The sequence below is a fragment of the Sphingopyxis sp. genome, assembly GCF_051861155.1.
Lineage (GTDB): Bacteria > Pseudomonadota > Alphaproteobacteria > Sphingomonadales > Sphingomonadaceae > Sphingopyxis.
In genome coordinates this window covers 1-57,671 of the sequence record NZ_JBHYDE010000004.1, presented here as the reverse complement: position 1 = coordinate 57,671, position 57,671 = coordinate 1, and the positions used below count along the sequence as shown (strand labels likewise).

The 57,671-nt window shown below is 66.2% G+C and carries 41 protein-coding genes, 1 tRNA gene and 1 pseudogene (1 of these 43 running past the window's edge); 17 read left to right on the top strand and 26 right to left on the bottom strand.

What is annotated here, in order from left to right; genetic code table 11:
• From gspF to ACTIFP_RS08440, 6 genes are all read right to left on the bottom strand, one after another.
• A protein-coding gene (gene gspF, locus ACTIFP_RS08465) for a type II secretion system inner membrane protein GspF (protein ID WP_439568274.1) crosses the window boundary here: on the bottom strand, positions 1–539 show its 5' end (the start). The gene continues 676 nt to the left of window position 1, outside the view; only the first 539 of its 1,215 coding nucleotides appear in the window; it begins with the start codon at positions 537–539; its stop codon lies off the left edge, out of view.
• Positions 532–2,025, bottom strand: a complete 1,494-nt coding sequence (gene gspE / locus ACTIFP_RS08460; RefSeq protein WP_439568273.1) for a type II secretion system ATPase GspE — start codon at positions 2,023–2,025, stop codon at positions 532–534. The genes gspF and gspE overlap by 8 nt, the downstream gene beginning before the upstream one ends.
• A complete protein-coding gene (gene gspD, locus ACTIFP_RS08455; protein ID WP_439568272.1) occupies positions 2,022–4,229 on the bottom strand; it encodes a type II secretion system secretin GspD in 2,208 nt (735 codons plus the stop codon). The genes gspE and gspD overlap by 4 nt, the downstream gene beginning before the upstream one ends.
• A gap of 5 nt (positions 4,230–4,234) precedes the next feature.
• Positions 4,235–5,119 carry a type II secretion system protein N gene (locus tag ACTIFP_RS08450; protein ID WP_439568271.1) on the bottom strand — a complete coding sequence of 295 codons (885 nt, stop codon included), beginning with the start codon at positions 5,117–5,119 and terminating at the stop codon, positions 4,235–4,237.
• A 269-nt stretch (positions 5,120–5,388) separates the two neighbouring features.
• Positions 5,389–8,115 (bottom strand): TonB-dependent receptor domain-containing protein, encoded by a 2,727-nt coding sequence (locus ACTIFP_RS08445; protein ID WP_439568270.1) that lies wholly within the window; start codon positions 8,113–8,115, stop codon positions 5,389–5,391.
• Between the two features lie 81 nt (positions 8,116–8,196).
• The gene (locus tag ACTIFP_RS08440) at positions 8,197–9,771 is read right to left on the bottom strand and encodes a hypothetical protein (RefSeq protein WP_439568269.1); all 1,575 of its coding nucleotides are present in this window, start codon (positions 9,769–9,771) and stop codon (positions 8,197–8,199) included.
• A 319-nt stretch (positions 9,772–10,090) separates the two neighbouring features.
• On the opposite strand from ACTIFP_RS08440, the gene ACTIFP_RS08435 reads away from it, so the two are divergent.
• The 3 genes from ACTIFP_RS08435 (at position 10,091) to ACTIFP_RS08425 (ending at position 13,734) form a co-directional block, all read left to right on the top strand.
• Positions 10,091–10,177, top strand: a tRNA-Leu gene (locus tag ACTIFP_RS08435).
• 426 nt (positions 10,178–10,603) lie between these two features.
• The gene (locus ACTIFP_RS08430; protein WP_439568268.1) at positions 10,604–11,263 is read left to right on the top strand and encodes an ABC transporter ATP-binding protein; all 660 of its coding nucleotides are present in this window, start codon (positions 10,604–10,606) and stop codon (positions 11,261–11,263) included.
• Positions 11,260–13,734: an ABC transporter permease gene (locus ACTIFP_RS08425; protein WP_439568267.1), complete on the top strand. Its 2,475-nt coding sequence runs from the start codon at positions 11,260–11,262 to the stop codon at positions 13,732–13,734. Before ACTIFP_RS08430 ends, ACTIFP_RS08425 begins: the two co-directional genes overlap by 4 nt.
• Positions 13,735–13,768: 34 nt before the next feature.
• Here the strand turns inward: ACTIFP_RS08425 and ACTIFP_RS08420 are convergent, their stop codons facing one another.
• Genes ACTIFP_RS08420 through phhA form a run of 8 tightly spaced genes read right to left on the bottom strand, consistent with a single transcriptional unit; the run spans position 13,769 to position 21,226 of the window.
• Positions 13,769–14,521 carry a maleate cis-trans isomerase family protein gene (locus ACTIFP_RS08420; RefSeq protein WP_439568266.1) on the bottom strand — a complete coding sequence of 251 codons (753 nt, stop codon included), beginning with the start codon at positions 14,519–14,521 and terminating at the stop codon, positions 13,769–13,771.
• 9 nt (positions 14,522–14,530) lie between these two features.
• Entirely contained in the window at positions 14,531–15,439 is a 909-nt protein-coding gene (locus ACTIFP_RS08415; protein ID WP_439568265.1) for a fumarylacetoacetate hydrolase family protein, read from the bottom strand.
• On the bottom strand, positions 15,427–16,563 hold the full coding sequence (locus tag ACTIFP_RS08410; RefSeq protein WP_439568264.1) for a cupin domain-containing protein: 1,137 nt from the start codon (positions 16,561–16,563) through the stop codon (positions 15,427–15,429). The genes ACTIFP_RS08415 and ACTIFP_RS08410 overlap by 13 nt, the downstream gene beginning before the upstream one ends.
• Positions 16,560–17,576: a carbon-nitrogen hydrolase family protein gene (locus ACTIFP_RS08405; protein WP_439568263.1), complete on the bottom strand. Its 1,017-nt coding sequence runs from the start codon at positions 17,574–17,576 to the stop codon at positions 16,560–16,562. The genes ACTIFP_RS08410 and ACTIFP_RS08405 overlap by 4 nt, the downstream gene beginning before the upstream one ends.
• The gene (gene kynU / locus ACTIFP_RS08400; RefSeq protein ID WP_439568262.1) at positions 17,573–18,814 is read right to left on the bottom strand and encodes a kynureninase; all 1,242 of its coding nucleotides are present in this window, start codon (positions 18,812–18,814) and stop codon (positions 17,573–17,575) included. The genes ACTIFP_RS08405 and kynU overlap by 4 nt, the downstream gene beginning before the upstream one ends.
• Positions 18,811–19,440, bottom strand: a complete 630-nt coding sequence (gene kynB, locus ACTIFP_RS08395) for an arylformamidase (protein ID WP_439568261.1) — start codon at positions 19,438–19,440, stop codon at positions 18,811–18,813. Before kynB ends, kynU begins: the two co-directional genes overlap by 4 nt.
• Positions 19,437–20,342 (bottom strand): tryptophan 2,3-dioxygenase, encoded by a 906-nt coding sequence (locus tag ACTIFP_RS08390; RefSeq protein ID WP_439568260.1) that lies wholly within the window; start codon positions 20,340–20,342, stop codon positions 19,437–19,439. The genes kynB and ACTIFP_RS08390 overlap by 4 nt, the downstream gene beginning before the upstream one ends.
• Positions 20,339–21,226 carry a phenylalanine 4-monooxygenase gene (phhA, locus tag ACTIFP_RS08385; RefSeq protein ID WP_439568259.1) on the bottom strand — a complete coding sequence of 296 codons (888 nt, stop codon included), beginning with the start codon at positions 21,224–21,226 and terminating at the stop codon, positions 20,339–20,341. Before phhA ends, ACTIFP_RS08390 begins: the two co-directional genes overlap by 4 nt.
• A 215-nt stretch (positions 21,227–21,441) precedes the next feature.
• On the opposite strand from phhA, the gene maiA reads away from it, so the two are divergent.
• Both maiA and ACTIFP_RS08375 read left to right on the top strand, forming a co-directional pair.
• The gene (gene maiA, locus ACTIFP_RS08380; RefSeq protein ID WP_439568258.1) at positions 21,442–22,083 is read left to right on the top strand and encodes a maleylacetoacetate isomerase; all 642 of its coding nucleotides are present in this window, start codon (positions 21,442–21,444) and stop codon (positions 22,081–22,083) included.
• A 13-nt stretch (positions 22,084–22,096) separates the two neighbouring features.
• The gene (locus tag ACTIFP_RS08375) at positions 22,097–22,570 is read left to right on the top strand and encodes an Lrp/AsnC family transcriptional regulator (RefSeq protein ID WP_439568257.1); all 474 of its coding nucleotides are present in this window, start codon (positions 22,097–22,099) and stop codon (positions 22,568–22,570) included.
• Here ACTIFP_RS08375 and ACTIFP_RS08370 read toward each other — a convergent pair.
• Positions 22,567–24,201: an N-acyl-D-amino-acid deacylase family protein gene (locus ACTIFP_RS08370; protein ID WP_439568256.1), complete on the bottom strand. Its 1,635-nt coding sequence runs from the start codon at positions 24,199–24,201 to the stop codon at positions 22,567–22,569. The two genes, ACTIFP_RS08375 and ACTIFP_RS08370, sit on opposite strands and share 4 nt — an antisense overlap.
• A gap of 191 nt (positions 24,202–24,392) precedes the next feature.
• Here ACTIFP_RS08370 and ACTIFP_RS08365 point away from each other — a divergent pair, with 191 nt between their 5' ends.
• The 7 genes from ACTIFP_RS08365 to dacB all read left to right on the top strand — a co-directional run bounded on the left by ACTIFP_RS08365 (position 24,393) and on the right by dacB (position 32,737).
• Positions 24,393–25,277 carry a LysR family transcriptional regulator gene (locus tag ACTIFP_RS08365; protein ID WP_439568255.1) on the top strand — a complete coding sequence of 295 codons (885 nt, stop codon included), beginning with the start codon at positions 24,393–24,395 and terminating at the stop codon, positions 25,275–25,277.
• Between the two features lie 96 nt (positions 25,278–25,373).
• Complete coding sequence (gene dgcN / locus ACTIFP_RS08360) at positions 25,374–26,408, top strand: N-acetyltransferase DgcN (RefSeq protein WP_439568254.1); 1,035 nt, start codon at positions 25,374–25,376, stop codon at positions 26,406–26,408.
• A 10-nt stretch (positions 26,409–26,418) separates the two neighbouring features.
• On the top strand, positions 26,419–27,411 hold the full coding sequence (gene dgcA / locus ACTIFP_RS08355) for an N-acetyl-D-Glu racemase DgcA (RefSeq protein WP_439568253.1): 993 nt from the start codon (positions 26,419–26,421) through the stop codon (positions 27,409–27,411).
• Between the two features lie 22 nt (positions 27,412–27,433).
• On the top strand, positions 27,434–28,672 hold the full coding sequence (locus tag ACTIFP_RS08350) for a dicarboxylate/amino acid:cation symporter (RefSeq protein WP_439568252.1): 1,239 nt from the start codon (positions 27,434–27,436) through the stop codon (positions 28,670–28,672).
• Complete coding sequence (locus ACTIFP_RS08345) at positions 28,669–30,249, top strand: permease (protein WP_439568251.1); 1,581 nt, start codon at positions 28,669–28,671, stop codon at positions 30,247–30,249. The genes ACTIFP_RS08350 and ACTIFP_RS08345 overlap by 4 nt, the downstream gene beginning before the upstream one ends.
• Positions 30,246–31,259 (top strand): serine hydrolase domain-containing protein, encoded by a 1,014-nt coding sequence (locus ACTIFP_RS08340; protein ID WP_439568250.1) that lies wholly within the window; start codon positions 30,246–30,248, stop codon positions 31,257–31,259. Before ACTIFP_RS08345 ends, ACTIFP_RS08340 begins: the two co-directional genes overlap by 4 nt.
• Positions 31,256–32,737 (top strand): D-alanyl-D-alanine carboxypeptidase/D-alanyl-D-alanine endopeptidase, encoded by a 1,482-nt coding sequence (dacB, locus tag ACTIFP_RS08335; protein ID WP_439568249.1) that lies wholly within the window; start codon positions 31,256–31,258, stop codon positions 32,735–32,737. The genes ACTIFP_RS08340 and dacB overlap by 4 nt, the downstream gene beginning before the upstream one ends.
• A gap of 126 nt (positions 32,738–32,863) precedes the next feature.
• Here the strand turns inward: dacB and ACTIFP_RS08330 are convergent, their stop codons facing one another.
• Complete coding sequence (locus ACTIFP_RS08330) at positions 32,864–35,188, bottom strand: penicillin acylase family protein (RefSeq protein ID WP_439568248.1); 2,325 nt, start codon at positions 35,186–35,188, stop codon at positions 32,864–32,866.
• 484 nt (positions 35,189–35,672) lie between these two features.
• Here ACTIFP_RS08330 and ACTIFP_RS08325 point away from each other — a divergent pair, with 484 nt between their 5' ends.
• Positions 35,673–38,711 (top strand): TonB-dependent receptor plug domain-containing protein, encoded by a 3,039-nt coding sequence (locus ACTIFP_RS08325; RefSeq protein ID WP_439568247.1) that lies wholly within the window; start codon positions 35,673–35,675, stop codon positions 38,709–38,711.
• A gap of 68 nt (positions 38,712–38,779) precedes the next feature.
• Here ACTIFP_RS08325 and ACTIFP_RS08320 read toward each other — a convergent pair whose 3' ends face one another.
• From ACTIFP_RS08320 to ACTIFP_RS08300, 5 genes are all read right to left on the bottom strand, one after another.
• Positions 38,780–40,021 carry an MFS transporter gene (locus ACTIFP_RS08320; RefSeq protein ID WP_439568246.1) on the bottom strand — a complete coding sequence of 414 codons (1,242 nt, stop codon included), beginning with the start codon at positions 40,019–40,021 and terminating at the stop codon, positions 38,780–38,782.
• 70 nt (positions 40,022–40,091) lie between these two features.
• Positions 40,092–42,458 carry a TonB-dependent siderophore receptor gene (locus ACTIFP_RS08315; protein WP_439568245.1) on the bottom strand — a complete coding sequence of 789 codons (2,367 nt, stop codon included), beginning with the start codon at positions 42,456–42,458 and terminating at the stop codon, positions 40,092–40,094.
• Entirely contained in the window at positions 42,452–45,436 is a 2,985-nt protein-coding gene (pgmB, locus tag ACTIFP_RS08310; protein WP_439568244.1) for a beta-phosphoglucomutase, read from the bottom strand. Before pgmB ends, ACTIFP_RS08315 begins: the two co-directional genes overlap by 7 nt.
• 135 nt (positions 45,437–45,571) lie before the next feature.
• Positions 45,572–46,579: a substrate-binding domain-containing protein gene (locus ACTIFP_RS08305; protein WP_439568243.1), complete on the bottom strand. Its 1,008-nt coding sequence runs from the start codon at positions 46,577–46,579 to the stop codon at positions 45,572–45,574.
• Positions 46,580–46,627: 48 nt separating this feature from the next.
• Complete coding sequence (locus ACTIFP_RS08300; protein WP_439568242.1) at positions 46,628–48,262, bottom strand: sulfatase-like hydrolase/transferase; 1,635 nt, start codon at positions 48,260–48,262, stop codon at positions 46,628–46,630.
• Positions 48,263–48,384: 122 nt separating this feature from the next.
• Between ACTIFP_RS08300 and ACTIFP_RS08295 the strand changes: the two genes are divergently transcribed.
• Positions 48,385–49,011 (top strand): TetR/AcrR family transcriptional regulator, encoded by a 627-nt coding sequence (locus tag ACTIFP_RS08295; protein ID WP_439568241.1) that lies wholly within the window; start codon positions 48,385–48,387, stop codon positions 49,009–49,011.
• Between the two features lie 44 nt (positions 49,012–49,055).
• Entirely contained in the window at positions 49,056–49,949 is an 894-nt protein-coding gene (locus ACTIFP_RS08290; protein ID WP_439568565.1) for a formylglycine-generating enzyme family protein, read from the top strand.
• Here ACTIFP_RS08290 and ACTIFP_RS08285 read toward each other — a convergent pair.
• From ACTIFP_RS08285 to ACTIFP_RS08275, 3 genes are all read right to left on the bottom strand, one after another.
• Positions 49,869–51,737, bottom strand: a complete 1,869-nt coding sequence (locus tag ACTIFP_RS08285) for an arylsulfatase (protein WP_439568240.1) — start codon at positions 51,735–51,737, stop codon at positions 49,869–49,871. The genes ACTIFP_RS08290 and ACTIFP_RS08285 overlap by 81 nt on opposite strands.
• 69 nt (positions 51,738–51,806) lie before the next feature.
• Positions 51,807–52,604, bottom strand: coding sequence for an enoyl-CoA hydratase/isomerase family protein (locus tag ACTIFP_RS08280; RefSeq protein ID WP_439568239.1), 798 nt, complete (start codon positions 52,602–52,604; stop codon positions 51,807–51,809).
• Entirely contained in the window at positions 52,595–53,371 is a 777-nt protein-coding gene (locus ACTIFP_RS08275; RefSeq protein WP_439568238.1) for an SDR family NAD(P)-dependent oxidoreductase, read from the bottom strand. Before ACTIFP_RS08275 ends, ACTIFP_RS08280 begins: the two co-directional genes overlap by 10 nt.
• Positions 53,372–53,738: 367 nt before the next feature.
• On the opposite strand from ACTIFP_RS08275, the gene ACTIFP_RS08270 reads away from it, so the two are divergent.
• Positions 53,739–55,322 (top strand): Na+/H+ antiporter, encoded by a 1,584-nt coding sequence (locus tag ACTIFP_RS08270; RefSeq protein ID WP_439568237.1) that lies wholly within the window; start codon positions 53,739–53,741, stop codon positions 55,320–55,322.
• Positions 55,323–55,997: 675 nt separating this feature from the next.
• Entirely contained in the window at positions 55,998–56,483 is a 486-nt protein-coding gene (locus ACTIFP_RS08265) for a hypothetical protein (RefSeq protein WP_439568236.1), read from the top strand.
• A gap of 186 nt (positions 56,484–56,669) precedes the next feature.
• Here ACTIFP_RS08265 and ACTIFP_RS08260 read toward each other — a convergent pair whose 3' ends face one another.
• Positions 56,670–56,942: a hypothetical protein gene (locus ACTIFP_RS08260; RefSeq protein ID WP_439568235.1), complete on the bottom strand. Its 273-nt coding sequence runs from the start codon at positions 56,940–56,942 to the stop codon at positions 56,670–56,672.
• Between the two features lie 300 nt (positions 56,943–57,242).
• A pseudogene (locus tag ACTIFP_RS08255) lies at positions 57,243–57,671 on the bottom strand (electron transfer flavoprotein subunit alpha/FixB family protein); the annotation flags it as partial.

The window sequence follows — 57,671 nt, the reverse complement described above, 5'->3', positions numbered from 1 at the left end:
ATCGCGACCACCGCGAGCACGATCGGATAAGCGAGCGCGGCAATCAGCTTGCCGCGCACCTCGGCCTGCCGTTCAAGCAGGTCGGCAAGGCGCGCCAGTATCGTCGTCAGGCTGCCCGTCGTCTCGCCCGCGGCGACCATCGCGCGATACAGCGGCGGAAAGCTCGCCGGCTGGCGCGCCATCGCATCGGCGAGGCGGCGGCCTTCGAGCAGCCCGGCATGAACGTCGCCGATGACCGTGCGGGCGCTTTCGGCCTCGCTCTGCCGGGTCAGCGTGCGCAGCGCCTCTTCGAGCGGCGCAACCTCGGCCAGCGTCGCCAGCTGGCGCGTGAACAGCGCGAGGTCTTTACTGCTCAGCCGCACGCGTCGGAACGCGAGCAGCGACCGGCTGGCGGGCTTCGTTCCCGCCGCCTCGACCGCGACGATATGAAATTTGCGCCGGACCAGATCGGCGCGCGCTGCATCGTCGTTGGCGGCGGTCAGCCGTCCCTTGCGCTCGCGGCCCTGCGGATCGATCGCCACATAGCGATAATCAGGCATCGATTTCCTCGCGCCGCGCGATGCGGATCGCCTCCTCGGCGGTGGTCAGCCCCTTCGCCACCATCGCGCGCGCCGCCGATGCCAGCGTCGGCGATTTCAGGAAGGCATGGCGCGTGATCATCGCCTCGTCGCCGCCGTTATAGATGTAACGGCGGACGGTGTCGTCGACCTTGATCGCCTCGAATACCCCGATCCGGCCCTTGTAGCCGGTGCCGCTGCACTGGTCGCAGCCCTTCGGCCGCCAGATGACGGTGCCGATGTCGAGGCCGAGCATCGCGGCGACGCTGTTGTCGGCCTGCACCGGTTCGCGGCAATTGTCGCAAAGTTTGCGCACAAGGCGCTGCGCGATGACGGCGCGCAATGTCGAGGCGAGAAGAAAAGGCTCTACTTTCAAGTCTTTGAGACGAGTTATTGCACCAACGGCATCGTTGGTGTGGACGGTCGACAGCACGAGATGGCCGGTCAGCGACGCCTGCACCGCGATGTCGGCGGTTTCGCGGTCGCGGATTTCGCCGACCATCACGACGTCGGGATCCTGGCGCAGGATCGCGCGCAGCCCGGCGGCAAAATCGAGCCCGACCTTGGCGTTGACCTGCGTCTGGCCGACCCCGTCGACGGCATATTCGACCGGGTCTTCGACCGTCAGGATGTTGCGCTGGCCATCGTTGAGCTGCTTGAGCGCGGCATAAAGCGTTGTCGTCTTGCCCGACCCGGTCGGCCCGGTGACCAGGATGATGCCATTGGGTTCGGCCAGCGCCTCGCGCAAAATCTGGTCGGCGGCGCCCGACAGGCCGAGCACGTCGAAATCGATCCCCGCCGCATCCTTGTCGAGGATACGCATCACGACGCGCTCGCCCGCGCGGCTGGGGAGTGTCGAGACGCGGACGTCGACCGCCTTGCCCGCCAGGGTCAGCCCGATGCGGCCGTCCTGCGGCACCCGGCGCTCGGCGATGTCGAGGCGCGCCATCACCTTGATGCGGCTGACCACGACCGGCGCGACGTGCGGCGGCATCCGCAGATGCTCGCGCAGCACGCCGTCGGTGCGCATCCGCACCACCAGCCCGCTTTCATAGGGTTCAATATGGATGTCGCTGACCCCTTGGCGCACCGCTTCGGCGATGATCGCGTTGATCAGGCGGATCGCGGGGGCGTCGTCGGCGCTGTCGAGCAGATCTTCGGCGCTGGGCAGGCTGAAATCGATGTCGTTATTGCCCACCGACCCCGCCATCGCCGCCGCCGAGCTGTCGACGGCATAATGATCGGACAGCAGCCGGTCGAAATCGGCGATGCTCGCGGTGGCGACGCGCAGCGGCTGTGCAAGGTAGCGCTTCACCTCGATCAGCACTGCCGGATCGGCATCTTCGCGCAGGGTCGCGAGCCACGCCCCGTCCTCGCCCGGCGCGATCACGACGCCATGCTGGCGCGCAAAGCCATAAGGAATGTCGACCGGCGCCGGGGGCGCTACGATCGGTTCGGCATCGGTCACGGATATTCTCCGGTCGGCGGCGCGGGTGCGTTCGAGATCGACGGCGGGACGTCGGTCGAAATCACCCGGCCATCGGCGCCGCGCAGTTCGGGCAGGTTGACGGGGCCGACGGTGATGTCGGCAGCGGTCGCCTCGGTCGGCACCGGCGGCACCGCACCCAGATAATCGCGCACCAGCGTATCGATCGCGGGCTCCTCATCGGGATTACGCTGCAACTGGAAATCGCGGATATAACCGTAGCGCCGCGCGGTCAGCGCCGCATTATCCTCGCGATTGCGCAGGATGGTCGGGCGGATGAACACCATCAGATTGGTTTTCGACCGCGTCCGGCTGCGCGATTTGAACAGCTCGCCGAGCAGCGGAATATCGCTGAGCAGCGGAATGCGCTCGATCGTCTTGCGCTCGTCATCGTTGAGCAACCCACCGATCGCCAGGATTTCGCCGTCGTCGACGGTCAGCACCGTCTCGAACGCACGCTTGTTGAGGATCAGGTCGCTGTTGCGCGACGACACCGGCCCAGCAACGCTCGACACTTCCTGACGCAGGAACATCTTGACCTCGCCCGCGCCATTGACCTGCGGGGTCACCTCGAGCTTGATCCCGACCTCTTCGCGCTGAACGGTGCGGAAGGCGTTTTCGAAATTGTCGCCCAGTTTTTCACCGGTGGTGATCGGCACATCCTGTCCGACCAGGAATTTCGCCGCCTGATTGTCGAGCGTGACGATATGCGGGGTCGCGAGCAGGTTCGACGTCGTGTCGGACTTCACCGCGTTGATGATCGCGCCGAAGATCGTGTTCTTGCCGATGTCGCCCGCGAAGCCCGCAAAGCCGCCGGTCGCCTGCAACAACGATGCCGCCGCCGCTTCCTGCAGGCTGTTGCCCAGCGAGCTGTTAGTCTGGGTCACCGTCGTGTTGCCGTTGACCGTCGTGGTCTCCTGCGACAGCCGGTTGGCAGCATAGGCGCCGCCCAGCGTCAGGATATTGGGTGACGCGTTGCTGTAGCTGGTCGCGACGAACGGGATATTCTTGCCGCCGAGCAGGAACTGGACCCCCAGCCGCTTGGCCGCGTCGTCGCCGATTTCGACGACAATCGCCTCGACCAGCACCTGCTGGCGCCGGCTGTCGAGCTGGCGGATCAGCTCGCCGAGCATCCGCTGGACGTCGCTGTTGGCGGCGACGATGATCGCATTGGCGCCTTCGTAACGCGTGACGATCGCCGGGCCGCGCGTTGCGATGCTGCCGCCCGCGCCGCCGGTCGATACGGTAGCGGCCGCCGCTGGTGCCGGCGTCGGCGTGCTGTTCCCGCCGGACGATGACGACGAGGTTGTCGCAGGCGGCAGCCCCGCCTTCTGCGCCGGATCGCTGCCGCCACCAACCAGCTGCTGGATCGTCGGCAGCAGCGTTTCGGCATTGGCATGCTCAAGCCAATAGACGCGCAGCTCGGTGCCCCCTGCCGCTTTCTGATCCAGATCGGTCGCCATCGCGACAAAGCGCGCGACCATCGCCTGATCGCCGCGCAGCGCGATCGCGTTGCTGCTGTCGATCGGCACGATCGCGACCGGCGCACGCGCCCCCTCGCCCGCCGCCGGGACCAATGCGGTCAACGCCGCGGCGATTTCGCGCGCACCGGCGTTTTTCAGCGTCACGATCTGGCTGGTCGAACTGTCGCGGTCGATGCTGGCGACCAGCGAGCGGATGCGGCGGATATTGTCGGCGAAATCGGCGACGACCAGGCTGTTGGCGTTGCGGTTGGCGGTCAGCGACCCCTGCGGGCTGACCAGCGGGCGCAGCGTTTCGACCGCCGCGACGGCATCGATATGGCGCAGGCGGATGATTTCGGTGACGAACTGGTTCTGCGCCGCGCCGCCGCTGCCGATCCGGCCCGGCTGCGCCGCGGCGCCGTCGATCGGCTGGACGCGGTAACTGCCGTTGGGGCCGGGCACGGCGACGAGGCCGTTCGAGCGCAGGGTCGACAGGAAAATCTCGAAATATTCGCTGCGCGACAGCGGCCGGTCGGTCACCACCGACACCTTGCCGTTGACACGGCCGTCGATGACGAAGGTCCGCCCGGTGATCCGCGCCGCGTCCTGGATGAAGGCGCGGATGTCGGCATCGCGAACGTTGAGCGTATATTGGGCGACCGCGGGTGCCGGCGTGGCGGAAACAAGCGCGGCGGCGAGCATCAGGGACAGTTTGAAACGCATAAAACCTATTGCTTCGAGAGGAAGATGGCGACGGGAACGACGCCGGCGCCGCGTTCGACTTCGAGCGAGATGCGCGCGCCGGGCGCAATCTGGTTGGCGAGTGCCGCCGCGTCGCTGGTCGACCCGATCGGGCGCCCATTGACCGAGCGGATGACGTCGCCCGGACGCAGCCCCGCAGCGCGGAACACCGCGCCGTCGCCCTGCGGCTGGACGACCAGCCCGGTGACGCGGCCGTTTTCGGCGCGCGGCGCAAAACCGACCCCGGCCTTGAGCGTCGCGGGCGACATTTCGCCGCTGGCGCTGACCCCGCTAGCCGCCGCCGATCCGACCTCGGGGGTCGGCGCGGGCAGCGGCGTCGCCGGATTGGCCACCGCCGCGTCGCCGCTCTGGTCGAGGAACAGGCTTTCGCGCGCGCCGCCGCGGTCGAGCAACGCATGGTCAAAAGCGACGCCGACCAGCTTCACCCCCGGCGCAATCTCGTCGCCGACGGCATAGCTGGTCTGCACCCCATCCTCGCCCGCGATGATCGCCGACCCGCCGCCCGTCGCTTCGTTGATATTGATCCCGAACAACGTCAGCCCCAGCGCGGTCACGGTCGCCGACGCCGGACCCTGCGGCGCGCTGCGGAAAAAGGGATCGAAGCTGGCGAACAGCGCGCGGCGTTCGGCGGGCGACGCAATGACCGCCGCCTGCGGCTGCCACGCGCCGAGCGGCGACAAGGGGGTGATGACGGTCCACAGCAGGCGGACCAGCTGCCAGCCCAGCAAGGCGCCCAGCACGGCCGCGAGCAGCACCGGCCCGATCTCGTGCGGCGAGCGCCGCCCGCCACGCAGCCATGCGGGCAAGCCGCGCGGCAGCCTGAAGGCCGATCCGGACATCAGCGTCGCCATGAAATCGTCCTGTCCCCCTGAGGCTGAAGTTGCCGTCGCGAATCGCCTAGGGGCGATTGGTGACAATCAGTTGACCGGAAGATTACAGTTTTTTGACGGGCGGGCGAGTCTGGTGCGGTGGGCGCGCCCGCCAACGCCCTCCCCTTCAGGGGAGGGCAGCGAGACTTGCCAGCTTGCTGGCTTAGTCGCAGCGGGTGGGGGCCATCGGCCTTACGCTACGCTGCGAGCCCCACCCCAACCCCTCCCCTGAAGGGGAGGGGCTTGCCGCCCTAGAACTTCAACGACGCGCTCAGCGAGAAGGTGCGGCCGAGCTTGTAGCGGTTCAGGAAGATGCGGTTGTCGCCGCTTTCCTGCACTTCCTGATATTTGCGCCCGGTCAGGTTGCGCGCCTCGAACTTCAGCTCGATTTCCTTGTCGAGCAGGGTCAGCCCCTGCCGCGCGACGAAATCGACCGAGATGCCCGGCTTTTCGCGGATGTCGGGCTGCCCCGACGGTCCGCGGCTGGTGACGCGCGGGCTGGCGTAGGTGACGAGGATCGTCTGCTGCGACAATTTGTCCTGATCCTCGAGCCCGATCTGGAAATTGATCAGATGGTCGGACTGGCCGGTCAGCGGCGATCCGTCGAAGAAGAAGTTGCGCGCATCCTGGACAACGCCGTTGATGACCGTGGTGTCGCCCGCGCCGACCTGGATCTCCGACTTGGTAAAGGTATAGTTGCCGATCAGCACCAGCCGGCGGCTGGCCCAGAAGCCCGCATCCGACAGCGTGTCGAGCGCGAAATATTTCTGCACCTCGACTTCGCCGCCATAGAGCAAAGCCTTGGGCGCGTTGGCAAAGCTGGTGTTGGCGACCGAGTCCGTGCTCAGCGAGGTATAGGCTTCGATCGGATTCTCGATCTTCTTGAAGAACCCCGCCGCGGTCAGTCGCTGATCCTTGGCGAAATACCATTCATAACGCACCTCGGCATTCCACAGCTCGCTGTCGCTCAGCGACGGGTTGCCGCGGAACTGGCGGTTCGATTCGGGATCCTGATAGATTTGCGCGATCAGCTCGCGGAACTGCGGGCGCGCGATCGTGTTCGATGCGTTGAGGCGCAGCTGCATATCGGGCGCGACTTCCCAGGTCAGCGTGACCGCAGGCAGCCAATAGTCATTTTTCAGATTGGTCTGCGCGATCGCGCTGCCGCCCGATCCGAACAGGTCGATCGGCACCACCGTCTGTTTGGCATCTTCGTACCGGATGCCGATGTTGGCGTTCATTCCCGACACGATTTCGGCCTGCAGCTGGACATATCCGGCGTGCGTCGTCAGCCCGGCGTCGAACGCCGCGGTGCCGTCCTGCGCCGATGTTTCGAGCAGCGTGATATCGTAGAGCTGGATCGTCGCGTCGGACAGCAGATAGTCGGGGCGCAGCTGTGTCACCGCGACCGGCAGCCCCGGGGCGCGAAACTGGAAAGCGCGGCGCACCGCGGTACGGCTGGTGTCGGTATAGGCGTAACCGACCGTCGCGGTGATCTGCGGCGCCAGCTCGTACGACAGATCGACGCCGCCCGACCACAGATCCTCGTTGAGGTCCGAAAAGGCGATCGTCGCATCGCCGCGGTTGCCGCCCAGATCGTTGACGAACTTGTTGCCGGTCGGATCCTGCGTCGTCGGCAAATTGGTACGGACATAGGTAAAGCCGCGCTCATAGGGCGCCTCGCGCTGCGAATTGGCATAAGCGCCGCGCAGGTCGACCTTCAGCGCGTCGAATTCGAACTCGCCGACCAGCTGGGTGTTGATCAGCTGGCGTTCGTACCAGGCGGTGTCCTGCTTCAGAATGTCGCGGCCGACCTGGTTCGCATCGGTCCCCAGGCCCAATCGCGCCTGCTTCAACGTGTCGCGGATATAGAGGTTGGTCCAGCGCAGCTTGTGATCGCCAAGCTCGAGCCCGAAGCCGATAAGGCCGTTCACGACGATGCGATTGTCGGTGATGACGCGGTTGTAACTCGTCTGCGGGTCGCCCGCGAGGTCGATGTTGAGCGAGGTCTGCTGCAACGTGTCGCGGGTGCGCCACTTGTTGCTGATCCCCGCGGTCGCGATGATCCCCAGCTCGCCATTGGCAAAGGGGATCGTCGTGCCGCCGGTGATCCCCGCCGACCAGTTGACCGGGATATGGTTGTTCTGCTGCAGCAGCGTGGTTTCGGCGTTGACCAGCTCCATCTGGATCGCTTCCAGATCGTCCTGGCTGTAATCGGCGCCCTGCAGGATCGGCTTGCCGCTGGCAAAGGCGGCTTTCAGCAGCGGCGGCACGTCGCGGGTGCCGTCGTCGAAACCGGTCCAGTCGGTGTCGCTGCCATAATAGGTATAGCCGAGCTCGTTCGTCGTCTCGCTGTCCCAGCCGATGCCGCCGCTGAAGGTCAGGAAGGGTTCGCGCGGAGTCGATTTGGTCGTGAGGTTGATTACGCCGCCGCCGAATTCGCCGGGGAAGTTCGCCGAATAGCTTTTCTGGACCAGCGTCGAATCGATGACGTTCGACGGAAAGATGTCGAGCGGGACGACGCGCTTCAGCGGCTCGGGGCTGGGCAGCGGCGAACCGTTAAGCAGCGCGAGCGAATAACGGTCGCCAAGGCCGCGGACATAGACGAAGCCGCCGCCAACGACCGACAGACCGGTGACGCGTTGCAGCGAGCCCGAAATATCGCCTTCGCCGGTGCGCGCGATGTCGGCCGAGGACAGGACCGACACGACCTCGGGGGTCGCACGGACGATATTGGGGGTATAGCGGCCGGTGACGACGATTTCCTGGTCGGCGCCGCCGGGGATCGAAATATCGCCGTCCTCGTCCTGCGCCGCCGCATCGTCGGCGGCCGGCTCTTCACCGGCCGGCGCTTCGGTCGTGACGGGCGGCGTATCGGACGCCGGGGCGCCGCCGCTAACATCCTGGGCAAGCGCCGCGGGCGCTACCAGCGCCGAGCTGATGAGGAGCAGGCTGGCAAAGATCGGCCGCTTGGTCATGTGGAAAGTCCCCAAATTTATGCAGGAAGGGAGCGGGCCAGCCCGTCAGGCGTGCCCGCTCCCCAATTGGATCGCGAGCGATCAGGTCGTCGGAATGGCGCTGCAGGCGCGGCTGGCGGTGCCGAAGTTCGCCGTCGAAGAGTTGCACGTCCAACCCTGATACCAGCTGTCATTGGCGTCGCGGACGGCGCCGACATAGGCGGTGGTGTCGAAGAAGGCGTTCAGCGTCCGCGCGTCGAAGGGCGTAAAGCCGGTTTCGGTCGCGCCGTTGACGAACAGGTTGGTCAGCGTCGGGACATAGTTCGAACGGTTGTTCGTGCCGCCGTCGAAGATCGCCTGCACCTGCGCGTCGGTGACGCCGCTGGTACCGCGGAACGGCGAGGCGTTGCACTGCATCGACACCGAACGGAACACCGGCGGCCCCTGTTCGTCGGCGGCGGCGCCCGCGGCCTGGACCGTGGTTGCGCTGTTCATGCCGAGGCAGCGGAAACCCGGCGCCACGATCAGGCCGTTGGCGAAGGTATAGTCGGCGCCGCCGCGGATCAGGATCGACACCCCGTTGCCCGCCGCATTGTTGCGGTGGATATAGGTGAAGTTCGACAGGTTCACGCGCTGGCGCGGCGAGGTGTCTTCGTTGCCGTTCGAGTCGATTTCCATCATCGAATCGCCGACCGCACCACCTTCGCGCTGCACGCCGATCACATACTGGATGTTGCCCTGGTACCCGACGTCGGTGTCGATGCCGTCATCTTCGGCGCCGGTCACGACCAGATGCTTCATGTTGACGCGGCCGCCGAACACTTCGATGCCGTCGTCCGAGCTGTTGTGGATCTGGACATGGTCGATCTGGGTGTTGTTACCCACGCCCGACGGGGTCAGGCCCTGCAGCTCGCTCGCCGCCGACAGGATGAAGCCCGAATAGCGGATCTGGACATAGGACAGGCGGCCCGAATTGTCGCCCGCCTGCGCGCCGCCATACAGCGCGTTCGACGTGCCTTCGGTATCGCGTTCGCACGCTGCGGTGCCGGGCGTCGCGCCGGGGGCGAGACAGTCGGTGATCGGCGCGCGGCCGAGCAGGACGATACCGCCCCACAACTGCGAGGTCTGGTCGTTCGCCGAACCGACGACATTGCCGCGGCCGGTGAAGATGATCGGCTGGGTCGGGGTGCCGACCGCGTCGATGCGGTTGCCGCGGTTGACCGCCAGGAACGACACGCCGGTCGCACCGAACACGGTGACGCCCGGGTCGATCGTCAGCGTGACGACATTGTTGGTGCTGGTCGCGCCCTGGTCGGTGCCGACGTCGACGCGGCCGGGCAGCGAGTAAAGCACGCCGGCGACCTTCGGGATCGCGGTCGTCGCGGTGAAGCGCGTCGGGAAGCCGCAGTTGCGCCATTCGCCGCCGGGGCCGCTGATCGTGCCCAGGTTCGCCAGCTGGTCGGGACCGGCGATCGTCGGACAGTTGGCCGCCGGGGTCACCGCGGTCGGGGTCGGGGTAGGCGTCGGCGTGGGGGTCGGCGTCGGGGCCGGGGTCGGCGCGGGAATGACGATCACGCCTTCACCCGGCGAAGCGACCCCGTCGGCACCGCAGGCGGCAAGAATAGAACAGGCCACGCCGCTGAGCATGACCATACGAACGCGTGCGAAAGCCGCCATGAAAATCTCCGTTCCCGGTGTGCGCCCCCAAATCGGTCGAGCGGCGCCCCTGATGAAAAATCACCGGTGAACGATGGTTCGCCCCCGGTGACGCCGCCACTAGGGTGATTCGATGACGGTCTGACGCCAGAGCCGTGACAGATGCGTGACTCTTTTGAGTCCTATCGGTGACACGCCGGGCACAGCGCGGGCCACGAGCGACGCGGCGCCTTCGCGCCCGCAAAAATAAATGCAGCGAAGCTTGCTTGCATCGCCCCAAAAGCTTTGCTAGGCGCCCGCTCCTACCCGGAGCCGGACCCGTTCGGCCCCATCATGATGTGCGGTCGTGGCGGAACTGGTAGACGCGCAACGTTGAGGTCGTTGTGGCCGAAAGGCCGTGGAAGTTCGAGTCTTCTCGACCGCACCATAGAGTCCTGCGGGACGACATGAGAGTCCGCCAGGACACCAAAAATCAGCAAGATAGATAGGCTACGCCGCGAAGGCGCGCTTTTGTGCGCCCCGCGATTAGGTCCGAGCCTGAAGCCAGAGACGCCCGATTTGATCAGCCCGGCGAGAGAGAAGAACCCGGTCTCGGCCCCGAGTCTTCCTGGCCGCAATTGACAGCCGGGTCTGGATGCCACGCGCCGCGGGAAAGCCGAACGCTCGCCCGCTGATGACGCCGCCTGTTTTCCGTTTGACGAACGTTTGACGTTCGCCGCGGTACGAGCGCCCTTCGAAGCGAGCCAGGCTTCCACCAATCCGCTTTCGCCGCTTCAGCAGCTGTCGGCGTGCCGTATTTCAGCTTCTTTGACCCTGCCTTGGACAAAGGTCTGCGAAGCAACAGGAGCAGATTATGCAGGATATGATCGCATTAAACAGGATCAGCCATCATTTCGATACGGCCTGCGAACGGATCGAGCTCTTCCATGGCCTTTCATTCACGATCCGGGCGAACGAAACGCTGGCCATCATCGGCCCTTCAGGCGCGGGGAAGTCCAGCCTGCTGTCGATTGCGGCGGGGCTGGAGATACCGGCGGGCGGCGATGTGTACTTCACCATCGATGGAGCCGAAGTGGACGCGCTGACGATGCGCGCCAATTCGGGTTTCATTTTCCAGCAATTTCACCTGATGCCGGAGCTCGATGCCATCGGCAATTTGGCGTTGCCGCTTCGCCTGAAGGGCTATCGGGACGCGTTCGACATCGCCGCCCTCTGGCTTGAAAAGGTGGGGCTGAAAGACCGTGCCCGGCACCGCCCCCACCAATTGAGTGGCGGCGAGCAACAGCGCATTGCGGTGGCGCGGGCTTTTGTTACCGCCCCGCGGTTTATCTTCGCCGATGAGCCCACCGGCAATCTGGATAGGCGCACATCCGAAGCTGTGGCCGGACTGATGTTCGACTGTGCCCGCGAGACAGGATGCGGCCTGGTGATCGTGACCCACAGCAAACAGCTGGCCATGCGCGCCGACGCAAGCCTGCTTCTGGAGAGCGGACAGCTGAAGGCAGCGGCATGAACCGATTCAAACTGATGCTTGAGAATAGCGTGCGTGACCTCAAGAGCAGCGACGGGCGCATCAGCCTGGCGACGCAAACCGCCCTGCTGTTTTTCCTCCTGACGCTGACGCTCACCAGTGCGTCGATCCAAAGCTATCTGGCCGACAATCTCGACCAGATGCTGGGGTCCGACCTCGTGGTTGAAAGCCATTCTCCCCCGACGAAGGGTGATGAAGCCGCATTCAAATCGCTGGCGGCGGGCCTGTCGGTGACGCAGTTGGCCGACATCACCCTGACGCACAAGGATGAATGGGCCCGCGTGCAGCTGAAGCTGGTCGATGACGCATATCCGTTGCAGGGTGATCTCCAGATCGGCGACACCCCGGCCGCCACGCAGCGCGCCGTCAGTCGAGGTCCGGGGGTCGGCGAGATCTGGATAGATTCGCGCCTCGCCATCAAGCTGGGGACGCGGGCGGGTGACATCCTCACCATCGGCGACACAGACTTACGGCTCAGTGCCATTCTGTTTCATGAACCCGACCGCATCATGGAAGGCCATACTACGGCCCTGCGCGCCATGGCGCACAGTGAGAGTCTCAACAGCGCATCGATCAAGACCAGTAAGGTCCGCACGCGCTATCTGGTCACGGCGGATAAAAGCCAGCAGCAGGCGATCGAAATCTGGTCGCGCAAGGCGCTGCCTGGCGCCAGCGTGATCAAGAAAACCGGCGGTCGGCACCCGCTGGCCAGTTTCTGGCAACGGACCGAAAATTTCCTTGGCCTGGCATCGGTGATCCTGTTTTTCATGGGCGCGGTGGCGCTCGATATGACCAACCGCCGCTGGCTTGCCAAAATGCGCTATCGGCTTGCGATTTACGCGAGCTTTGGCACGCGCACCCGCACCGACATGCTGATGGCGCTGGGCGAATGGCTGGCGGGTTTCATTCTGTCCATCGCCCTCGCCAGTACGCTGGCCATATTCGCATACGGGCTGATCGTCGCCGAACTGCAAGGATACTTCCCCGGGCTTAGCGCCGCATGGCATGTGGCACCGGCCGTGAAGACCATCGGCCTTTTCTTCCTGCTGCTGCTCGCGCTTCAGGTTCCCAGCTTCATCCAGCTGTCCCGCGCGTCGTTGCTTTCGCTCATCCGCAATCCGGCGGAAAGCGGCTATGTGTGGCAGCGGCTGTTCTGGAGCATCGCATCGGTCACTTTGCTCGCCGCCGCCTATTCCGACAATATGCTGCTGACCGGCATGACGCTGGCGGCCATCGCCGCGGCGCTCGCGCTGATGGTGGCGCTGACCTGGACAATCATCCGGCTGGGCGATCACTGGGGCCGCCGCCGTGCCGGCCTGCTGCCCTTTGCCTTTTTCATGATGCGGCAGCGCCTGTTTGCCAAATCGGCGCAGGTGATGGGTTTGGGATTGTGCGGGCTTCTCCTGCTGTTTTCGCTGATGCTGATGCGTGACCTGGGCACAACCATGGAAGGCTATGACCGTAGCCATGATGGCAATCTGATGATCGCCGAAGCCCAGACAGACCAGATTGAAGCGATCCGTCGTTGGGCCGGGGAGACCGGCAGCAGCGTGCGATCCCTGCGCCCATTTGTGTCTGCACAGCTGGTTGCCGTGAACGGCAAAGCCCTTGCAGACATCCAGAAACCCAGCGACACGCTGGCCACCCTCAAAGATCCGATCCGGCTGAGCTGGACGGACGCCATCCCGAAGAACAACCGTCTCGTCGGCGGTGACTGGTGGCCGGCAGGCACGGACAACTGGCGGCAGATTTCCGCCGAACCCGAAGTCATGACCGACATGGGGTTCCGCTATGGCGACACGCTCAGCTACCGGATCGGCGGCAAAGCCTATGACTTTACGCTGGTGGCCAGCCATGCCTATCAGCCCGGCGCGGGATCGATCACCTTCTGGTTCCAGGTTCCACTATCGGCCAGGGCGCATATCAATGCCCCGACCCGCTATATGGGCAGCATGGAATTGCCGGAACCGGCGTGGGATGCGCTGGCCGGGCTGTGGCAGGAACACCCCACCCTCTCGTTGGTCCCGCTGCAGGAACTGACCGAACGCTTCGACCAGACGCTCGGCATCGTCACCAAAGTGACGAGCGGCTATGCGGTGATGGTGCTTTTGCTGGCGCTTTTTGTACTCGCTGCATCGGTGAGCGGCTTTAGCGCCGATGACCGCCAGAAAAATGGCCTGCTGATGAGCATGGGGCTTCGGGATAGCGATTGCCTGCGGCTGAATTTCTACGATTGGGGCGTCACCGCCCTGATCGCCGCCGCTGGGGCGATCGCGGGCACCTGGAGCGCCGGATTGCTGATCTATCAGGCCCAGTTCAACCTCACCTACAACCCCAACATTTTTTGGGTGGCCGCAATGGTGTTTGCCATGGTGGCGACCGTGTGCCTGGTGGGCTACCTGGCCTGCCGTCAAAGCCTCAAGGTCTCGGTTAAGAACCTGATGGCGACATAGGCAACGACCGCCCCCGAACAGACGGCGCCCATCCTCAATAGGCGCCCGACAGCAACGTTCCCGCGCCCGGCACCTGCGCCGCTAGCCCGAGCCGTGTCAGCATCTGGTGCGCGGTGCAGATCGCCGCCGACACCACCGGCAGGCCGATCGCATCCTCGACCCTTTGCACCGCGGGCAGCGACGGCATCTGGACGCACGCCGACAGGACAAGCGCGTCGATGCCGGTCAGGTCGAGCCGCTTGTAATGATCGAGCAGCTTCGCGGGATCCTGCGCCGCGACCTCCAGATTATCGGGGATTTCGAGCGCGAGCCAGTCGGCGACCGCGATCCCCTCCGCTTCGACATAGGAAACCACCATCTGGGTCAGCGGCTTCATATAGGGCGCGACAAGCGCGATGCGTTTGGCGCCGAGCGTGTGCAGCCCCGCAATCAGCGCCCCGGCGCTGGTGACGACGGGCGCGGCATGACCATTGTCGACGGTGCGCTGGTGCAGCCGCGCCTCAGACACGCGATGATAGCCCTCGCCCATGCTCATGATCGCAACGAGGCAGGCATAGCCGAGCACGTCGACCGCGGCGTCGGACAGTTCGAGCGCGCAGCGGTCGGAATCGGCGTCCATCGCCGCGAGTTCCTCCTTCGTCACCTTCTTCATCCGCATCCGCGACGAGTGGAAGGTGAAGCGTTCGGGCGCGATGCCCTCCCGCGCACGCAGCAGCGCCGGGATCTCTGTTTCCATCGTGACGTTCGAGCTGGGCACGATCTGCCCGATGCGGATGGGGCGTGTCATGTTACGCCCTCAGACCGCGACGATCGGGTTGCGAAGCGTGCCGATGCCCTCGACGGTGCATTCGACGACATCGCCCGGCCACATGAATTCCTGCGGGTCACGCCCCGCGCCGACGCCCGCGGGCGTCCCGGTCGCGATTATGTCGCCGGGCTCCAGCGTCATCACGCTGGAGATGTCGGCGATCAGCTGCGGCACGTTGAACAGCATGAAGCGCGTGTTGCTGTTCTGCTTCTCGACGCCGTTGACGTGGGTCAGGATATTGAGATTGTGCGGATCGCCGATCTCGTCCGCCGTGACGATGCACGGCCCCATCGGCGCGAAGCTGTCCTGCCCCTTCGACACGATCCACTGCCCGGCGCGGCGGCAGTCGCGCGCCGACACGTCGTTGATCACGGTGTAGCCGAACACATGGTTCAATGCGCCGGCTTCGGCGACGTGGCGCGCGGTGCTGCCGATGATCACCGCCAGCTCGGTTTCCCAATCGAGCTGCTGCGTGACCTTCGCATTATGGCAGATCGGGTCATTCCACGCGACCACCGCGGTCGGCGGTTTCGAGAAGATCACCGGCTGCTTGGGCAGTTCGTTCGACGTGTCGAGCGAGCGCGCCGATTCAGCGACATGCTCGGTATAATTAAGCCCGATTCCGAAGATATTCTTGCGCGGCCGCGGGATCGGCGCGAGCAATGTGACATTGCCCTCGGGAAGCGCGGTGCCGACGAGATCGGCGGTTGCCGCCGCGGCGACGGCCTCCTGAAGAAACCGCAAAGCCACCGGCCCCAGATCGATGAAATCGAGCATCGTCGAGGGCAGGTCGTGCCCGATCGCATCGCCGAAATATTCGACGTCGACCACAAGCCCGTCGTGGAGAAGGCCGAGCCGCGGCTCGGTCTCGATCGTACGATAGGTCACAAAACGCATGGTTGATGTCCGTCATTGTCCTGAAGGGCTTCCTCGATCCGGACGCCGAGCGCCTCCATCACGGGAAAATCGTTGAACGAGAAGAGGAAGGCTTCCTCGGAAGGGTCAAGATTGACATGCTCGTGCCACACCCACGCGGGCACGCAGAAAATGTCGTGCGTGCGCCAGTCGAACCGTTCGCCGCCGATGATCGAATAGCCGCGCCCGCCCGCGACATTGTAAACGACATTGCCGGTGTGGCGGTGCGCCTTGCCGCGGAAGCCGGCTTTGAGCAGCTGCATATGCGCGCCCATCGTCTGGAGCGCCCAGCCGCCGGTCAGCGGGTTCGAATAGCGCAGCATATGCCCGTCGAAGGGCGACCCGTCCGACACCTTGGCGAGGTTCCACAACGCATCACGCGTCGCCTCCCAGCGATAGACCATCACCGGCGAATAAGGCTTCTCCCACGCTGGCACGCCTTCGGGCCGCAGCCCGCTGCCGTAACTCAGCGGCAAGTCGTCGACCGGGAACGCCGCGGTCTGCGCGGGCTGGTCGTACACCGCATAGAAATTGGTCTCGAGGCTGTTCATCAGCGGGATGTCGAGCCCGTCCTGCCAGATCGACACCGCGCCGTCGGCGACGACGCCATGGTCGTGCCAGCAGCCCCCCGGCGTCAGCACATAGTCATTGGCGCCGAGCGTGATGGGATGCCCGTCGACGACGGTATAGGCGCCCTTCCCCTCCATGATGAAGCGATGCGCCGAGGCCGTATGCTTGTGCGCGGGGGTAATCTCGCCGGGGCGCATCGCCTGCATGCCGCTGAACAGCCAGCCGCACACCGCAACATTCTCGCGCCCCGCGTCGCTGTCGTTGAGCAGGGTGACGACGCGGCGCCCCGCCTCCTCGGGCTTCACCAGATCGAGCGCGCGCAGGCACATGTCGCGCATCTCGGCATAGCGCCACAGGGTCGGGCGATAGCGCGTCTCGGGCTCCCACGGCTCGATCGCATTGGCGCGCTTCCAGAAAGCCCCGGCGTTGCGTCCGGCGAGCTCCTCATAAAACGCCTCCAGTTCGGGCGTGTCGGTGACGCGCGCGCGGCCCAGCACATCGTCGCGCGGATCGATGATCGTGGAATTTCCGGTCATGACGGCTCCTCCTCGTCGGGATCGACGGGCGGCGGCGCGTCGACGAACAGGGCCGACGCGCGGGGAGTCCGGTCGACCGTCAGGTTGAAGATGTCGAAGCGGTTATAGCCGCCGATGATGTCGTGCATCAGCTTGGGGCGGATACAATCGCCAAGATCGATATCGGCGTAGACGATGCCTTCGTCGTCGATCAGCGCCTCGCCCACCAGATTGCCGTGCGGGTCGATCACGCCCGAAAAGGCGCTGTTCGGCCGCGATAGCAGGTCGCGGTTCTGCGGCCGGTCGGCGCTCATCGCGTCGATGATTTCGGGGCTCACCGCCGAGCAGGCGACGATGGTGAAGACCTTGCCCTCGAAGCTGTGCGCGGTGGCGCGGATCTTGATTGCTTCGGCCATATTGTACGACGCCGGCGCGACGGGCAGTGCGATATAATTGGCGACATGGACCAGTTCGCCTTGCGACAGCAGCGCGAAACGCGCGAGCGTGTTGGTGTTCTCACCGCACGCCAGCGTGCCGAGCGGCCCGACCGGCGTGTCGTAAACGCGGACCGAACTGCCGTCGCCGCCCGCCCAGGTCAGCTTCTCGGCCCAGGTCGGCACCAGCTTGCGATGGCGCCCGAGCAGGGCGCCGTCGGCGCCGATAATCAGGTTGCTGTTGTAGAGTGTGCCGACGCTGACCGGGTCGCGTTCGTTGATGCCGATCACAACGGTGCAGCCGTGATCGCGTGCCGCCGCGCAGAGTGCGGCGACCTCGGGCCCGTCGATCAGGAGCGACGCGCGATAGAGTCGCTCGTGCCACGCGGCGCCTTCGATCGGCGTCATCAGCCAGTTCCAATAGGGATAGGCGGAAACGAACACCTCGGGGAAAGCGACGAGCTCAGCGCCATTGCCCGCCGCCTCGGCGATCAGCGCGCACGCCTTGTCGACCGTGCGCGCGGTATCGAGGAAGACCGGCGCGGCCTGCACCGCGGCGACGCGCGATTTGGGCAGGAAGGGGGCTGATACGTCGCTCATGTCACCGCCGCCCGCTGATGATATTGCGGCTTGTCCCACGCGCGCGTCGCGCAGACCTTTTCGAGGCGGCGGGCCGTTTCGACGATGTCCTGATAGCGCAGGTACAGCGGCGTCAGCCCGAAGCGCAAAATGTCGGGGGCGCGGAAATCGGCGATGACGTCAAATTCCTTGAGCGCCTGCACGATCTGATACCCCTGCGGGTGGCCATAGGCGACCTGGCTGCCGCGCGTCGCATGGTCCTGCGTACTCACCAGTTCAAAGCCATAGGCATCGCACAAAGGCTGCATCTGCGCGATGAACAGGTCGCCGAGCGCGAGCGACTTGCGGCGGATTTCCGCCATATCGGCTTCGAGCATCAGGTCGACGCCGACTTCCAGCGCCGACAGGCCCAGCACGGGCGGCGTCCCGCACTGGAACCGTTCGATCCCGCCGGCGGGGTCATAATCCTCTTCGAAATCGAAAGGGCGCGCGTGGCCGAACCAGCCCGACAGCACCGGCGCGGCGGCATGGTGCCGCGCCGCCGCGAAGATATAGGCGGGCGCGCCGGGGCCGCCGTTGAGGAACTTGTAGCCGCAGCCAATCGCAAAATCGGCGTTGGCACCGTTGAGATCGACCGGGATCGCCCCCGCGCTGTGGCTCAAATCCCAGACGACGAGCGCGCCGACGTCATGCGCGGCTTTGGTAATCGCCGCCATGTCGCGCACGCGGCCCGACTTGTAATGGACCTGCGTCAGCAGCAGCACCGCGACATCGTCGGTCAGCGCCTCGACGACATCGTCGGGGGTCACGGTCACCGCCTTCACCCGCCCGCCCGAGAAAGCCTCGATCCCCTGCATCATATAAACATCGGTCGGGAAGTTCGTCGCCTCCGACAGGATCACCGTCCGTTCACGCCGCAACGAAAGTGCGGCAGTCAGCGCCTTGAAGATATTGACCGACGTCGAATCGGTCGCGACGATCTCGCCCGGCTCCGCGCCGATCAGCCGCCCGATCTTGTCGCCGATGCGCCGCGGTGCGGTCGACCATTCGGCACCGAGCCACGAGGTGATCAGCCCCTCGCCCCACTCGCCGCCGATCACCGCGGCGAGCCGGTCACCCGTCGCCTTGGGCAGCGCGCCCAGCGAATTGCCGTCGAGATAGATCAGCCCTTCGCGAAGGTGGAAACGGTCGCGGAAATGCGCGAGCGGGTCGGCGGCGTCGAGCGCCGCGACGTCGGTGGCGAAGATCGTATCGGTCATGCCATTTCCCTCAGGATCGCGCGCACGGGGCTGGCGTCGGCGCCGACGATGCGCAGTGGCAGCGCGACGAGCTCGTAGCGGCCGGGCGGCACGTCATCGAGCACCAGCCCCTCCAATATCCGCATGTCGGCCGCCTTCACCGCGTGATGCGCGTCGAGCGTCTTCGACTGTTCGGGATCGAGCGAGGCGGCGTCGGTGCCGATCAGACGCACGCCCATCGACCCGAGCCGCGCGATCACATCGCTGGCGATCGCGGTGAAATCCGAGTCCCATTGGTCGTGGGGAAAGTGCTCATAAGTCCGCAGCAGGACGCGCTCGGCGTCCTCGATCGCATCCCAGTCCAGATCGGCAATCTCGACCCGACCACGCGCATGGCGAACATCGAGCAGCACGCACGGCCCCACATAGGCATCGAGATCGCAGTCGGCCGACGAAGCGCCGTCATTGGCATAATGCAGCGGCGCATCGCCGTGCGTCCCCGCGTGCAGCGGCGTGAACATGCCGCCGACATTGACCGGACAGCCGTCGCCGATCACCGCATGGCTATGCAGCGCAAAGGCGGGCTCGCCCGGCCACACCGGCACCGCGGCGTGCAGCGGCTGCGAAATGTCCCAGATCCGGCTCATGCGCGCGTCCCCTCGGCATAATCGCCGCCTTCGCGCGGCGCGACCATCTCGGTCCGCATCGACCAGAGTTCGGGAAAAAAGCTGAGGCTCAGCGCCTTGACCAGATAATTGACCCCCGACGAGCCGCCGGTCCCCGGCTTGTGCCCGATCACGCGCGCGACGGTCTTCATGTGCTTGAAGCGCCATTCCTGGAAATAATATTCGAGCGCGGTGATCTTTTCGGCGAGCGTGTAGAGATCCCAGTGCCGCTCGGGATCGGTATAGATCGCGAGCCATGCCTTCTCGACCGCCTCCGACGCTTCATATGGCGTGGTCCAGTCGCGCTCCAGATGATCGGCGGGAATATCGAACCCGCGCCGCGCGAGCAGCTTCAGCAATTCATCATAAAGCGACGGCGCCTCGAACGCCGCGCGCAGTCTTTCAGTCGCCTGCGGATCGTCCTTGTGGACGATCATCATGTCCGCGCGCTTGTTCCCAAGCAGATATTCGAGCTCGCGATATTGCTGCGATTGGAATCCCGACGCGCGGCGCAGGAAACCGCGAAAGGTCAGGAAATCATGCGGGGTCAGTGTCGCCAGCACCTCCCAGCTGTGAATCATGTGGCGCTGGATCGTTGCGATGCGGTCGAGCCCCTTGCCCGCAATCGCCAGCCGGTCGGCCTTGATCGCGTCATACACCAGCCGCCCCTCGTGCAGCACCAGCTTCAGCCACAGCTCCATCGTCTGGTGCATGATGATGAACAGCATCTCGTCGGGCTTGTCGGACACCGGCACCTGCGCCGACAGCAATTGCGCGGTCTGCAGGTGGCGCGCGTAGGTCAGGCCATTGTCCCACTGGATCGTCTCGCCGTCGATTTCGGTTTCAAAAATGTCGGTGCCGCCGTCGCGCGTCTGCCTGATCATCGCGGTGCCTCCCGGTTCATAAAGGCCGGTCCCGGCCGGGCCGCCTGCAGCGCGCCTTCATAAGCCGAATCGCCGCGGAAAGCATCTGCGGGCTCAAGCGCGGCGTCGCCCGCGATCTTACGGTACAGGCTCGCGAAATCGGCCTCCTCGGTCGCGCGCAGCAAGGCGTCGAACCCCTCGACGACAAAATAGACGCCCTGGAACGCATCGAAATGATATTTGGTCCGCATCACCCGTTCGATGTCGAGCCAGATACGCTGTGGTTCGGGCGCGGTGAGCGCACGCAGCGTTTCGGCATAGCTCGACAGCAGGCCGCCGCCGAACGCGCGCAGCTCGCCGTCCTCGACCACCAGCCCGAACTCGACCGTGTAAAGCCACAGCCGCCCCAGATAATCGGCCGCGCCCAGCTTTTCGGCGCGCAGCCCCGCCTGGCCATAAGCGACGAGAAAGTCCGAGAAGGCCGGGTTGGACAGCATCGGTACATGGCCGAAAATGTCGTGAAACATGTCGGGTTCTTCGCTGTAGCCGACCTGCTCGGGGGGACGCAGGAAATTGGCCGCGGGGAACCGGCGATTGGTCAGATGTTCAAAGAAGGGCTGGTTCGGAATCCAGCCCGGCACCGCAACGATTTCCCATCCCGTCGCGGGCTTCAGATGGCGGTTGAGCTCGGCGAAGTCGGGCACCCCCGGTTTCACCGCGCGCAGGATGTCCAGCCCGCGCAGGAAATCGGCGCAGGCATAGCCATCAAGCGCCGCCGATTGCTGGTCGAACAGGGTGCGCCAGGTCTGGTGCTGCGCGGGGGTGAACGCCGCCCAATTCTGCGGCATCGTCCAGTCCGCCGCCACGCCCGGCGGCGGCGCGTCGAAAATATGGGTGGCGGCCACGGCGATCTCCCTGCTGTCGGCGCAGGATAGGTTCGTTCGCGGCGAACATTGTCCGTAATTTGCCCCCGCAACCGGTGCGGTTCCGATCATCGTTCGGTAAAATACCGATCCTGAAGCACGTCGTTCTTCGCAATCGCAAAATAGCTTGCATATTGGGGCAAATTATCGAATCGATGCGGAACAATCCGCGCGCCGTGAACAAGGCAGGGCAAGATATGAGCGACACCATCCTCCACGGCTATTGGCGGTCCAGCGCCGCCTATCGCGTCCGCATCGCGCTCGCCTTCAAGGGCATCGCCTTTGCGCAGGTCACCCACGACCTGCGCGCCGGCGACCAGCACGACCCCGCCTATCGCGCGATCGCCCCGCACGGGCTGGTTCCGGCGCTCGAACATGACGGCCGCATCCTGATCGAAAGCCCGGCGATTCTCGAATGGATCGAGGCAAAATGGCCGCAGCCGCCGCTGCTCCCCGCCGCGCCCGATGCGGCGGCCAAGGTCCGCACGATCGCCGCGCTGATCGGATGCGACATCCATCCGCTCAACAATCTGCGCGTCCTGACGCGGCTCCGCAGCCAGTTCGACGCGACCAACGCGCAGGTGAAGGACTGGATCGCCGGCTGGATCGGCGAGGGTTTCGGCGCGCTCGAACAATTGATCGCGCGCGATGGCGGCGCCTTTGCCTATGGCGACACCCCCACCCTCGCCGACTGCTACCTGGTCCCGCAGGTCTATAATGCCGAGCGCTACAATATCGATCTTGCCGCCTATCCGCGCATCCGCGCCGCGGCCGACGCCGCCCGCGCCCTGCCCGCGTTCGCCGCCGCGCACCCCGATGTGCAGCCCGACTTCAGCTGACCGGAGGGGCAGGATGGACAAGCTCGACTGGAAAATCATCGCCGGACTGGAGGCCGACGGGCGTCAGTCGTTCGCCGAGCTTGGCGAAGCCGTCGGCCTGTCCAAATCGCCCTGCTGGTCGCGGGTGCGCAGCCTCGAACAGGCGGGGGTGATCGCGGGCTATGCCGCGCGCCTCAATCCGGTGGCGCTGGGGCTCGAGGTGCAGAGCTTTGTCGAGGTGCGGATCAACCTCGACGCGCACACCGAATTCGAGGCCGCGGTCACCGCGCATCCCGCGGTCGTCGAATGCCACACCACCGCGGGCGACAGCGACTATATGCTGAAAATCTTCGCGCGCTCGGTCGACCATCTCGACGAACTGCTACGCCACGACCTGTCGAAACTGCCCGGCGTCCACCGCCTGTCGACCGTCGTCTGCTTAAAGACGATCAAGCAGCAGGGGCAACTCGCCGAATGGGCGCTGACGACCGAGCAGCGCGGCCGCTAGTCCGGCGCCGCACAGCTCGGCGGCCGCGGCCGGAGCAGCGCACGTCCCGCCGCCGCTCCCGTCGCGCGATCCCCGTCGAGCGCCAGCGCGCCGTTGACGAACAATTGCCGCACCCCGACGCTCAGCTCGCGCGGGCGCATATAATCGGCGCGCGGCGCATAGGCCGCCGGATCGAACACGACGACGTCGGCGAAATAGCCCGCGCGCAGATAACCGCGCCGGTCGAGCTTGTAGATGTCGGCGGTGCGCCCGGTCGACTGGCGGATGAAGGTCGGCAGGTCGATGACCTGACGCTCGCGGACATAGCGCGCATATTTTTCGGGGAAGCTCGCGAACATCCGCGGATGGCCGTCTGATCCGTCGGACGATGTCACCATCCACGGCTGTTGCATCAACAGGTCGACGTCCGCCTGCGCCATGTTGAACGACGCGACCGCGGCGCCGCCCTTGCGCCCCTCGCCCGCCACGCTCTGCCGGATGATCCGCAGCGCCGCGTCGCGGCTGTCGAGCTTCCATTCGCCCGCCACCGCCGCCAGCGTCTTGCCGGTCCATGGAAAACCCTCGGCGATCAGCAGCAAAGCGTCCGCCCCGCCGCGCCGCCGCAGATTGTCCTGCATCTCGGCGCGGATCCGCGCCAGCGTGGCGGGATCGTCCAGCCGCTTGAGCAGCGCCGCGCCGCCGCCATCGACCGCCCAGCGCGGCAACAGCGACGCGTCGAGGCTCGATCCCGATGCCAGCCACGGATATTGGTCGGCGGTCACCTCGACGCCCGCGCGGCGCGCCGCATCGATCGCCGCGATCACCGCGCCCGCCTGGCCATGCACATCGACGCCCAGCGCTTTCAGATGCGCGAAATGCACCGGCATCCCCGCGCGGCGTCCGATCGCGATCGCTTCCTCCACCGACCCGAGCAGGCCGATGCTATAGCTCGATTCGTCGCGCTGGTGGGTGTCGTACAGCCCGCCGCGGATCGCCGCCTCGCGCGCCACCGCGACCACCTCGTCGGTGCTCGCAAAGCTTTGCGGCGCATAGAACAGCCCGGTCGACAGCCCCACCGCGCCGTCACACATCCCCTTGGCGACCAGCGCCTTCATCGCTTCGAGTTCCGCCGCGCTGGGCGCGCGCGCATCCTGCCCCAGCACCCGCTGGCGCACTGGGCCGAACCCGACGAACGGCACGATATTGGTGCCGATCCCCGACGCCGCCAGCTTGCCGCTGTCCGCCGCAACATCGGGGGTGCCGGCGCCGTCGACCCCGATCATCACCGTGCTCACCCCCTGGTGCAGCCACGCGGCGTTGACGCGCACCGCCGGGTCCGGCGAGCGGAGGAAGCTGTCGGCATGGGTGTGCGGGTCGATGAAGCCGGGCGCGACGATCATCCCCTTCGCATCGATGACCCGCCGCGCCGCGATGCGCCCGACGCGGCCGACCGCGACGATCCGGTCGCCGCGGATCGCGACATCGCCGACGAACGGCTTGCCGGTGCCGCCGTCGTGGATCGTCCCGCCGCGGATGATGACGTCGACCGCCGTATCCGCCCGCGCCATCGCGGCTGCGACGCTCAGCAGCGCCGCCGCCGCCGCCAGCGCACCGATGGTCCGGCGAACCGGGAACGAGACAGGCGATGGCATCGGCGTGATCCTTGTTTGCGACCCGTGGCGAGCAACGCGAGGCGCCCGCGCGTCGGTTTCCAGTGCCCAAGATGTCCCGAACCGGCGCCCCGCGTCCAGAGGGGGGAGTTGCAGCCCCTATAACCCAATGGCATAAGGCGGCAACGTGCGCCGTTCGCGGCCCGATACCGACAGCTTGGGACAGCGACGACATGAACCTGCGCCAGATCGAAATCTTTCACGCGGTGTTCCTGCACGGCACGGTCAGCGCCGCGGCGCGCTCGCTCAACGTGTCGCAGCCGTCGGTGACCAAGGTGCTGCGCCACGCCGAACGCTCGATCGGGCTGACCCTGTTCGAACGGTCGAAGGGACGGCTGATCCCGACGCAGGACGCGCACACGCTGTTCGCCGAGGTGTCCGACATTCAGGACCGGGTGCGCTCGCTGCGGCAGGCTTGCCAGAACCTGCGCCACGGTCGCGGCGGGTTGCTGCGCATTTCGGCGCTGCCTTCGCTGGGGCTGGGCGCGATCCCCGCCGCGGTGGCGCGGTTCCTGGGCGACCATGAGGACATCATGTTCGATCTGCAGACGCTCCACCACGACGAGATGGTGCGCAAGCTCTACGAACATGAAACCGACATCGCGATCAGTTTCGAAGTGCCGCTGTCGGCCCCCGTCGCGCATCAGGTGATCGGTGAGGGCGAGCTGGTCGTCATCTACCGCGAACAGGATATGCCCGCCGCGCCGCCGCGGCTGCATCTCGACGAGCTGCGCGGGCAAAAATTCATCAGCCCGGTGCAAAGCGGCCCGATCGGCCGGATGCTGTCGAGCGAGCTCAGCCGGCTGGAGGTCGAGCTCGACGAGGTCGTGTCGGCGCGCACCTATTATGTCGCCGCGGCGCTGGTCAGCGCCGGGGTCGGCATGGCGATCGTCGACAATTTCACCGCCCACGCCGCGCTGCCCCCCGGCCTCGCGAGCCGACCGTTGCAGCCCGCGATCACCTTCGACATCAACGCGGTCTATTTGCAGAACCGCCCGCTGTCGCGAACCGCCGCCGACTTCCTCACCGTGCTCGCCACCGTGATCGAAGGACTATAGCATCAGGCTATAGGATAGGAGGCGCTGGATATTGGGGCCGGGCGGCGGGTGAAGGTAAAGTCGGCGCCTTCATCGTCCCGCAGGTTGCCCCGAGCCATGATCGAAACGCCCTATCTTCTCTACCTCGGCCACTCGAGCGACCCGGCCGACATCAAGACCTCGCGCGGCCTCGCGGTGTTCCGGCCCGACATCTGCATCGGCGAATATCGCCACGATGATTGCCCGCTGACGCTCGATCTGCCGCGCATGGATTTCGCCGCGGCCCATACGGCGGGCGCGCGGACCCTGGTGCTGGGGATCGCCAATGCCGGGGGCAAGCTGGGCGAGGATCTGGTGCTCGACGCGCTGGCCGCGATGGAGGCCGGGCTCGACGTCGCGTCGGGGCTGCACCACCGCCTGAACGCCGAACCGCGGCTGATTGCCGCAGCGGTGCGGCTGGGGCGCAAGCTGCACGACGTGCGCGACCCGCGCCCCGACATCCCGATCGGCAACGGCAAACCGCGCGCGGGCAAACGGTTGCTGACCGTCGGCACCGATTGCTCGGTCGGCAAGATGTACACGACGCTGTGCCTTGCGAGCGCACTCGAAAAGCGCGGCGTCGCCGCCGATTTCCGCGCCACCGGCCAGACCGGCATCCTGATCGCGGGCGACGGCGTGCCGCTCGATGCGGTGGTCGCCGATTTCATTTCGGGCGCGATCGAACAGATTTCGCCGGCGCGCAGCGACGATGGCTGGGATCTGATCGAGGGACAGGGCTCGCTCTATCACCCCTCGTTCGCCGGGGTGTCGACGGGGCTGCTGCACGGCGCCCAGCCCGACGCGCTTATCCTCTGCCACGATCCGGTGCGCCCGCATATGCGCGGCCTGCCGCACTATCCGCTGCCCGGCATCGCCGAAACGCTGGAGGCCAATCTGCGCGTGGCGCAGCTGACCAATGCCGATGTGCGCGTCGTTGGCATCGCGCTCAACACCTCGGCGATGCCCGAGGATGACGCGCGCGCGCTGTGCGCCGCGACCGAGGCTGAATTCGGCCTGCCAACCAGCGACCCGTATCGCTTCGGGGTCGAGGCGATCCTCGACCGGCTGCTGGGCACCGATGTCCATTCGCCCGCAGTCGCCGCAACCGTCTGACCGACCGGCGATGCCCCGCACCCTGACCGTCTTTGCCGAGACGTTCGCGCTACATACGCCCTTTCGCATCTCGCGCGGAGTCAAGACGGCGGCCGAGGTGGTGACGGTGACCATCGGTCAGGACGGCCTGACCGGTCGCGGCGAGGGCGTCCCCTATCCGCGCTATGGCGAGAGCATCGCCAGCGCGATCGCCGCGATCGAGACGATGCGCGGCATGATCGAACAGGGGCTGAACCGGCACGAACTGCTTCAGCGCATGCCCGCTTCTGCCGCGCGCAACGCGATCGACTGCGCGCTGTGGGATCTCGAACTGCAACTGGCGGGCAGCGATCTGGCGACGGCGCTCGATCTCGACCGCCCGCTGCGCCCGATCGTCACCGCGATGACGATCAGCCTCGATACGCAGGGCAATATGGCGCGCGCCGCCGCCGCGCTCGCCGATGCGCCGCTGCTCAAGGTCAAAGTCGACCGCAGCGATCCCGCCACCTTGCTGACCGCGGTTCGCGCCGCGGCGCCCAAACCAAAGATGATCGTCGATCCCAACGAAAGCTGGACGATCGAAGAGGTGCGCGGCCTGCAAGGGCTGATGACCGATCTGCGCATCGATCTGCTCGAACAACCGCTGCCCGCCGATGCCGACGGCGACCTCGTCGGTTTCCGCTCGGCGATCCCGATCGCTGCCGATGAATCGGTGCACGTCGCCGCCGATCTAGATGCCTTGCCCGATGGCTATGGGGTCGTGAACATCAAACTCGACAAGACGGGCGGACTGACCGGAGCGCTCGAACTGGCGGCCGCGGCGCGGGCGCGCGGGCTGGGGGTAATGACGGGCTGCATGATCTGTTCGTCATTGTCGATCGCCCCGGCCTGGGCGATCGCGGCAAATAGCGCGTTCGCCGACCTTGACGGACCGCTCTGGCTTGCCGAGGATCGCGCCGACGGGGTCAGCGGGGCAAACGGCCTGCTGTCGCCGCCGCGGCCCGGCTTTTGGGGCGGGATTTGACACGATCGGGGCAACAGGGCCGATGACAGGATTTTTTCGCCGCTGGTTCGCGGTGCCGCTGTGGCAACGGGTCTTGGGTGCCATGGTGATCGGCGTCGCGCTGGGCCTTGCCTGGCCCGCGGCGGCATCGGCGCTTGCGATCATCGGCGAATTGTTCGTCCGCCTGATCCGGATGCTCGTCGTCCCCATCGTCTTCATCAGCATCGCGTCGGGGGTCACCGCGCTCGCCGACCCGCGCAAGCTGGGGTCGGTCGGGGCGCGCACGATCGGACTGTTCGCCTTCACCACCCTTTGCGCGGTGTCGATCGGCATCGCCGTCGGCCTGCTGATCCAGCCGGGCGCCGGCGCCGCGCTGGGCGGCGCCGTCCCGCACGCGCTGGGCGAGGCGAAATCGCTGCATGACCAGCTGGTCGGCATCGTCCCCGTCAACATCGTCCAGGCGCTGGTCGACGGCGACATGCTGGCGATCATCTTCTTTTCGATGCTGTTCGGCTTTGGCGTCATCCTGGCGGGCGAACAGGGGCGCCCGATGGCGGACCTGCTGCAATCGGCGGGGCAGGTGCTGTTCCACCTTGTGCGGATCGTGATGGAATTGACCCCCTTCGGCGTGCTCGCGCTGATCGCCAAAGCGGTCGCCGACAATGGCGTCGCGGTGTTCGCCAACATCGGCTGGCTGGCGGTCGCGGTCGTGGCGGGGGTGATCCTCCAGATCCTGCTCGTCCATCTGCCGCTCATTGCCTTTGCCGCGCGCCAGCCGGTGCTGCGCTTTTACCGCACAATCGTCGATGCGCTCGCGGTGGCTTTCTCGACCGCCTCGTCGGCCGCGACGCTGCCCGTCGCGCTGCGCATCGCGCTCGACGATCTGCGGATCGCCCCCGGGGTGGCCAAGACCGTGCTGCCGATCGGTGCGAGCATCGGCAAGGACGGCACCGCCATGTATGTCGGGCTACTCAGCATCTTTGCGCTCCAGGCAATCGGGGTTGAACCCGACATCGGGATGCTCGCAATCATCCTGCTCACCGCTGCGCTCGCCGCGTTCGGCACCGCGCCGATCCCGTCGGCGTCGCTGTTCATGCTCGCCGCGGTGCTGTCGTCGGTGGGCATCACCCCCGAACAGACGGCGCTCGTCGTCGGCTTCATCCTGCCCTTCGACCGCCTGCTCGACATGACGCGCACGGTGGCGAGCGCGAGTGCCAATCTGACCGTCACGACGGTCGTCGCACGCGGCGAGAAGGCGATCGAAGCAGAGGCTGGCAAATGACCGCAACGGCATTAAATGCCGAGGCTCCGGCGGCAGCGTTTGCGAGCGGTAGCGACGCCAGGTCGGCGCAGCGACGCGTCCGCGCCCTCTATCTGATGCTCGGCTTTTCCGCCGGCCTGCCCTTTTACATGTTCTCGACCGTGCTGGCAGTGCGGCTGACCGATCATGGCGTCGCGCTGGCGATCATCGGCTTCTTCGCCTGGGTCCAGTTGTTGCCGACCTTTAAATTCCTGTGGGCACCCCTGCTCGACCGCTATGCGGTGCCGGGCTTCACGCGCTTCTGGGGAAAAAGGCGCAGCTGGATCATGTTGTCGCAGCTCGGCATCGTGACCGCAATGGTGGCGATGGCGTTCACATCGGCCGACGACAGTCTGGCGCTGACCGCTTTATTTGCCGTGCTGCTGGCTTTCTGGACCACGACGCTGGAGGTCGCCGCCGACGCGTGGCGGGTCGAGCTGGGACCGACACCCGCGTTGCAGGGGCCGCTGGCGGCGGCGAACCTGTGGGGGTATCGCACCGCAATGGTCGCGGCGGGCAGCGGGGCGCTGTTGTTCGCGGATGTCGGCGGCAGCCTGGCGCCGACCCTGCATTCGCTGGGCATCGCGCCCGGCTGGACCGCCGCCTATCTGTTGATCGCGGTGGCCGCCTTTGTCCCCCTGCCGATCCTCGCGGCGCTCCCTCCCGAACGGCGCGGCGACCGCGGTCGCTCGGCCGCGCTGGCGGGCGGATTGATCACGAGCGCGGTGATCCTGCTCGCGCTTGCCGCTTTGGTCGCGGCGGTCGGCTGGTTCTTGCTCGGCGCAGCCGCAAATATCGGCATCAGCGCCAAGACGAATGTCACGCCCTGGGTGCTCGGCATTGCGATGCTGCCGTTCCTGGCGATGGCCGCAATGCTGCCGCGCATCCAGGGCGCCGCGCCCGATTCTCGGCTGCGCGCTTCGGCGGCGCTCGGCCCCTATGTCGATTTCTTCTGGCGCTACGGCGGTCTCGCCATCGCCTTGATGGCCTTTGTTTCCATCTATCGCATGGGCGACGTGCTCGCGCTCAACCTGTCGAAACCGATGATCCTCGGGATCGGCTATACCAAGACGGAGATCGGCTGGGCCGACGGCGTGGTGGCCCTGGCCGCCAGCATCGTCGGCGTGGGCTTGGGCGGATGGATGACGACCCGCTGGCGTTTCGGCATCACCTTGACGATCGGGGCGCTCTTTGCCGCGCTCGGCAATTTCGGCTTCGTCTGGCTTGCGCACCAGCCGCACGACCAGACCCTGCTCTATATCGCGACCGCCGCCGATCAGTTCGGCAATGGCATGGCCGGTGCCATCTTTGTCGTTTACCTGTCGATGCTGGTGAACCCGCGCTATCCGGGCGCGCAATATGCCTTTCTGTCGGGCTTCGCCTTCTTGTTGCCGCGCCTCTTGTCGGGGGCGGGGGGCACCGTGGTCGGGCAGCTCGACGCAGCGGGATATAATGGCTTCGATCTGTTCTTTTTGGCCTCGGGCGTGATCAGCCTGGCGGCGATATTGTTCTTGCCGCTGATCGCGCGGGCGAAGGCCCGGGCGGACGATCGGCCATGATCGACGCCGCCTTTCAGCCGGTGGCGGCAGCGGTCGAGGCCGGGCGGATTCCCGGCGCCGCGCTGGGGCTGGTCACCGCCGATGGCGACAGCGCGGTGCGTTTCGCCGGCATGGCCGCGCTTGTCCCCGAACGCGAAGAGCTGACCCGGACCCACTGGTTCGACCTCGCCTCGCTCAGCAAGGTGATCGCGACCACCCCGATGATCCTGAAACTGGCGCAGCAGGGCCGCCTCGACCTTGACCGGCCGCTGACCGACGCGATCCCGGATCTGCGCCAATATGACGTCGCGAACGCCGCCGAGCGCCGCCTGACCTTTCGCGACTGCCTGATGCACCGCACCTTCCTGCCCGCGGTCGAGCCGATCTATACCTATGGCGGCGACCCCGCACGGCTGCGCGCCTTTGTCCTCCAGCGCGAATGGCGTCACGGTCCGCCCGTCTATTCGGACATCAACTTCATCCTGCTCGGCATCGCGATCGAGCGCCTCACCGGGGCGCCGCTCTCGGACTGGCCGCTGGGCGAAGGCCTGAGCTTCGGCCCACCCCCCGGCCCGGCGGTCGCCACGGAATATTGCCATTGGCGCGGCCGCGTGATGCAGGGCGAGGTTCATGACGAAAACGCCTTCGCGCTCGGCGGCGCGCCGGGGCATGCGGGGTTGTTCGGCACCATCGACGGGGTTCTGGGCTTTGCCCGCGCGATGCTGGGCGGCGCGCTGCTATCGCCCGCGATGATGGCCGAGGTCCGCACCGCGGGCGAACGCCACCGCAGCTGCGGCTGGGAACGCGCCTTCGCCGGATGGCATGGCGGGGGCGCCTGTTCACCCGAGACCATTGGCCACACCGGCTTCACCGGCACCGGCCTCTGGATCGATTTCGAGCGCGGCCTGGGCTGGGCGCTCCTCACCAACCGGGTCCATCCGACCCGCCACGCCGACAGCGGCATCGCGGCGCTCCGCCCCGCCGTCGGCGAAGCACTGATCAAGGCGTGGGACGCACGGGAGATACTATGAAAACTATGCTCAAACCGCTTGCCCCTGCCCTCGCCCTCGCGCTGCTGCTCGCCCCGGCGCAGGCGCGCACCCCGGCCGATCCCGCACCCGCCCCGCTGTTGTCCACCGTCGAGCAGAAACTGGCCGAGAGTCCGGCGGGATCGCGCTTCGGCCTGCTCGTCACGACGCTCGAAGGCGAAATCCTGCTGTCGATCGCGCCCGACCAGCGCTTCATCCCCGCCTCGAACACCAAGATGTTCACCACCGCGATCGGCTATGCCCAGCTGCCCGCGCTTCAACAGGCGGCAAAAGGCACCGGCGTCCGGCTCGAAACAGGTGCCGACGGCACGATCGACGTCATACTCCACGGCCGCGGCGATCCGTTCCTGTCGAGCGCCGCCGATTGCAAGACCAATTGCCTGCAAACCCTCGCCGACGCCGTCGCCGCTAAAACCCGCACGGTTCGTAACATTATCGGCGACGACCGCTGGTTCCCCGACGAGCGCTGGAGCCCGGGGATGAGCTGGAACAATATCGTATCGCGCTATGGCACCGGCAATTCGGCGCTGACGCTGGACGACAATGAGCTGGTGGTGAAGCTGGCGCCGGGCGCCCTCGGGGCCGCGCCGACCATCCAGACGTCCGGCTATTACAGCATCGATAATCGCGTCACGACCGTCGCGGGCAAGGAAGAAGCGATCGAGGCCGATCGCATGCCGAACAGCCGCGTCCTGCGCCTGACCGGGACGGTCGGCGCCGAAGCCGCGCCGCTGACCTTGCGTTATGGCATCGATGATCCGGCGCATTATGCGGCGTGGCACCTCGCCGAACTGCTCCGCGCGCGCGGGGTGCGCGTCGACGGCGCGGTCGAGGTCCGCCACCGGCCGCTGACCGCCACCGACGATCCAAAGGTCCGCAAGGGCGCGCCGGTCAGCCCGCCCGCCGAACCCGCGATGCTCGCCGAACTGCCCGCGCCGCCGCTCGCCGAAAATATGGTGCGGATCAACAAGGAGAGCCAGAATCTGCACAGCGAACTGATGCTGCGCCGCGTCGCGCGCCAATCTGGCAGCGGCTCGATTGCCGATGGGCAGGCGGCGGTTCGCCAGCTGATGACGCAGGCGGGCGTGGCCGAAACCAGCTACGACTTTTCGGACGGCTCGGGCATGTCGAGCTACAACCGTATCTCGCCGCGCGCCGCGGTCGGCCTGCTCAGCTGGATCGCGCGCCAGCCGTGGAGCATGGCGTGGCGCGGCACGCTGCCGATCGCCGGGCGCGACGGCACCTTGCAGAACCGCTTCAAGGGGACGATCCTCGAGGGCAAATTATTCGCCAAGACCGGCTCGCTCAACGCCTCGCGCGCGCTGTCGGGGTACCTCACGACGCGCAGCGGCCGGACGCTGATCTTTTCGGTGCTGGCCAACGACATGCCCGACGGCACCGACAGCCAGGCGACCGCCGCGGTCGACCGCACGCTCGTTGCGATTGCCGAGGGGCTTTAGAGAGTTAGCGCCACCCCCAAAAGCCGTTTGTGCTGAGCTTGTCGAAGCACCGTTCTTTTTCTTCGAGGTCGAAAGCAAGAACAGCCCTTCGACAAGCTCAGGGCAAACGGTTGAGGGGAGACGCCATCAATCCTTCGCAGGCGCCAGCACCAACCGCCTCGCCGCATGCCGGTCCACCGCCGCCTTGCTGAACCAGAGCGGCTGCATCGCCCCCGCCAGCCACTTCGGATAAAAATCGCGATAATGCGGGGAGCGCGGATCGGCCGACTGGCCGGGTAGCAGCAGGAAGCGGCTGTTGTCCCACGCGCCGACGTCGGCGACGAACAAATAGCTCGCGCCGTGCGACACGTTGAAACCGCGCCGCGCATTGAACCCGCGCGCCATCGGCGTCGTCCCGTCGCCCCCCGACCGACCGCCCTCGATCCTGGGAAAGGCCGCGGCAATCGCCGGGATCGACGACGCCAACGGATGCGCGATGGCCACCCGGTGCAGGTCGCCCCACTGCCATTTTGCCGGATCGGCGCCGCCCAGTTCGGCCGCCTTCGTCCACCCCGCCACCAGCGCGCGGTCGATCATCGCATCGCGCGCCGCGGCAGGGTCATCGCCCAGCCGCTTGTCGGGCGCGCCCAAGATGCGCAGCATTTCCGACAGGTTGACCGTCGGGATCAGATCTTTCGCCGCCGCCGGGACCACACGGTCGCGGAAGTCTGCCGACAACGCCACCATCACCATCTCGAACAACAGCGCCGCGGCGCTATCCGCCTCGATCCCGCAATCCCAGCGCCGCAGCAAGGCGGCGGCGGGCGCGGCTTCGGCCGAAAGCGTCGCCGGCAGCAGTTTCAACAGCGCGCGCGCGGGCAGTGACTGGACGTCGTGCTGCAACGCGATGCTGTCGGCGATCCGGTGCTTCGGCTGGCTGTGCAGCACTTCGGCGCAGCGGTCGTAGCGATAGGGGTCGCTCCAGGTAAAGCTGATGATCCGCTCGCGATAGGGATAGCCCGCGGGCAGGTTCATCTGGTTCGCCGACGCGAACCAGCCTTCGGGCGGGTTATAGACGTGCGGCATATCCTCGACCGGCAGCAGCCCGGTCCAGTCGAAATCGCCATCGCCGGGCGCGGGCAACAGCCCGTCATGCTTCGGCCGCCGCGGGGTAAAACCGATCGTCTGCCACCCGGTATTGCCGTCTATATCGGCATAATGGAGGTTGGTCGGCGACACGTGCAGCTTGAAGGCCTGGCGAAGCGATGCCCAGTCGGTCGCCAGATTGATCGCGATGATCGCAAAACGCATATTGGCACCCGGCAGCATGCTGACGGTGGCAAAGGCGACCGCGCGCTGGCGCGCCGCGTCCTGCGACACGATCGGGCGGCCCGCGGCATAGCGCAAGGTCACGCGCTCGGACGACGCGCCCTTGACGATTATCTCGTCCTCGAACGTCTCGAATGCCTTCCACGCACCCTTGTGCCAATATCGTTCGGGGTCGTCCTCCTTCGTGCGCAGGATGAACAGGTCGGTCTGGTCGATATGGAAATTGGTGCGCCCGAACGCAAAGCGGTCGGTGTGCCCCTGCATGATCCCGGGCAGCCCCGGCGACCCCGCACCGATGACGTCGAGCCCCGGCGCGGTCATGTGAACCATATGCCGCGGGCTGGCGCCGCCGATGCCCAGATGCGGATCGTTGGCCAATATCGGCCGCCCGGTCGCGCTGCGCGACGGCGAAATCGTCCACGCATTGCTGCCCAGCGCAAAGCGATCGGCGCCGCGCAGCTCGCGGTCGAGCGACGCCTCCTGAATCGCGTCGAACGGGACCGGCCGCGCGGCGGGGTCCAGCACGCCCAGGTCGGCCTCGCTGACCGCCGCGACGTCGAGTCCGTCGGGCATGGTGAACGACCAGGCGGGGCGCAGCGGCGCCATCAGCTGCTCGGCGTCGAGCAGGCCGCGCGCCTGCAACTGCGCGCGCCGCACCTCGTCGTCGGCATCGCCCAGCCCGATGCCGCGGCCGCGCACCAGATCGCGCACGTCCCAGCGCAGCGGGCTGATCCCCAATATGCCATATTCCAGCGGCAGCGCCGTGGGATCGGCCGCCAGTTCGTCGATCCGCGCGTTGACCCCGGCGACATAGCCGCGCGCGCAATCGAGCACGTCGGGGGGTAGCGCCGCCAGCTCGGCCTCGACATCGCCGCGATACAGGAACAGCCGCGCCGCGCGGTCGGCGGCGACAAAGCGCGGGCCAAAGGCCTCGGCCATCCGTCCCATCTCGCGGCGACGTTCCATGTCCATCTGGAACAATCGGTCGCGCGCGACCAGATAGCCCTGCCCGAAAAACGCATCGTGCCGCGATGCGGCGCGGACGTGCGGCACGCCCAGTTCGTCCTCGAGGATCTCGATCGGCGCCCGCGCCCCGGCCAGATTGACGGTGCGCGTGCCACCCTTGACCCGAGGTTTCGCCAAAAGGCTTCCCGGCATCGCGACAAGCGCGGCCGAAGCCAGCAGAAACGCACGGCGCTGGATCAACAGGGCCTCCCGAAAAAGCAAAACAGGGTGACGAGCCGCGACCCTATCGCAGCGGGACGGTGCGACCCCATAGCAAGCGGGCCGCCGCCTATAACTGCAAGCTATCCGCATCGCCGTCCGTCCGCGGGATGCCCATGCCTTGCGGCTATAGGTCCATATCGTCAGGGTGATCGCGAAGCAGTTGACCGACCGTAACCACCCTGTAACCTCGCCGTCACGCAACCGGCTGTCCGCCCGCCTCGAACGCGGCGACCGCCGGATCGGCGCGAGGGATATTCAAAAAAGATAACAAGGCGGCGCCGCGAGCCCGCCAAGCGGTCAGGCGGGACACAGGGGGGCGAGCCAGCCCGGGGCATCGGCACCGGGACTCCATCGAATGATGAGCGGCTTGGCCCTTGGGCAAAATAAGGGGACGGTTAACATGCGTGATCTTGGACGAATTCGCCGGTCGCTGGTCGGCAAACGCAACTTCGGTGCGGCGATGACCGCGCTTGCTCTTGTGCACAGCGCCCCGGCGCTGGCGCAGGAGACGGCGGCGCCCGCCGACACCGTCGAGGCCGCCGAAGCCGACCAGATCATCGTCACCGGCTCGCGCGTCGCACGCGACGGGTTCCAGGCGCCGACCCCGCTGACCGTGCTGAGCGAAACCGAGATCGCGAACAGCTCGCCGACCAACAACATCGCCGATTTCGTCAACACGCTGCCGTCGCTGGCCGGGTCGACCCGCCCGTCGAACTCGCGCCTCAACATCTCCAGCGGACAGGCCGGGATTAACGCGCTCAACCTCAGAAACCTGGGCGCCGAACGCACGCTCATCCTGGTCAATGGCCGCCGCTCGGTGGGTTCGACGATCACCGGCCTCGTCGACATCAACACCATCCCGCAGGCGCTGATCTCGAGCGTCGAGGTCGTGACCGGCGGCGCCTCCGCAGCCTATGGTTCGGACGCGGTCGCGGGCGTCGTCAATTTCGCGCTCAACAATAAATTTGAGGGGCTGAAGATCGAGGGCGATAGCGGCATCACCCAGGAAGGCGACGGCTTCAACTATTCGTTCAGCGCCGCGGGCGGCATGTCGTTTGCGGGCGGGCGCGGTCATGTCCTGCTCAGCGGCGAGATCGCGCACAACGACGGCATCCTGCAGGTCGATCGCGACTGGAACGCGATCGGTTTCCTGCGCTTCGAAAATCCGGCCTATCTTGCCAACGCCAACTCGGGCGCCCCACAGTTTATTTTCGTGCGCGGCGCGGGGCCGACCAACTCGACCCCCGGCAGCATCATCACCAACTCCGAGGGCGGCGCGGCCAACCGGCTGCGCGGCATCTATTTCGGCAACGGCGGGTCGATCAACCAGTTCGTCTGGGGCGATCTGACCTTCCCCTCGCAGACCGGTGCCGCGGTACCGCTGCGCACCCGCGGCGGCGACTGGCGCGTCAATGATTCGGGCCGCAACATCGGTCTCGATCCGCGCGACGACCGCTACGGCGTGTTCGGCCGCCTCAGCTACGAGGTCAGCGACGGCGTCGAACTGTTCGCCGAGGCCGCGTACAACAGGCAGGAAGTGCTGTTCAACGCGGGTCCGAACCTCCAGACCGGTATCCGCCTCAACGCGACCGGCTGTACCCAGACCCCGGTGCCGATCACCTGCAACGCCTTCCTGCTCAACACGATGGGCGCGGCGGCGCTTCAGGGCATCACCAGCGTCACCATCGCGACGACGTCGGCCGACCTGCCGTTCCGCGGCATCAACAACAAGCGCGAGGTGCAGCGGTATCTGATCGGCGCCGAAGGCGATTTCGATGCTTTTGGCAAGTCGGCGCGCTGGGACATCTATGGCCAGTACGGCCGCGCCGACCTGCGCGAACAACTGCGCGACATTCAGAATATTGCGCGGATCAACGCCGCGCGCGACGCGGCCTTCGCCCCGGCCGGCAGCGGCTTTCCGACGGGATCGATCCAGTGCCTGATCAACGTCGACGCCAATCCGAACAACAATGACGCGGCGTGCGTGCCGCTCAACCGCCTCGGCCTCGGCGTCGCCAACCCGGCGGCGATCGATTATGTGCTCGGCGATCCGTATCGCAAACAGCGTCTTGAACAGATCATGGTCGGCGCGAACGTCTCGCTGACCCCGTTTGCGACCTGGGCAGGCGACGTCAGCGTCGCGATCGGCGCCGAATATCGCAAGGAAAAGATCAGCGGCTTCGTCCCCGACGAATTCCAGCCGGTGCCGACCCGCGACGCGGCGGGCAACGTCATCGGCGCCACCAACCGCTGGTCGGTGGGCAATTACCTGCCCAGCTTTGGTTCCTACAACGTCAAGGAAGCCTATTTCGAAACTGTCGTCCCGCTCGGCTTCGGGCTGGAATTCAACGGTGCGGTGCGCGCGACCGATTATTCGACCGCGGGCTATGTCACGACCTGGAAAGCGGGCGCGACCTGGCAGCCGATCGACGATATTCGCCTGCGCGTCACGCGCTCGCGCGACATCCGCGCGCCCAACCTGAACGATCTGTTCCAGGCGGGCACCGCGAACAGCGATTCGGTCAGCAACCCCGGTTTCATCACCGGCACCAGCCCGTCCTTCGTCCCCGCCGGCCAGCCCCCGCAGGCGGGCTACAGCTATTCGGGTTTCGCGACGGGCAATACCGACCTGGCACCCGAAAAATCCGACCAATGGAATGTCGGCGCGGTCTTCACGCCGACATTCCTGCCGGGGTTCAACCTGGCGGTCGACTATTTCGACATCAAGCTGAAAAGCGGGATCAGCGCGTTCAGCGCGCAACAGATCGTCAATCTGTGCTTCCTGGGCGAACAGGCGTTCTGTAACGCGATCAGCGTCGATCCGGCGCGCACCCAGAACCCGGCGCAGCCGTATCTGGTCATCCTGACGCGGCCGTTCAACGCGGCGAGCCAGGAAGTCCGCGGCCTCGACATCGACGCCTCCTATCGCATCCCGCTCGGCGGCAGCAGCGGCGCCTTCACGCTCCGCGGCCTCGCCACGCGCTATCTGGAAAACCGCTTCGACAGCGGTGTTCCCGGCACGGTGGTGCTCAACACGGTGGGCGTGAACGGCGGCCAGTTCAGCACGCCGAAGTGGATCTACCGCGTCAGCGCCGCTTATGATCATGATGATTTCAGCATCACCGCGGTCGGCCGCGGCGTCAGCGCGGGCAAATATGTCGCCAACGGCATCGAATGCCAGACCACCTGCCCCGTCTCGACGGTCAACGCGCCGACCTATGAAAGAAACCGCGTCAAGGGCGCCTTCTACGTCGACCTCAACCTGACGCAAAAATTCTCCGCCCGCAGCAACGCGGACGGCGAGTTCTTCATCAACGTGACGAACCTGCTCAACGGCAATCCGATCCTGCTGCCCGAAACCGGCCTTGCCGCGAACAGCACCTATTCGGACCTGCTGGGCCGCAGCTTCCGCGTCGGCGTGCGCTTCAAGACGCGCTGAGGCCGGGCAAGCGGACCTGCCGGGTGGAGGGGACGGAGGGGGCCGTCCCCTCCACCCCATGCGGCGGCTCAGGCGGCGGCGCCAACGGCAGCGACGGCAATCCGGCGGCGCAGCAGGAACAGCCCGCCCGCCAGCAGCGCGGTGGGCACCAGCATCAGCGTGAACGCCGTCCGCCCGTCGAGATTGGCAAAGATCGCGCCGGTAATCACCGACCCGGTGGTCCCGCCCAGCGCCGAAAACACCACCACCAACCCCATCAGCGGCGGATGATTGCGCCGCGGCATCGCGCTCAGCATCACCGAAATGATCGTCGGATAGACGGGTGCCAGGGCGATGCCGATCAACGGGAACAAAAAGGCCGCGGCGGGCGCATCCGCCCAGCCGGCAATGACGCCCGGCCCCGCCCCCTCGGCCAGCGGCAGCACGACGACGATCAGCGCCGCGAGCACCGCGAGGCAGATGTTGAGCACCGGATACCAGTCGAACCGCGCCATCACCGCACCCGCGGCGAACCGCCCGATCGCCAGCGACGCCGCAAACAGGCTCGCCGCCTGCACGCTCATCTGATGCGGCAAATGCAGCACCTCGTTGTTGAACGTCGGCAGCCAGGTCGCGATCCCTTGCTCGATCAGCACGAACACGAACGCGCAAAAGACAAAGACGAGGACGAGCGGCAGCGCCGCGAGCCGCAGCATCGCGATAAAGGGCGCAGCGTCGGGTGCCGCCGCAGTATCGCCGTCGGCGCCGGGCGCCTCGTCGACCCGCGCCGTCAGCAGCAGCAACAGCGCCAGCCCGCACACCCCCGCCAGCACCCAATAGGCGTTCAGCCAGCGCAGCCCGGCGGGGTCGATAAAGGCGCTGAACACCCAATAGGATGACAGCACCCCGACCATGAACATGCCCTCGATCAGGCTGGTCAGACTGGCATGCTGCCGCGCGTCGGCGGTGACCAGGCCGATCAGCGAATAGACGACGACCTTGGCGACCGCAAAGGCGGCGCCGACCATCGCGAAATGCAGCTGCGCCGCACCGAAACTGCCGAGCAGCGGCATGACGAGACAGGCCAGGATGGCGAGGACGAGCGCGGCGAGCAACGCGTTGCGCAGCCCGAACCGCGGCAAGTAACTCGCGGTAGCGAACGACACGACCGCGATCGTGATGTCCTTGAAGCCCTCCAGCGTGCTCGCCTGCGGCTTGGTGACGTCGAAACTCGCGATCGACTGGAGGATCACCGTCCCGACGCTGTTGAGCAGCATCGCAAAGGCGACATAGGTCAGGATCAGCGCGGCGATCAGTCGGGTGCGGGCCATGACCTTGTCCTTAGCAGAAAAAGAAGGGGTGGCCGCGAAGAGGCCGCGGCCACCCAGTAGGGGGAGAACCCTAGAATTTATACGCGGCGCTGAACCGGAACGACCGGCCCAGGATCGGCCGCGCGTTGACCACCTGCCCGCCGGTCTGCCCCAGCGTGCGCGGATCGCCCTCGGTCAACCCGGCCTTGTCGGTCAGATTGTCGGCGGTCACCGCAAATTCCAGCGCGTCGTTGACATCGACCCGCACCCCGGCGTCGAGCTTGAAATAATGCGGCAGCGACTGGGTGTTCGCGGTGTCGGAGAAACGGTCGCCGACATAGCTGAAGGTCGAATAGAGCGAGACCTTGCTGCCGCCGCCGAATTCGATGTCATAGGACGGCGTCACCCGCCATTGCCACTTCGGCTGGCGCTGCACCCGATTGCCGCTGAGGTCGATCGTCCCGCCGCCCGCAAAGAAATCGCGATATTTGGCGTTCAGCCAGGTTCCCGAAAAGGCGATTGTGAAATTGTCGACCGGGCGCAATTGCCCTTCCAGCTCGATCCCGGTGCTGCGCGCGCCGCCGATGTCGGCGACCGGCGCCCCGTTCTGGATCACCGTCGTCACCAGCCCGGTGAACTTGGTGTGGAACAGCGTGGCATAGAGCGACACCGGATCGGTGCGCACCTTCAACCCGCCCTCGAAATTGTCGACCCGCGGCGACACGAAAATCCCGTCGCGCAGATTGTCGAAGAAGGGGTTGGTGTTGCCGCGGTTGTAGCGGACATAGGCGCCGACCGACGACGAAATGTCGTAATTCAGCCCCGCGGTCCACGACCAGGCACCCTTTTTATACGCGATGTTGCGGAAGGTGCCGTTCAGCACCGCGGTGCCATTGTTGTAGAGTGTGTTCGGGTTGTTGTCGGTATCGACCCCGAAATTGTTATTCTCCAGCGTCCCGCTCGCCTTGTAATTCTGGTAGCGCACCCCGGCGTCGAAGCGCAATTCCGGGGTGATCTGATATTCGTCGGTCGCGTAAAAGGCATATTCGCGGCCGTCATAGGCGGCGTTGACGTTAAAGAACGACCCCTGGGTAAAACCGCGGTCGGTCGCGACTTGGCCGTTGGCCAGCGTCAGGTTGAGCAACCGCGCGTTGTTCTCCGCGGTCAGCAGATGGACATTGCCCAGATTCCACTGATCGTTCGATGAAAAATCGGCGAAATAGGCGCCGACGGTCAGCTTGTTGCTGCCGCTTTCCCATTCGAGCGCCAGATCGTTGGCGAAATTCTCGATCTGCTTGCGGACGATCCAGGTGCCGGCGCGGATGACCTGCTGCGTCCCCGCCACCGCCTGGCCGCCGTTGACATAGGTCAGGCTGCCGATCGTGCTGCCCAGCGAGGCGGCATAGGCGTTGGCGGTCGTCGCGGTGCTCGCGGGGACCAGCCCGGTCGTATCGGCGTCGCCCTTCAGGTAACTCGCACGGTAGCGCAGCTGCAGCCCGTCGCCGACCTCATAGTCGAAATTGGTGCCGAGGTTGACCAGCTTGGCGCCGCGACCGTCGGCCAGGTTGGCGCGCGTCCCGTCGGGCAGCGTGCTCAGCCGCGTTTCGGGCCCGGCAAGCACGCCCGACCCCAGGTCGATATTGCCGAACCGGCGGACCTTGTCGCCGTCGCGGATCACCGGGATCGGCAACAGCCACTGGCCGCGATCGTTAAGGTAGCGCGCAAAGACAAGGATCGATCCCTTGCCCAGGTCATGACGGACATTGGCGGTGATCTGACCGCCCTTTTCGGCGGTGAAGCGTGGGTCGCGGATACCGTTGCCGCTGGCATAATAGCCGCCGACCATGAAGCTCGTATTCTCACCCAGCGGCCCCGACAGCAGCATGTCGCCGCGCAGGTCGCCATAATCGGTGACGCTGGCCTTCACCAACCCTTCGAAATCGCGCCCGCCTTCCTTCTGGACGAAGTTGACGGTCAGGCCGGGCTGGCCGTTGCCGAACAGCGCGCCGGTGCCGCCGCGCACCGCCTCGACCCGCTCGATCGTCTCGTCGATGCGGATCAGCTGGGTGTTTTCCAGGAACGACAGCGTCGGCGGCGAGAAAAAGGGCACGCCCTGCACCGTCAGCGTGACGAATTCGGCGTCGCCGCCCGACGGATAGCCGCGCACGAAGATGTTGGCGCCATTCTGGCCGCCCGAACTTTCGGCCGACACGCCGGGGATGACCTTGAACAGGTCGGCGGTGCTGTTCGGCGCCGCGCGATCGATCGCGTCGGAATTGATGCTGGTGATCGCGAACGCCGCGTCCTGGCGGTTGATGCCGCCGCCGGCGGTGCCGGTGACTATGATTTCCTCATTGGCCGCCGCCGCGTCGTCGGGCTGAGGCGTTTCCTGGGCGAAAGCTGCGGTCGGCAGCGCCAGCAGCGCGATCGACGACAGCAGATAAGTCCTCTTCAACATGGCATATCCTCCACTTTACCTGTTCTGGTTGATCGGTTTCCCTGCCCCGCCGCTGCCTGTTCTGCTGACAGGATCTGGCCGAGCGAAAGGTCGCCGATGGCGGGAACGTTCAGGTCGGCATCGGGCAGCGCCTCTTCTGACCCGATGCCAATGGCCACCATGCCCGCCGCATGGATGGCCGAAATTCCGGCGCGTGCGTCTTCGACGCCGATACAATCTTGGGGGGACAGGCCCATGCCGGCGGCACAGGCCAGGAAAATGTCGGGGGCCGGCTTGGCGTTCGGCACCGCGCCGGCATCGGCGATGAAATCAAACGCGTCGGCAATACCCAGCAGGCGCACGACGTCGCCCGCGTTGCGGCTCGCCGACGCCAGCCCGATCTTCAGCCCCGCGGCGCGCAGCGCGCCGAACAGCTCGGTCACCCCGGCGAACAGGTTGGCGGGCGAATAATCGGCCAGCCGCACGCGATACGCCGCGTTCTTTTCGGCGAGCATCGCATCAAACACATCGGGCGCGATGTCCGCCGCGGCCTGCCCCAGGATCAGCCGCAACGACCCGGCGCGATCGACGCCTTTCAGCGCATGGTTCGCCTCGCGATCGAACGCAAAGCCGTGCCGGTCGGCAAGCGCCTGCCACGCCTGATAATGATCCTCGGCGGTGTCGGTCAGCACCCCGTCAAGGTCGAAGATCACGCCCTTCAGCGCCGGGCGCGCCATGGTGACCGGATCGCTGCCGACGCACAGCGGGCGGCCATGGTCGAGGATGATGATCGGGGCGCCCGCCAACAGGCGATAGGTGCAGCCCATGTTATCGACCGCGAGTTCGACGGTGCTGCCGCGCCATTGCAGGCGAAAGCGATAGCCGGTCCATGCCGCGGGCAGCTGCGGCCGGAACGACGGCGCGGCGCCATCGAGACGCAACCCGCCCCACCCCTGCGCCAGCACCAGCCAGCTTCCCGCGAGCGCCGCCATATGCAGCCCGTGCGAAGTGTTGCCGTGGCGATCCTCCAGATCGACAAAGGCACATTCGCGCAGGAAAGCGAGCGCCGCCGCCTCGTCGCCCAGCCGCGCCGCGGCAATCGCGAACGACACCGACGACAGCGTCGAATCATGCGTGGTGACCTGGGCATAATAGTCGAAATTGCGCCGCTGCCGCGACAGCGGCATCGCGGTCAGGTCCATCGCCATCGCCTGGACGACATTGCCCTGTTTCGCGACCTGATGGCGGAACAGGATCATCGGGTGATAGCGCATCAAGAGCGGCCCATGGCCATCGCCGGACGCCAGCCCCGGCAGTTTGGGACGGCCCAGAAACGCATCGTCCTGCGGATTGACGCCCAGTTCGGCATCGACCGGCAGCCACATCGCCGCCGCCGCGCGGCGCCACGCGGCAACTTCGGCGTCATCGACATCGGCGGCGGCCGAGCGGGCACCGACGCTGCCGCGCAGCCAGTCCGCGGTGTCGGCGGCATAGGCCAGATGGCGGCGCGCGATCGCGTTGGTATAAAAATCATTGTCGACCAGCGCCGAATATTCGTCGGGTCCGGTCACCCCATGGATGCAAAAGGCACCGCCGCGCCGCGGATCGAACGCGCCGATCTCCATCCAGATGCGCGCGGTGTCGAACAGCATCGGCGCGGCCTGGCTGCGGAAATCATCGTCGCCGGTCGCTGCGACATACAGCGCCAGCGCATAGGCGATGTCGCCGTTGATATGATATTGCGCCGACCCCGTCGGATAGTGCGACGAACATTCGTCGCCGCCGATCGTCCGCCATGGATAGAGCGCCCCGCGGGCGTGGCCGAGCGCCTTTGCATGCGCCCGCGCCCGGTCGAGCTTGGCAATGCGATACGCCAGCAGAGTGCGCGCCTTGGCGGGCGCCTGCAATGCCAGCACCGGCAGCATGAAGGTTTCGGCGTCCCAGAAATAATGGCCTTCATAGCCCTCGCCGGTCAGCCCCTTGGCGCCGATGCTGTGGTGCGGATCGCGGCTCGCCGACTGGTGGAGCTGGAACAGGTTAAAGCGCAGCGCCGCGGCGAGCGCGTCATCGCCGGTGATCGCCAGCCCGGCATGGTCCCACAGCTGCCCGGCCGCCGCGCGCTGGCGCTCGGCGATGGCGTCGAAACCGGTCGCCGCACCATCCAGCGCGGCGAGATCGACCGGGCGGCCGCGCGAGCTGGCCAGCGCGACCACCCGGTCGATCGTCAGGACGCCGCCGACGACCAGCTCGCCATGCACGACATGCCCGCCCACCACCGCGGCGACCGGCGCGGCGGGGCAAGTGACATGCTGGGCGTAGGCAAGCTCGACGGCGTCCTGCGCGAACCGGGTAACCGATGATGGGTCGCCCGGCAGGGGGGAAAGGATCGTCCACGCCGGGCGCAGCCGCGCCGAAATGCGCGGATCATCGGCTTCGGCGCCGGTCGGCGCGGCGCTGTCGGCGCCATAGGTCAGCGTCGCTGTCACGGCGCCGCCGAAATCGAGCGCCCGGATATGGATACGCGACGCAACGCACGCCGCGCCCGCCAGCGGCACGATACGCTCGGCGGCAATCTCCAGGCTGCGTCCCCCGGCCAGCCGCCAGCGCGTCATGCGGCGCAGCGTGCCAGTGGCAAGATCGAGCGTGGTTTCGGTGTCGGCAACTTCGGCGGCGGCAAAATCGACCGGCGCGCCGTCGATCGACAGGCGCAGCAGCACCGGGCTGGGACACGCGATCCGCGTATCGGTCGCGGTCGCATAGCCCGGGAAGCTTTCGTGATACTCGATCGGGCGGCGGACATACGCATCGGGCAGATAGGCCGCCGGCGCCGATGCCAGCTCGTCGATCACCCCTTCGACGCCGACCAGCCCGTTCGCCAGCGCGAACAGCGCCGCCGCCTGCGCCCCGGTGGCGTCGCTACCGCGCCGGACCAGTTGCATCGTCCCGGCGTCGCGCAGCGCCGACGGCATGACTTCAGGGGTTTGTTCGGAAATCGCCACCGCATCCTCATCCCGGCACGGGCTGCTCGACCCCTGCTCTGAAACGCGGTTTCCCGCAAAATGGTATCGATGTCAAGGTATCGATACCATTTTGCATTTCAGGTCATGCTACGCGGCACTTTCGTCCACTTCCGGCTAACTCTCGCGGATGATCAATTCGACCGGCATCGCCCGCGAATCCACGGCCTTTCCGGCGACCAGGTCGAGCACCTTCTGCGCCAGCAGCTCGCCGCCCACCCCCCAATCCTGCCGGATGCTGGTCAGCGGCGGCGAAAACAAACCCGCCCCCGGCGAATCGTCGAAACCGACGACCGACACCGCGTCGGGGACGTCATGCCCCCGCACCCGCAGCGCCTCGATCGCGCCCATCGCGATCGCGTCGCTGCTCGCAAAAATGCCATCAAAGCCCGGCGCCGTGCCACCCAGCAACGGCGCCACCGCCTCGCGCCCCGCCGCGACGGTGAAAGCGCAGGGGATATTGGCGACAATCGCGGCATCCGACCCGGCGAGCCCGGCGCGAAAGCCGTTCAGCCGGTCCTCGGCCTCGCCATGCCCGGCATCGCCCAGGAACAACAGCCGCCGCCGTCCGCGCCCGACCAGATATTCAGCCGCAAGCCGCCCTCCCTCGCGATTGTCGCTGCCGACGACGATGCGTTCGGGCGGCCCATGTTCGGCGCCCCAGACCACATAGGGCAGCCCCGTCGCCTCGATCACCGCCGCGGCATCGTCATGCACCCCCTGCCCCAACAGGATCACGCCGTCGGCCGACGGCGGCGCCTGCGAAAACAGGTCGATCGTGGTCAGCACCATATTTTGCCCCGCCGCGGTCAGTTCCTGCAGGATGCCGCCGAGCAAAAGCAGCGGATAAGGCTCACTCATCAATCGTTCGTGCGACGGCGTCATCTCGATCACCACCGCGATCGTCCGCGTCCGCTGTTGCCGCAAATTGCGCGCCGATACGTTAAGCCGGTACCCCATGCGCTCGGCGGTCTCGCGGATCAGCGTCCGGGTGCTGTCCTTGACCGTCGATTGGTTCGACAGCGCGCGCGAGACGGTAATCTTGGCAATGCCTAGTTCCTTCGCGATATCCGCCATCGTCGGGCGCGCGTTGCCGCCGCCATGGGAACCGGTGCCACTTGCCATCCCTGCCCCTTAACGCGCCGCGCCGATGTTTCACAAGGGACTAGGGGTTCAGTTCGTCCAGTAGATATAGTCCTGCCCATTCCGCCACGCGGCATTCAGCGGCACGTCGATCCGCACCGGCCCCTCGACCAGCCCCGGCCAGATCGGTTTGGCCATGCCCTTGTTCTGTGCCTCGATCATCGCGCGCAGCGCGGCAACGCGCTGCGGGTCGGCGGCCGCGAGGTCGTGGCGTTCGGTGGGATCGGCGGCAAGATTGTAGAGGCGTGCCTGTTCGGGCCGCTTCGTGACCTGCAATTTCCAGTCGCCGGCGCGGACCGCGCGATAATCGCCCGACCGCCAGAACATCGCCGGACGCTTCGCCGGGCCGGCCAAGATATTCTCGCTGTCGATCGGGCGGTCCTGCGGCACCGCGGCGCCCGCCGCCGCCGCGATCGTCGCGAAGATGTCGAGATGACCGGTGACGTCGGCGCGCTGCGTCCCCGGCGTAATCCCGGCGGGCCAGCGCATGAACAGCGGGGTGCGGATCCCGCCTTCGAAAAAGGTCGCTTTCCAGCCGCGGAAGGGCGCGTTCAGATTTTCGATGCCGTTGTACCAGGCGCCGCCATTGTCGCTGGTGAAGATGACGAGCGTATTGTCGTCGATCCCCTGCTCTTTTAGCTTCGCCATGACATCACCGATGCGCCGGTCGAGCTGCGCGATCATCGCGCCATAGACGCGCGTCTTGTGATCCTTGATCTGCGGCAGCCGGTCATAATCCGCCTTGGTCGCCTGCAACGGCGTGTGCGGCGCGTTGAACGCGAGATACAGGAAGAACGGCCGGTTGCGATTGGCCTCGATCGCGCGGATCGCCTCGTCGGCGAAGTAATCGGTCATATGGCCGCGCGGGTGAAAGCGCTGGCCGCCGTTAAAGGTCACCGCGTGGCGCAAATTCGCCCACAGGAAGCGATCGATCGGATCCCAGGGCAGCTTCGCATTGACGACCCCCGGATCATCCTCCGCCATGAACATCGCGCCTCCGGCGAGGATCGCGAGGCTTTCGTCGAAGCCCTGCGCCTGCGGTTGCAGCGCGGGTGCTTCGCCCAGATGCCATTTGCCGATGTGCAGCGTGCGATACCCCGCCGCCTTCACCGCCTCGGCAATCGTCACTTCGCTCGCCGGGACGCCCATGGCCGGATAGTCGGGGATGTCGGGGGTCACCAGCTCGCGGTGGAAAATCGCGCGATGCGGCCCGACGCCCTCGCCATGCGCCAGATTTTCGGCGAACTCCACCGGCACCGCAGTAAATTCAAAGCCGAAGCGCGCCGGATAACGCCCGGTCATCATCGCCGCGCGCGATGGCGAGCAGGTCGCGTTGGCGGCGTAGGCGGAGGCGAAATTGGCGCCCTCGCGGGCAAGGGCGTCGATATTCGGGGTCTGCACGATCCCGCCCGCGACGCCGCCTCCGTTCAGGCTGATGTCGTTATACCCCAGGTCGTCGGCGACGATCAGGATGATGTTGGGCGGGCGTCGGCCCGCGGGCGCCTGGACCGGCCCCTGCTGCCAGCGCACCGCGCGGTTCGGCGCCACGGGATCGCGCCAGTCCTGCACGATGCCGGGCAGACGATATTGGTTCGCCTGATACGCCCAAGTGCCGCCCGCGGCCAACGCCGCGAGAAGCGTCGCGGCAATCCATCGCATCTTCATGGCCATCCCCACCCATGCCATCGATATTATGACACTATATGTGTCACTATATTGATGGCGGCGCAAGATCGTGCGACACGAGCCCATTGACCCCGGCGCCAAGCTGGGCCAGCGAAGGGGGCATGACCAAGGCGGCGAGCAAATCGATTGCGACAAAGGCCCAGCCCGTGCGGATCGACGGGCGGCGCGAACGCGGCCGGTCGAGCCACAAGCGGATCGTCGAGGCGATGATGGAGCTGATCATCGCGGGCGACCTGGCGCCAAGCGCGGCGCGCGTCGCCGAGGAAGCAGGGATCGGCCTGCGCACCGTGTTTCGCCATTTCGACGACATGGACTCGCTCTACGCCGAAATCACCGCGACGATCACCGAGCAGGTAATGCCGATCGTCACCGCGCCCTATCCCGACCAGGACTGGCGCGCCAATGTCCGCGACATGGTGCGGCGCCGCGTCCGCGTGTTCGAAACGACGCTGCCCTTTCGCCTCGCCGCCAATATCAAGCGGTACCAGTCGCCGTTCCTGATGGGGCAATATGGCAAGGTGGTGATGCTGGAGCGCGAGCTGTTGCTGCGCCTGCTCCCCGGCGCGGTGCTGACCGACCGGATCAATGTCGAGGCGCTGTGCGCGGCGTTGTCGTTCCAGAACTGGCGCGCGCTGCGCCACGATCAGGGCCTCTCCGCCGAGGAAGCCGGGACGGTGACGATGCACATGGCCGAAACGCTGATGGCGACAATCGGCGACGCGGCTTGAAACGCAGCGTTGGCCGCCTGTCGGCGCTGGCGCTGCTCGGCGCGATGGCGGGGTGCAGTTCGCCGGAGGACGCGCCGCCGGTCGCCGCCGCGGCGCCCGAGTGCCCCGCCATGTCGGCCCGCGACTATGTATGGATCCCCGGCGCGACCTTTGCGATGGGCACCGATGCGAAGTTGCCCGAAGAAGGTCCGGCGCGCGAGGTCAGCGTCGCAGGCTTCTGGATCGCGGCGCACGAGGTGACCAACGCCGAATATGCCGCGTTCGTGAAGGCCACCGGTTACAAGACGATCGCCGAGCAAAAGCCGCCCGCGCTGCCTGGTGCGCCGCCCGACATGCTGGTCCCCGGATCGGCGGTGTTCACCGCGCCGACCGACGGCAATCCGAACTGGTGGCGCTGGGTCGTGGGGGCTCAGTGGCGCCATCCTGGGGGGCCAGCATCGACTATTGCCGGGCGCGACCGCGATCCGGTGGTCCAGATCGGTTATGACGACGCGCTGGCCTATGCCCGCTGGGCAGGCAAGACGCTGCCGAGCGAGGAACAATGGGAACTCGCCGCAGCGACCGGCGGGGCCGACCGTAACGTCCCCGTCGATGCTGCAGGCAAGCCGCAGGCCAATTATTATCAAGGGGCGTTCCCCACCCGCGACCTCGGCACCGATGGCTTTACGGGCCGCGCGCCGGTCGCCTGCTTCCCCGCAGACGCCCACGGCGTCCACGACCTGATCGGCAATGTGTGGGAATGGACGACAAGCACGGCGGGCAGCGAGCGCAATATCATCAAGGGCGGCAGCTTTTTGTGCGCCGCCAATTATTGCGCGCGCTATCGCCCCGCCGCGCGCCAGTTTCAGGAACGCAGCCTAGGCACCGACCATATCGGTTTTCGCCTGATCGACCCGAAGCGCCCGGCGCCGACGGCGCCAGTGCCAGACCAAGGCTGACAGCAGCAGCACGAACCCACCGATCCACAGGCCAAGGCGGATCAGCCGCGGCTTGCCCTGCTGTTCGAACGCATAGCGGTTGATCTGTTCGTCGGCGGTGTAGCCCGCGGGCATGTCGAGCACGCCATTCGCCTTGGCATAAGCGCGGTAGTCGGCCAACATCGCCGCAAAGCGTTCGGGCATCGCGGCGGCCAGGTCGCGTACCTCGCCCGGATCCTCTTTGAGGTTATAGAGGCGCCAGCGCCCGTCGCCGGTGGGTGCGAGGTTACGCACCAGCTTGAAATCACCGCGGAACAGCGCGGCGTTGCCTGAGAGTTCGTAGCCAAGCGGCGTATCGCCGTGGACGCTCTCGACGTCGCCGGTCAGCATCGGGACCAGGCTGCGCCCGGTCACCGGCTCGACCGCCTTGCCCTGCCACGCGCCGTCATGGCCGGGGATACCGGCCAATTCGGTCAGCGTCGGCACGATGTCGGTCACATGCGCGAGGCCGTTGCTGACGCCGCCTGCGCGCAGCGCTGCATTGCCCGGCCACGCGATGATCAGCGGCACGCGGAGTCCGCCCTCGGTCGCGCTGAACTTATACCCCGACAGCGGCGAGGCCGCGGCGCTCGCCCAGCCCGGCCCGATCGCCGCAAAGCTGCCGCGGCGGCCGATATTGGCGGTCGACAGGTCATATTCCATGTCGAGGAACAATCGGTTGCGCAGGCTGCCGAAGGGGTTGGTCGGCTCCGCGCCATTGTCCGACAGGAACACAAAGATCGTATTGTCGTAATCGCCGGTCGCTTTCAGATGCGCGACCAGTCGGCCGACCTCGCGGTCCATCGCGGTCGCCATCCCCGCATAGGCCTGCATCACCCGCACCGCGGCGGCGCGTTCGTCGGCGTCGAGCTTGGTCCAGTCGGGCGTCGTCGGCATCGTGACGATCGGCACGCCCGCTGGGACGATACCGAGCGCCGCGGCGCGCTTTGCCCGCGCCTGGCGCAGCACGGTCCAGCCGTCGTTGTACAGCGCCGCATAGCGCGCGATGTCGCTGTCGGGCGCCTGCACCGGGATATGGTTGGCGAGGAAGTTGACCGAGGCGAGGAAGGGTTTGCCGCTCGCGCGATCCGCCTCGACATAATCGATCATCTTCTCGACGACGAAGCGCGACGAGTAATAGTCCTTGGGCAGCGTCGCGGGCTTGCCGTCCTCGGTCCACGCCGCGCTGTCGTACATCCCCTCGATCGGGCGCTGCTCGAAATTATCGGCGCCGGCGTCGGCCAGGCTGAACGCCCGGTCGTAACCGCGCGCGTGCGGCAGGCGCGTCGCGTCGCTGCCCAGGTGCCATTTGCCGGTGAAATAGGTGCGATAGCCCGCCGCCTTCAGCAGCTGCGCGATGGTCACGACGCGGTGGTTCATCACCGTGTCGTATCCGGGCTTGCCGCGATGTTCGTCGGGGATGGTTTCGGGCATGTTGCCGAGGCCATTGCGATGGTTCATCACCCCGGTCTGGAGCATCGCCCGCGTCGGCGAGCACGACCCCGCAACATGGAAATTGGCAAAGCGCGTCCCGGCAAAGGCGAGCGCGTCGATGTTCGGGGTCGCAAATTCGGCGCCGAACGCGCCAACATCGCTGAACCCCCAGTCGTCGGCAAGCAGGATAACGATGTTGGGCTGGCGCGGCGCGGTCGTTTTCGGCTGTCCCTGCGCAGGCGTCGCGACAAGCAGTGCAGCGCAGGTAATGATGGCAGTGCGCTGGAACCGGCCCTTGCGACCCGGCACCTTGCTGGTCCTCACGCGCACTGCCATCGCCCCTCCCCCTGGGATACTGGCACTTACTATGCCAATATATCGGCGAGTCAATATGGGGCGAGCGGACTATCGCTCGCGATAGTCGGGGGCGCGTTTTTCGAGGAAAGCGGCAAGCGCTTCGCGATGGTCTTCGGTGGCCGACAGGATCACCTGCTGGCGATCCTCGATCGCCATCGCGGCGTCGAGGCTCTGGGCATCGATGTTGAGGTTCAGCGCCTGTTTCGACAGCCGCAGCCCGTGCGGGCTGGTCGCCAGCATCTCGTCGGCGAGCGCCAGCCCGCGTTCGAGCAGCGCGTCCTCCTCGACGATCTCGCTGACCAGCCCGGCGCGCAGCGCCCGTTCGGCGTCGATGAAGCGCCCGGTCAGGATCATCTCGGCAGCCAGGCTGGCGCCGACCAGCCGCGGCAGGAAATAGCTCGACGCCATGTCGCAGCCGCCAAGCCCGATGCGGATATAGGCGGCGTTGACGCGCAGCGACGGCGCGGCGTAGCGCACGTCCGACGCCAGCAGCAGCGACAGCCCGCCGCCGCACGCAGCGCCGTGGCCGAGCGCGACGATCGGCTGCGGACAAGCGCGCATCTTGCGATAGATGTTGCCGATGCGGGTCTGGGTGCGGAGCGTACGGAGAACCGGGGTCTCGTCACTCGACCGGTCCTCCTGAATGTCGAGCCCGGCGCAGAAGCCGCGCCCGGCGCCGCGCAGGATGACGACGCGAACCTCGGGGCGATCGGCGAGCCCGCCGAAATAGGCGTTGAGGTCGTCGACCAGTCCTTCGTTCAGCGCGTTGAGCCGGTCGGGCCGGTTGAGCGTCGCGATCTCGACCGCGCCGCGCGGCTCGATCAGCAGCGCGTCGGTCACAGGCATTGCCCGTCGTCGACGGTGATGACGCTGCCCGTCACCCCGACCGATGCGTCCGACGCGAGGAACAGCAGCGGTGCGTGGAGGTCGCTCGCGGGGCGCGTCCGCTGGCGCGGGAAGCTGGCGACCAGCGCCTTGCCGACGTCGCTGGCGAGCATGTCGCCGGTCATTTCGGATTCGAAATAGCCCGGCTGGATGATGTTGACGTTGATGCCGCGCCGCGCCCATTCGCGCGCCAGGCTGCGCCCCAGATGGCGCACCGCGGCCTTGGTGGCGCCGTACATCGACGATGCCGGATAGATTTTCTCGGCGGTGATCGAACCGATCAAGATGATCCGGCCATGGCCCTGTTCGCGGCTGCCCGCCTTGTCGAGGCGTCTTGCGCCTTCGCGCGCGGTCAGGAAAACGCCGCGCAAATTGGCGGCGAGCAAGGCATCGACCTCGTCGATGCCGAGCTGCATCGCCATTTTTTCGGTCGCGATGCCGGCGTTGGCGATGATCGTGTCGACCGTGCCGAACGCCGCTTCGGCGGCGTCATAGGCGGCGATGGTCGATGCTTCGTCGGTGACGTCCATCGTCACCGCGACGGCCTGCCCGCCCGCTGCCTCGATCGCGGCGACCTGCGCGGCCAGTTTGTCGGCGCGCCGCGCCGCAAGGACGACCTTTGCGCCCGCGGCGGCGAGCGCTTTCGCAAAGCCTGCCCCCAGGCCCGAGGAGGCGCCGGTGACCAGGGCGACCCGCCCCGAAAGATCGAACGTCGGTTGCGCGGCCATCATGCTTCCCCTTCGGCTTCGCTCCGCCTTGGAACCGATTGACGTTTACGTCAACTGCCGCGCGCCTGTCAGAAAAGTCAGGAAAACGGGTTGACTTATGACGTTTGTTCCTGTAATGTTCTCATGTCGACACCAAACCTCATCCCCCGTCGCAGCCGCCAAGCGTGGCGGGCGGGGGATAAAGGTTTTTACCCATAGCGACGTCTCCGGCAGGCCGCTTCGCGCCGCCGCCCGCGATTCCGAACAGGATCGCGAGTAAGGATTGATCGTCGCGGCAAAGGTCGGCAGACAGGACCGGATCGGGCAGGCAAACAGGGGCTTACCATGGCATCATCACCCGGCGTCTTCGCCGACCGGACCTGACCCGATGCACGCGGTCGAAACCTTCGAACTGGTGCTCGGGCTGTTGGCGCTCGTCGTGGCGCTGCACTGGCTGGCGCTCAAGCTCCACTGGCCGCCCGCGACCGCCCTGCTCGTCGGCGGCGGCGCGCTCGCCTTCATTCCCGGACTGCCCGCCATTTCGCTCGACCCCGAACTCGCACTGGTGCTGTTTCTGCCGCCGCTGCTGATGGACGGCGCCTATTACACCGCGCTCGGGCGCTTCCGGCGCCATCTGCCGGGCATCCTGTCGCTCGCGGTCGGCGCGGTCGTGTTCACCACGTTGGTTGTCGGGGTGGTGGTGCACTGGATCTTGCCCGAACTGCCCTGGGCCGCCTGCTTTGCATTGGGCGCGATCGTGTCGCCGCCCGATGCGGTGTCGGCGCGCGCAGTGCTGAAGGGTGTGCATCTGCCGCGCCGGCTCGAGGCCTTGCTGGAGGGTGAAAGCCTGCTCAACGATGCGACGGGGCTGATCCTGTTTCGCTTTGCAGTTGCCGCGACGCTCAGCGGGGTGTTCCATACCGGCGAGGCGGTACAGAGCTTTGCCGTCGTCGCGGTGGGCGGCGCGATCGTCGGCGTGGCGGTCGGCGCGGTCTGGCTGTTCCTTGCGCGCCGCCTGCGCGACCGGATGCTCGTTGTCCTCGTCACCCTGTCGCTGTGCTGGGCGGCGTATATCGCGGGCGAGGCGGTGCATGTGTCGGGCGTCATCGCGACCGTCGCCGCGGGGCTGGTGATGGGGTGGTACCAGCATGTCGTGCTGTCCGCCGACGTCCGGCTGCTCGGCAGTTCGGCGTGGCAGATCATGGTCTTTCTGCTCGAAGCGCTGGTGTTCATCCTGATCGGCTTTTCGCTGCGCGGCGCGGTCGAGCGAATCGGTGGGATCGATGCGGTCCCGGCGTCGATGATCGCGGTGGTGGCCGCGGTCGTCGTGACCGTGGCCGTCGCGCGCTTCATCTGGGTTTTCGGGTCGGAAGCGCTGCTCGCGCTCGCGCGCAAGACGGGCATCGAGCGCGCCCGCCCGCTCGGCTGGCGGCGGGCCACGGTGCTCAGCTGGGCGGGGATGCGCGGCGTGGTGACGCTGGCGGTCCCGCTGACCCTGCCCGTCGACATGCCCGGCCGCGACCTGATGCTGATCTGTGCCTTTGCCGTCATTTTCGTCACCGTCGTGGCGCAGGGGTCGAGCCTGGGCTGGGTCATCCGCAAGATTACCCCGGTCGATGCCGATCCACCGGCGAAGATGGCAATGCCCGCCGCCGAAGCCGCGATGGCGCGGGCACGCAGCGCGGTGATCGAAAAGCTTGCCTTTGATGCCGATGGCACGCTGATCCACCCCCACATGCTGGAGGAGCATCGCAAGCGCATGCGCTTCATGGAGCGGTACGAGGCCGACGCCGCGGCCGCGATGGACGATCTGCGCCCGCATTTCGACATCTTGCTGCAAGCGATCGCCGCGGGCCGCGCCGAACTGATCCGCATCCACCGCGCCGGGCATATCGAGGACGAGGTGCTCCACGAACTGGAACGCGACCTCGATATCGAAGAAATGGCGATCACCTTCCAGCGCGGCGAATAGGGCGGGATATGGGCACCGGCTGGCTGGGGCGGCAGGAACCTCACCTAAGGAAAAGCCGCACCCCAAAAAGCCCTGTTTTCGGCCAATTTCGCGTGGCACCAGTTACGACTGGCTACACTCACTGGCTACAGTTAGTGGCATCGCAGACCAACCGCAATAGAACATCGGTGCCGCGTTCCGGACAGTCGCTCCAGGTCTTCCGCTGCGCGTTGCCCCATCCGTCTCGCGGGCGTAGTTCGGACAGCGCACGCCGCCTGTTCTCGTCCAAATGAAGGCACTTTCCCCTTAGCTATCCCACCTCGCACGCCCTGCCCTACCTTCTCCGCTAACAGAGATCACCCATCGCTCCGCATCCCGCTAGGTTAGTCCTTAGCCAAAGGGCTGCCCGCGCGGCGACTGCACCTTAATCAGCGGCGCAAACTTACCTTAGCAACGACCAAGCACGTCCATTCGCCTGCGCACCTGCGCCGCGACGATGCCCCTCGGAAGACTTCCTCGGTGCTGCCCTCAATGCAACCGGCGGCCCGCTGCGTTGAGGTCAGGACCGATCGAAATTTGAATAATTGAATAAAATTTCTGAGTAGCTTGGGAGCAGCTTACGACGATCCTATAACTCAGGGTCGGCGAAATAATCTCGTCCGACGAGCTTTAACATTAGCTCCAAGGAGAATGAGAATGAAGAACAGGTTTAATAGAAAAATCGCGATGGATTTCGTGATTTGCCTCGGTAGAATGATAACACTCAGGTGGGAAGTAGATGGAACTCCCTCTAGAGAGGCTGCATTCACTGTTGCGCAAGCAGGGAATGAGCATGGTTTTGAGCAGGCGGCCAAAGAAGCCAACAAAGACCTGATTGTGCTTGCCTTCAAGCCCGGGAAGGAACGCCGTGGACCCGCCAATATCGCGGTTTATGAGAACTATGACGGTAAAGTGAAGACGTGGCCTCAATGCTCGGTATGGGTTCTTTCCAGGGAAGGACCGGCTCTGATAGTTCCCAAGGGCGCGGATTTCGGCTTTGCTTATCACGATGCGGCACTTTGTCGGGTATTGGACATCCCGTTGGACCATCGGGCTGATCGGATCAAAATGGCGCGTGAGATCCTGTCACTGATGCCGCAGATCATGGCATGCGATCCCAATACTTATGAAAGGGTTCATTGATCCCGCAGGGCGCCACGAGAGGTCGCTGGCAAGGCCGCGCTCCCAATCGGAGAGGAAATAAGTATCATGGTGCGAGCGAACACCTGCCATCTGATGAACCCCTGATATCGGGCTCGCATAATGATATATCCGGCTGGCCCAGGCGTCGATAATTCGATTGCCGACACCTGGGCTCAGCAGATTCCCTTAGCGATTAGTGGGATAGAGCGAGCGAAACGTCGTCACACTCATTGTCGTGCGCATGGCGGCGCGCAACAGCTTGCGATTTTCCGACGACGCGGTCCAAATCGCTGGAATTTGCCGACCGTTAAGCGCTTCCACGATCTGAGTGTACCTAGCGGTCGACAGCCGGTCGGCAATACAGATGATTAGCAATGCAAACAGGCGCGGCATTTCGCGCATAAAAATGACCGTCCCGCACACGGCAACGAGCACGACAATTGGTTCGACGTTAAACATTTCTTTTCTCCTCTGATCTTCGGATCACTCCCCCCCGCTCGATTCCTCTCCTCGTCGAGCCCGTGGACATTGCGGTCCGATCCATCCAAAGCGCCAGAAACGGCAAAGCGGCAGCCGGGATGAGAGGCGCCGGGCGTTGTCGGTGCCCGGTGCCGTCAAGATCTCAGCTGGAGATTTGGGACGTCGCCGCCGCCATGACATATTGCGGCGGGACGATCCCGGTCCACTCCCACCAGCGCTCGGCCAACCGCTTGCGAGAGTTCTCCGTCCGCAGCCAGTTCTGGCGGACCTTGCCGTAATCGCGGTGCTCCGGGTCATACCCGAACCGCCCGACGTGGCGGCCTTGTCGAACGCGGTGCCGCGGACGGTCAAGACGAGCTTGGCATCCGACGATTCAACGGTCGCGATCGCGTTGCCGGCGTAGATCGGGCGGGTGAAGGTCTTCGGACCCTCAACCGACAGGATCTCGCTGATCTGCATCACGTCGAGCAAAGCGGCGACGCGCGGCGCGATATTCTTGCCGGTGGTCGTCGCGGGCGCGAGGAACGCGTCGTGGCTGGCCATCAGCTCGGCAACCAGCGGCGCGATATTCTCGGGCAGATTGTGACCGAAAGCGGCATTATCGGCGACATGGACCTTGCCCACGCCCGCGATCTGCGCGGCTTCCTTGGCGACCGCATCGACGCCCGAACCGGCGACGAGCAGATGGACTTCGCCCAGCTTCGACGC

Coding starts and splice junctions, on each gene's coding strand:
- gspD (WP_439568272.1), bottom strand. CDS start 4,229: ATGCGTTTCAAACTGTCCCTGATGCTCGCCGCCGCGCTTGTTTCCGCC.
- ACTIFP_RS08450 (WP_439568271.1), bottom strand. CDS start 5,119: ATGGCGACGCTGATGTCCGGATCGGCCTTCAGGCTGCCGCGCGGCTTG.
- ACTIFP_RS08445 (WP_439568270.1), bottom strand. CDS start 8,115: ATGACCAAGCGGCCGATCTTTGCCAGCCTGCTCCTCATCAGCTCGGCG.
- ACTIFP_RS08440 (WP_439568269.1), bottom strand. CDS start 9,771: ATGGCGGCTTTCGCACGCGTTCGTATGGTCATGCTCAGCGGCGTGGCC.
- ACTIFP_RS08430 (WP_439568268.1), top strand. CDS start 10,604: ATGCAGGATATGATCGCATTAAACAGGATCAGCCATCATTTCGATACG.
- ACTIFP_RS08425 (WP_439568267.1), top strand. CDS start 11,260: ATGAACCGATTCAAACTGATGCTTGAGAATAGCGTGCGTGACCTCAAG.
- ACTIFP_RS08420 (WP_439568266.1), bottom strand. CDS start 14,521: ATGACACGCCCCATCCGCATCGGGCAGATCGTGCCCAGCTCGAACGTC.
- ACTIFP_RS08415 (WP_439568265.1), bottom strand. CDS start 15,439: ATGCGTTTTGTGACCTATCGTACGATCGAGACCGAGCCGCGGCTCGGC.
- ACTIFP_RS08410 (WP_439568264.1), bottom strand. CDS start 16,563: ATGACCGGAAATTCCACGATCATCGATCCGCGCGACGATGTGCTGGGC.
- ACTIFP_RS08405 (WP_439568263.1), bottom strand. CDS start 17,576: ATGAGCGACGTATCAGCCCCCTTCCTGCCCAAATCGCGCGTCGCCGCG.
- kynU (WP_439568262.1), bottom strand. CDS start 18,814: ATGACCGATACGATCTTCGCCACCGACGTCGCGGCGCTCGACGCCGCC.
- kynB (WP_439568261.1), bottom strand. CDS start 19,440: ATGAGCCGGATCTGGGACATTTCGCAGCCGCTGCACGCCGCGGTGCCG.
- ACTIFP_RS08390 (WP_439568260.1), bottom strand. CDS start 20,342: ATGATCAGGCAGACGCGCGACGGCGGCACCGACATTTTTGAAACCGAA.
- maiA (WP_439568258.1), top strand. CDS start 21,442: ATGAGCGACACCATCCTCCACGGCTATTGGCGGTCCAGCGCCGCCTAT.
- ACTIFP_RS08375 (WP_439568257.1), top strand. CDS start 22,097: ATGGACAAGCTCGACTGGAAAATCATCGCCGGACTGGAGGCCGACGGG.
- ACTIFP_RS08370 (WP_439568256.1), bottom strand. CDS start 24,201: ATGCCATCGCCTGTCTCGTTCCCGGTTCGCCGGACCATCGGTGCGCTG.
- ACTIFP_RS08365 (WP_439568255.1), top strand. CDS start 24,393: ATGAACCTGCGCCAGATCGAAATCTTTCACGCGGTGTTCCTGCACGGC.
- dgcN (WP_439568254.1), top strand. CDS start 25,374: ATGATCGAAACGCCCTATCTTCTCTACCTCGGCCACTCGAGCGACCCG.
- dgcA (WP_439568253.1), top strand. CDS start 26,419: ATGCCCCGCACCCTGACCGTCTTTGCCGAGACGTTCGCGCTACATACG.
- ACTIFP_RS08350 (WP_439568252.1), top strand. CDS start 27,434: ATGACAGGATTTTTTCGCCGCTGGTTCGCGGTGCCGCTGTGGCAACGG.
- ACTIFP_RS08345 (WP_439568251.1), top strand. CDS start 28,669: ATGACCGCAACGGCATTAAATGCCGAGGCTCCGGCGGCAGCGTTTGCG.
- ACTIFP_RS08340 (WP_439568250.1), top strand. CDS start 30,246: ATGATCGACGCCGCCTTTCAGCCGGTGGCGGCAGCGGTCGAGGCCGGG.
- dacB (WP_439568249.1), top strand. CDS start 31,256: ATGAAAACTATGCTCAAACCGCTTGCCCCTGCCCTCGCCCTCGCGCTG.
- ACTIFP_RS08325 (WP_439568247.1), top strand. CDS start 35,673: ATGCGTGATCTTGGACGAATTCGCCGGTCGCTGGTCGGCAAACGCAAC.
- ACTIFP_RS08320 (WP_439568246.1), bottom strand. CDS start 40,021: ATGGCCCGCACCCGACTGATCGCCGCGCTGATCCTGACCTATGTCGCC.
- ACTIFP_RS08315 (WP_439568245.1), bottom strand. CDS start 42,458: ATGTTGAAGAGGACTTATCTGCTGTCGTCGATCGCGCTGCTGGCGCTG.
- ACTIFP_RS08305 (WP_439568243.1), bottom strand. CDS start 46,579: ATGGCAAGTGGCACCGGTTCCCATGGCGGCGGCAACGCGCGCCCGACG.
- ACTIFP_RS08300 (WP_439568242.1), bottom strand. CDS start 48,262: ATGAAGATGCGATGGATTGCCGCGACGCTTCTCGCGGCGTTGGCCGCG.
- ACTIFP_RS08295 (WP_439568241.1), top strand. CDS start 48,385: ATGACCAAGGCGGCGAGCAAATCGATTGCGACAAAGGCCCAGCCCGTG.
- ACTIFP_RS08290 (WP_439568565.1), top strand. CDS start 49,056: ATGGCGGGGTGCAGTTCGCCGGAGGACGCGCCGCCGGTCGCCGCCGCG.
- ACTIFP_RS08285 (WP_439568240.1), bottom strand. CDS start 51,737: ATGGCAGTGCGCGTGAGGACCAGCAAGGTGCCGGGTCGCAAGGGCCGG.
- ACTIFP_RS08280 (WP_439568239.1), bottom strand. CDS start 52,604: ATGCCTGTGACCGACGCGCTGCTGATCGAGCCGCGCGGCGCGGTCGAG.
- ACTIFP_RS08275 (WP_439568238.1), bottom strand. CDS start 53,371: ATGGCCGCGCAACCGACGTTCGATCTTTCGGGGCGGGTCGCCCTGGTC.
- ACTIFP_RS08270 (WP_439568237.1), top strand. CDS start 53,739: ATGCACGCGGTCGAAACCTTCGAACTGGTGCTCGGGCTGTTGGCGCTC.
- ACTIFP_RS08265 (WP_439568236.1), top strand. CDS start 55,998: ATGAAGAACAGGTTTAATAGAAAAATCGCGATGGATTTCGTGATTTGC.
- ACTIFP_RS08260 (WP_439568235.1), bottom strand. CDS start 56,942: ATGTTTAACGTCGAACCAATTGTCGTGCTCGTTGCCGTGTGCGGGACG.